At 62.8% G+C, this 55,232-nt stretch carries 58 protein-coding genes (2 of these 58 only partly in view); 22 read left to right on the forward strand and 36 right to left on the reverse strand.

What is annotated here, in order from left to right; all coding sequences use genetic code 11:
* The 9 genes from ACYVNQ_RS37805 to ACYVNQ_RS37845 all read right to left on the reverse strand — a co-directional run.
* A protein-coding gene (locus ACYVNQ_RS37805) for a sugar ABC transporter ATP-binding protein (protein ID WP_460911016.1) crosses the window boundary here: on the reverse strand, window positions 1-516 show its beginning. The gene continues 963 nt to the left of window position 1, outside the view; the window shows 516 of its 1,479 coding nt (coding positions 1-516); its start codon is at window positions 514-516; its stop codon lies beyond the left edge, outside the window.
* Window positions 517-571: 55 nt separating this feature from the next.
* Window positions 572-1,639 carry an ABC transporter substrate-binding protein gene (locus tag ACYVNQ_RS37810; RefSeq protein ID WP_460911018.1) on the reverse strand — a complete coding sequence of 356 codons (1,068 nt, stop codon included), beginning with the start codon at window positions 1,637-1,639 and terminating at the stop codon, window positions 572-574.
* A gap of 49 nt (window positions 1,640-1,688) precedes the next feature.
* The gene (gene aldA / locus ACYVNQ_RS37815) at window positions 1,689-3,176 is read right to left on the reverse strand and encodes an aldehyde dehydrogenase (protein WP_460911020.1); all 1,488 of its coding nucleotides are present in this window, start codon (window positions 3,174-3,176) and stop codon (window positions 1,689-1,691) included.
* 357 nt (window positions 3,177-3,533) lie between these two features.
* Window positions 3,534-4,424: a LysR substrate-binding domain-containing protein gene (locus ACYVNQ_RS37820; protein ID WP_460911022.1), complete on the reverse strand. Its 891-nt coding sequence runs from the start codon at window positions 4,422-4,424 to the stop codon at window positions 3,534-3,536.
* Between the two features lie 117 nt (window positions 4,425-4,541).
* Complete coding sequence (locus tag ACYVNQ_RS37825; protein ID WP_460911024.1) at window positions 4,542-5,267, reverse strand: maleate cis-trans isomerase family protein; 726 nt, start codon at window positions 5,265-5,267, stop codon at window positions 4,542-4,544.
* A gap of 78 nt (window positions 5,268-5,345) precedes the next feature.
* Window positions 5,346-6,323 (reverse strand): alpha/beta fold hydrolase, encoded by a 978-nt coding sequence (locus ACYVNQ_RS37830; protein WP_460911026.1) that lies wholly within the window; start codon window positions 6,321-6,323, stop codon window positions 5,346-5,348.
* Between the two features lie 105 nt (window positions 6,324-6,428).
* Window positions 6,429-7,742, reverse strand: coding sequence for an MFS transporter (locus tag ACYVNQ_RS37835; protein ID WP_460911028.1), 1,314 nt, complete (start codon window positions 7,740-7,742; stop codon window positions 6,429-6,431).
* A gap of 257 nt (window positions 7,743-7,999) precedes the next feature.
* Window positions 8,000-9,184: a hypothetical protein gene (locus ACYVNQ_RS37840; RefSeq protein ID WP_460911030.1), complete on the reverse strand. Its 1,185-nt coding sequence runs from the start codon at window positions 9,182-9,184 to the stop codon at window positions 8,000-8,002.
* Between the two features lie 407 nt (window positions 9,185-9,591).
* Window positions 9,592-9,816, reverse strand: coding sequence for a hypothetical protein (locus tag ACYVNQ_RS37845; protein ID WP_460911032.1), 225 nt, complete (start codon window positions 9,814-9,816; stop codon window positions 9,592-9,594).
* A 372-nt stretch (window positions 9,817-10,188) separates the two neighbouring features.
* Between ACYVNQ_RS37845 and ACYVNQ_RS37850 the strand changes: the two genes are divergently transcribed.
* The 3 genes from ACYVNQ_RS37850 (at window position 10,189) to infA (ending at window position 11,222) form a co-directional block, all read left to right on the forward strand.
* A complete protein-coding gene (locus ACYVNQ_RS37850; RefSeq protein ID WP_010109085.1) occupies window positions 10,189-10,392 on the forward strand; it encodes a cold-shock protein in 204 nt (67 codons plus the stop codon).
* 220 nt (window positions 10,393-10,612) lie between these two features.
* Window positions 10,613-10,750 carry a hypothetical protein gene (locus tag ACYVNQ_RS37855; RefSeq protein ID WP_460911035.1) on the forward strand — a complete coding sequence of 46 codons (138 nt, stop codon included), beginning with the start codon at window positions 10,613-10,615 and terminating at the stop codon, window positions 10,748-10,750.
* 202 nt (window positions 10,751-10,952) lie between these two features.
* The gene (gene infA / locus ACYVNQ_RS37860; RefSeq protein WP_460911037.1) at window positions 10,953-11,222 is read left to right on the forward strand and encodes a translation initiation factor IF-1; all 270 of its coding nucleotides are present in this window, start codon (window positions 10,953-10,955) and stop codon (window positions 11,220-11,222) included.
* A 275-nt stretch (window positions 11,223-11,497) separates the two neighbouring features.
* On the opposite strand, the gene ACYVNQ_RS37865 is transcribed toward infA, so the two are convergent.
* Complete coding sequence (locus ACYVNQ_RS37865) at window positions 11,498-11,917, reverse strand: ester cyclase (protein ID WP_460911039.1); 420 nt, start codon at window positions 11,915-11,917, stop codon at window positions 11,498-11,500.
* Window positions 11,918-12,070: 153 nt separating this feature from the next.
* Between ACYVNQ_RS37865 and ACYVNQ_RS37870 the strand changes: the two genes are divergently transcribed.
* From ACYVNQ_RS37870 to ACYVNQ_RS37895, 6 genes are all read left to right on the forward strand, one after another.
* Window positions 12,071-12,964: a LysR family transcriptional regulator gene (locus tag ACYVNQ_RS37870; RefSeq protein ID WP_460911042.1), complete on the forward strand. Its 894-nt coding sequence runs from the start codon at window positions 12,071-12,073 to the stop codon at window positions 12,962-12,964.
* Between the two features lie 213 nt (window positions 12,965-13,177).
* Window positions 13,178-14,434 carry a 3-isopropylmalate dehydratase large subunit gene (locus ACYVNQ_RS37875; protein ID WP_460911044.1) on the forward strand — a complete coding sequence of 419 codons (1,257 nt, stop codon included), beginning with the start codon at window positions 13,178-13,180 and terminating at the stop codon, window positions 14,432-14,434.
* A gap of 8 nt (window positions 14,435-14,442) precedes the next feature.
* Window positions 14,443-14,964 (forward strand): 3-isopropylmalate dehydratase small subunit, encoded by a 522-nt coding sequence (locus ACYVNQ_RS37880; protein WP_460911046.1) that lies wholly within the window; start codon window positions 14,443-14,445, stop codon window positions 14,962-14,964.
* A gap of 11 nt (window positions 14,965-14,975) precedes the next feature.
* Window positions 14,976-15,845 carry an isocitrate lyase/PEP mutase family protein gene (locus ACYVNQ_RS37885; RefSeq protein ID WP_460911280.1) on the forward strand — a complete coding sequence of 290 codons (870 nt, stop codon included), beginning with the start codon at window positions 14,976-14,978 and terminating at the stop codon, window positions 15,843-15,845.
* Window positions 15,846-15,905: 60 nt separating this feature from the next.
* Window positions 15,906-16,763, forward strand: coding sequence for an SMP-30/gluconolactonase/LRE family protein (locus ACYVNQ_RS37890; RefSeq protein ID WP_460911048.1), 858 nt, complete (start codon window positions 15,906-15,908; stop codon window positions 16,761-16,763).
* Window positions 16,764-16,841: 78 nt separating this feature from the next.
* Window positions 16,842-17,324: a cupin domain-containing protein gene (locus ACYVNQ_RS37895; RefSeq protein ID WP_460911050.1), complete on the forward strand. Its 483-nt coding sequence runs from the start codon at window positions 16,842-16,844 to the stop codon at window positions 17,322-17,324.
* 50 nt (window positions 17,325-17,374) lie between these two features.
* Here the strand turns inward: ACYVNQ_RS37895 and ACYVNQ_RS37900 are convergent, their stop codons facing one another.
* The 4 genes from ACYVNQ_RS37900 to ACYVNQ_RS37915 form a co-directional block, all read right to left on the reverse strand.
* A complete protein-coding gene (locus ACYVNQ_RS37900; protein ID WP_460911052.1) occupies window positions 17,375-18,019 on the reverse strand; it encodes a hypothetical protein in 645 nt (214 codons plus the stop codon).
* Between the two features lie 206 nt (window positions 18,020-18,225).
* On the reverse strand, window positions 18,226-19,449 hold the full coding sequence (locus ACYVNQ_RS37905) for a DUF3443 family protein (protein WP_460911054.1): 1,224 nt from the start codon (window positions 19,447-19,449) through the stop codon (window positions 18,226-18,228).
* 11 nt (window positions 19,450-19,460) lie between these two features.
* Window positions 19,461-19,994, reverse strand: a complete 534-nt coding sequence (locus ACYVNQ_RS37910; RefSeq protein WP_460911056.1) for a DUF2844 domain-containing protein — start codon at window positions 19,992-19,994, stop codon at window positions 19,461-19,463.
* A 355-nt stretch (window positions 19,995-20,349) separates the two neighbouring features.
* A complete protein-coding gene (locus tag ACYVNQ_RS37915; RefSeq protein ID WP_460911058.1) occupies window positions 20,350-21,267 on the reverse strand; it encodes a sterol desaturase family protein in 918 nt (305 codons plus the stop codon).
* A 289-nt stretch (window positions 21,268-21,556) separates the two neighbouring features.
* Here ACYVNQ_RS37915 and ACYVNQ_RS37920 point away from each other — a divergent pair, with 289 nt between their 5' ends.
* Window positions 21,557-23,164, forward strand: coding sequence for an NAD(P)/FAD-dependent oxidoreductase (locus tag ACYVNQ_RS37920; protein ID WP_460911060.1), 1,608 nt, complete (start codon window positions 21,557-21,559; stop codon window positions 23,162-23,164).
* Window positions 23,165-23,172: 8 nt separating this feature from the next.
* Window positions 23,173-23,880 carry a hypothetical protein gene (locus ACYVNQ_RS37925; RefSeq protein WP_460911062.1) on the forward strand — a complete coding sequence of 236 codons (708 nt, stop codon included), beginning with the start codon at window positions 23,173-23,175 and terminating at the stop codon, window positions 23,878-23,880.
* Window positions 23,881-23,932: 52 nt separating this feature from the next.
* Here the strand turns inward: ACYVNQ_RS37925 and ACYVNQ_RS37930 are convergent, their stop codons facing one another.
* Both ACYVNQ_RS37930 and ACYVNQ_RS37935 read right to left on the reverse strand, forming a co-directional pair.
* Window positions 23,933-24,562, reverse strand: a complete 630-nt coding sequence (locus ACYVNQ_RS37930; protein ID WP_460911064.1) for a glutathione S-transferase family protein — start codon at window positions 24,560-24,562, stop codon at window positions 23,933-23,935.
* A 93-nt stretch (window positions 24,563-24,655) separates the two neighbouring features.
* Window positions 24,656-25,087, reverse strand: coding sequence for a hypothetical protein (locus ACYVNQ_RS37935; protein WP_460911066.1), 432 nt, complete (start codon window positions 25,085-25,087; stop codon window positions 24,656-24,658).
* Window positions 25,088-25,242: 155 nt separating this feature from the next.
* Here ACYVNQ_RS37935 and ACYVNQ_RS37940 point away from each other — a divergent pair, with 155 nt between their 5' ends.
* From ACYVNQ_RS37940 to ACYVNQ_RS37960, 5 genes are read left to right on the forward strand one after another with little or no spacing between them, the layout of a single operon-like run.
* A complete protein-coding gene (locus tag ACYVNQ_RS37940) occupies window positions 25,243-25,992 on the forward strand; it encodes a class I SAM-dependent methyltransferase (RefSeq protein ID WP_460911068.1) in 750 nt (249 codons plus the stop codon).
* Window positions 25,993-26,967 (forward strand): phosphotransferase enzyme family protein, encoded by a 975-nt coding sequence (locus tag ACYVNQ_RS37945; RefSeq protein ID WP_460911070.1) that lies wholly within the window; start codon window positions 25,993-25,995, stop codon window positions 26,965-26,967. It begins immediately after the preceding gene.
* Window positions 26,964-27,836: a radical SAM protein gene (locus ACYVNQ_RS37950; RefSeq protein WP_460911072.1), complete on the forward strand. Its 873-nt coding sequence runs from the start codon at window positions 26,964-26,966 to the stop codon at window positions 27,834-27,836. The genes ACYVNQ_RS37945 and ACYVNQ_RS37950 overlap by 4 nt, the downstream gene beginning before the upstream one ends.
* Window positions 27,833-28,921: an asparagine synthase-related protein gene (locus ACYVNQ_RS37955; protein ID WP_460911074.1), complete on the forward strand. Its 1,089-nt coding sequence runs from the start codon at window positions 27,833-27,835 to the stop codon at window positions 28,919-28,921. Before ACYVNQ_RS37950 ends, ACYVNQ_RS37955 begins: the two co-directional genes overlap by 4 nt.
* 7 nt (window positions 28,922-28,928) lie before the next feature.
* Window positions 28,929-30,134: a glycosyltransferase gene (locus tag ACYVNQ_RS37960; RefSeq protein WP_460911076.1), complete on the forward strand. Its 1,206-nt coding sequence runs from the start codon at window positions 28,929-28,931 to the stop codon at window positions 30,132-30,134.
* Here ACYVNQ_RS37960 and ACYVNQ_RS37965 read toward each other — a convergent pair.
* Window positions 30,091-30,780, reverse strand: coding sequence for a cephalosporin hydroxylase family protein (locus ACYVNQ_RS37965; RefSeq protein ID WP_460911078.1), 690 nt, complete (start codon window positions 30,778-30,780; stop codon window positions 30,091-30,093). The genes ACYVNQ_RS37960 and ACYVNQ_RS37965 overlap by 44 nt on opposite strands.
* Before the next feature lie 20 nt (window positions 30,781-30,800).
* Here ACYVNQ_RS37965 and ACYVNQ_RS37970 point away from each other — a divergent pair, with 20 nt between their 5' ends.
* Window positions 30,801-31,781: a phosphotransferase family protein gene (locus ACYVNQ_RS37970; protein WP_460911080.1), complete on the forward strand. Its 981-nt coding sequence runs from the start codon at window positions 30,801-30,803 to the stop codon at window positions 31,779-31,781.
* Here ACYVNQ_RS37970 and ACYVNQ_RS37975 read toward each other — a convergent pair.
* Complete coding sequence (locus ACYVNQ_RS37975) at window positions 31,755-32,408, reverse strand: polysaccharide deacetylase family protein (RefSeq protein WP_460911082.1); 654 nt, start codon at window positions 32,406-32,408, stop codon at window positions 31,755-31,757. The genes ACYVNQ_RS37970 and ACYVNQ_RS37975 overlap by 27 nt on opposite strands.
* Before the next feature lie 64 nt (window positions 32,409-32,472).
* Between ACYVNQ_RS37975 and ACYVNQ_RS37980 the strand changes: the two genes are divergently transcribed.
* Window positions 32,473-32,925: a winged helix-turn-helix transcriptional regulator gene (locus ACYVNQ_RS37980; protein ID WP_460911084.1), complete on the forward strand. Its 453-nt coding sequence runs from the start codon at window positions 32,473-32,475 to the stop codon at window positions 32,923-32,925.
* A 98-nt stretch (window positions 32,926-33,023) separates the two neighbouring features.
* Here the strand turns inward: ACYVNQ_RS37980 and ACYVNQ_RS37985 are convergent, their stop codons facing one another.
* Both ACYVNQ_RS37985 and ACYVNQ_RS37990 read right to left on the reverse strand, forming a co-directional pair.
* A complete protein-coding gene (locus ACYVNQ_RS37985) occupies window positions 33,024-33,755 on the reverse strand; it encodes an SDR family NAD(P)-dependent oxidoreductase (RefSeq protein ID WP_460911086.1) in 732 nt (243 codons plus the stop codon).
* Window positions 33,756-33,839: 84 nt separating this feature from the next.
* Window positions 33,840-35,036, reverse strand: a complete 1,197-nt coding sequence (locus tag ACYVNQ_RS37990; RefSeq protein ID WP_460911089.1) for an MFS transporter — start codon at window positions 35,034-35,036, stop codon at window positions 33,840-33,842.
* A gap of 339 nt (window positions 35,037-35,375) precedes the next feature.
* Between ACYVNQ_RS37990 and ACYVNQ_RS37995 the strand changes: the two genes are divergently transcribed.
* Window positions 35,376-36,206: an enoyl-CoA hydratase/isomerase family protein gene (locus ACYVNQ_RS37995; RefSeq protein ID WP_460911091.1), complete on the forward strand. Its 831-nt coding sequence runs from the start codon at window positions 35,376-35,378 to the stop codon at window positions 36,204-36,206.
* 206 nt (window positions 36,207-36,412) lie between these two features.
* Here ACYVNQ_RS37995 and ACYVNQ_RS38000 read toward each other — a convergent pair whose 3' ends face one another.
* On the reverse strand, window positions 36,413-37,213 hold the full coding sequence (locus ACYVNQ_RS38000; protein ID WP_460911093.1) for an SDR family NAD(P)-dependent oxidoreductase: 801 nt from the start codon (window positions 37,211-37,213) through the stop codon (window positions 36,413-36,415).
* Window positions 37,214-37,324: 111 nt separating this feature from the next.
* On the opposite strand from ACYVNQ_RS38000, the gene ACYVNQ_RS38005 reads away from it, so the two are divergent.
* Window positions 37,325-37,894, forward strand: coding sequence for a MarR family winged helix-turn-helix transcriptional regulator (locus ACYVNQ_RS38005; RefSeq protein ID WP_460911095.1), 570 nt, complete (start codon window positions 37,325-37,327; stop codon window positions 37,892-37,894).
* Here ACYVNQ_RS38005 and ACYVNQ_RS38010 read toward each other — a convergent pair.
* The 11 genes from ACYVNQ_RS38010 to ACYVNQ_RS38060 all read right to left on the reverse strand — a co-directional run bounded on the left by ACYVNQ_RS38010 (window position 37,891) and on the right by ACYVNQ_RS38060 (window position 46,848).
* Entirely contained in the window at window positions 37,891-38,856 is a 966-nt protein-coding gene (locus ACYVNQ_RS38010) for a vWA domain-containing protein (RefSeq protein ID WP_460911097.1), read from the reverse strand. The two genes, ACYVNQ_RS38005 and ACYVNQ_RS38010, sit on opposite strands and share 4 nt — an antisense overlap.
* Window positions 38,853-39,410, reverse strand: a complete 558-nt coding sequence (locus tag ACYVNQ_RS38015) for an MxaK protein (RefSeq protein ID WP_460911099.1) — start codon at window positions 39,408-39,410, stop codon at window positions 38,853-38,855. The genes ACYVNQ_RS38010 and ACYVNQ_RS38015 overlap by 4 nt, the downstream gene beginning before the upstream one ends.
* The gene (locus ACYVNQ_RS38020) at window positions 39,407-40,396 is read right to left on the reverse strand and encodes a vWA domain-containing protein (RefSeq protein ID WP_460911282.1); all 990 of its coding nucleotides are present in this window, start codon (window positions 40,394-40,396) and stop codon (window positions 39,407-39,409) included. The genes ACYVNQ_RS38015 and ACYVNQ_RS38020 overlap by 4 nt, the downstream gene beginning before the upstream one ends.
* Window positions 40,393-41,322: a hypothetical protein gene (locus ACYVNQ_RS38025; RefSeq protein ID WP_460911101.1), complete on the reverse strand. Its 930-nt coding sequence runs from the start codon at window positions 41,320-41,322 to the stop codon at window positions 40,393-40,395. The genes ACYVNQ_RS38020 and ACYVNQ_RS38025 overlap by 4 nt, the downstream gene beginning before the upstream one ends.
* Window positions 41,319-42,185 (reverse strand): DUF58 domain-containing protein, encoded by an 867-nt coding sequence (locus ACYVNQ_RS38030; protein WP_460911103.1) that lies wholly within the window; start codon window positions 42,183-42,185, stop codon window positions 41,319-41,321. Before ACYVNQ_RS38030 ends, ACYVNQ_RS38025 begins: the two co-directional genes overlap by 4 nt.
* Before the next feature lie 4 nt (window positions 42,186-42,189).
* The gene (locus tag ACYVNQ_RS38035) at window positions 42,190-43,209 is read right to left on the reverse strand and encodes an AAA family ATPase (RefSeq protein ID WP_460911105.1); all 1,020 of its coding nucleotides are present in this window, start codon (window positions 43,207-43,209) and stop codon (window positions 42,190-42,192) included.
* 244 nt (window positions 43,210-43,453) lie between these two features.
* A complete protein-coding gene (locus ACYVNQ_RS38040; protein WP_460911107.1) occupies window positions 43,454-45,262 on the reverse strand; it encodes an ABC transporter transmembrane domain-containing protein in 1,809 nt (602 codons plus the stop codon).
* Between the two features lie 95 nt (window positions 45,263-45,357).
* Window positions 45,358-45,606: a hypothetical protein gene (locus ACYVNQ_RS38045; protein WP_460911284.1), complete on the reverse strand. Its 249-nt coding sequence runs from the start codon at window positions 45,604-45,606 to the stop codon at window positions 45,358-45,360.
* 33 nt (window positions 45,607-45,639) lie between these two features.
* Window positions 45,640-45,936 carry a 4Fe-4S dicluster domain-containing protein gene (locus ACYVNQ_RS38050; RefSeq protein ID WP_460911109.1) on the reverse strand — a complete coding sequence of 99 codons (297 nt, stop codon included), beginning with the start codon at window positions 45,934-45,936 and terminating at the stop codon, window positions 45,640-45,642.
* Window positions 45,933-46,247, reverse strand: coding sequence for a hypothetical protein (locus ACYVNQ_RS38055; RefSeq protein ID WP_460911111.1), 315 nt, complete (start codon window positions 46,245-46,247; stop codon window positions 45,933-45,935). Before ACYVNQ_RS38055 ends, ACYVNQ_RS38050 begins: the two co-directional genes overlap by 4 nt.
* 16 nt (window positions 46,248-46,263) lie before the next feature.
* A complete protein-coding gene (locus tag ACYVNQ_RS38060; RefSeq protein ID WP_460911286.1) occupies window positions 46,264-46,848 on the reverse strand; it encodes an RNA polymerase sigma factor in 585 nt (194 codons plus the stop codon).
* 160 nt (window positions 46,849-47,008) lie between these two features.
* On the opposite strand from ACYVNQ_RS38060, the gene ACYVNQ_RS38065 reads away from it, so the two are divergent.
* Window positions 47,009-47,503: a GFA family protein gene (locus ACYVNQ_RS38065; protein ID WP_460911113.1), complete on the forward strand. Its 495-nt coding sequence runs from the start codon at window positions 47,009-47,011 to the stop codon at window positions 47,501-47,503.
* Window positions 47,504-47,721: 218 nt separating this feature from the next.
* Window positions 47,722-48,348: a MarR family transcriptional regulator gene (locus tag ACYVNQ_RS38070; protein WP_460911115.1), complete on the forward strand. Its 627-nt coding sequence runs from the start codon at window positions 47,722-47,724 to the stop codon at window positions 48,346-48,348.
* A 162-nt stretch (window positions 48,349-48,510) separates the two neighbouring features.
* Here ACYVNQ_RS38070 and ACYVNQ_RS38075 read toward each other — a convergent pair whose 3' ends face one another.
* From ACYVNQ_RS38075 to ACYVNQ_RS38090, 4 genes are all read right to left on the reverse strand, one after another.
* The gene (locus ACYVNQ_RS38075; protein ID WP_460911117.1) at window positions 48,511-51,675 is read right to left on the reverse strand and encodes an efflux RND transporter permease subunit; all 3,165 of its coding nucleotides are present in this window, start codon (window positions 51,673-51,675) and stop codon (window positions 48,511-48,513) included.
* Window positions 51,672-53,453: an efflux RND transporter periplasmic adaptor subunit gene (locus ACYVNQ_RS38080; protein WP_460911119.1), complete on the reverse strand. Its 1,782-nt coding sequence runs from the start codon at window positions 53,451-53,453 to the stop codon at window positions 51,672-51,674. The genes ACYVNQ_RS38075 and ACYVNQ_RS38080 overlap by 4 nt, the downstream gene beginning before the upstream one ends.
* 8 nt (window positions 53,454-53,461) lie before the next feature.
* On the reverse strand, window positions 53,462-54,769 hold the full coding sequence (locus tag ACYVNQ_RS38085; protein WP_460911121.1) for a TolC family protein: 1,308 nt from the start codon (window positions 54,767-54,769) through the stop codon (window positions 53,462-53,464).
* A gap of 116 nt (window positions 54,770-54,885) precedes the next feature.
* Window positions 54,886-55,232, reverse strand: partial view of a hypothetical protein gene (locus ACYVNQ_RS38090; RefSeq protein ID WP_460911123.1) — the 3' portion only. It continues 16 nt past the right edge of the window; 347 of the gene's 363 nt are visible here — the last part of the coding sequence; its start codon lies off the right edge, out of view — the gene reads right to left on this strand; it ends in the stop codon at window positions 54,886-54,888.

The raw sequence follows: 55,232 nt of genomic DNA on the forward strand, positions 1-55,232 counted from the left end.
GCCGAGAAACGCCGTCGCCTCATCGAGAAACAGGATGCGCGGCTCGTGCGACAAGGCCCGCGCAATCTCGATGCATTTCCATTGACCGAGGTCGAGCCGCGCAAGCCCGGCCGATACCTGGATGCCCGCATCGAAGCTGTCGAGCACCTGCTGTGCGGCGCGCTCGAGCGCTTTCGTTTGCAGAAAGCCGCAGCGCGAGAAGCGGCTCAGGCGGTCGATAAAGATGTTCTCCGCCACCGTCAGCGACGGATTGACGGTGATTTCCTGGTGAACCAGCGCGACGCCGCGGCGTTCGGCCTCGCGCGTGTCGAGCGGCGCGTAGCCGGCGTCGAACAGACGCATCGCGCCGTCGTCGGGTCGCTCGGCGCCGGCGAGGATCTTCAGCAGCGTCGATTTGCCGGCGCCGTTCTCGCCGACCAGCGCATGCACCTCGCCGGGCTCGAGCGCGATCGACACGTCCCGCAGCGCCACGGTATTGCCGAAGCGCTTGTTGATATGCTCAGCGACGAGAGTCATCAGTCATTGGCAGAAGCAGTCGGTGAACATGGCCAGAGGTAACGTGTCACAGCACTCAGCTGTACTTCAGCTCGAACGCGGCGGCCGGTGCATTCGGCGTATAGGCGCGCGAATGTTTGCGGAAGTCGTACGGCGGAATGCCCTTCGGAAAGTCCTTTTCGAACTGCGGCACCTGTTCGCGCGTCAGCGGCAGCAGACGCAGCTTGACCGTATCGTCCTGCTTGCTGGTGGGCTTGCCCTTGATCTGGTCGTACAGCATCACGAGTGCAAAGCCACCCTGCAACCAGTGGCCGCCGATATCGAACAGCAGTTCGCCGCGCTTCACGGCTTCGACGTTCTCCGGGTTCAGGTCCATCGCCACGACATAGACGTCCTTGCCCGGTACCTTGCCGGCGTTGTGCAAGGCCGCCATCACGCCGGTGGCCGTGCCACCGTTGGCGGCCCACACGCCCTTGATGTCGGGATGCCCCTGATACAGCGATTCGAACGCGGTCTGCGACGTGTCGCGCACGAAGTTGCCGTCGACTTCGCCTGCCACGGTCACCTCCGGATGCTCTTTCAGCGCACGCGCCAACCCCTTACGCCGGTCGATCGCCACCGACGTGCCGGCCGTGCCGTTCACCACGCCGATCACCTTCTTGCCGTTCGCGCCGGCCGGAATCGTCGAAAACAGCTTGATCGCCATCTGGTAGCCGGCTTCTTCGTCGCTCGGGCCGATAAAGGCGATGTAGTTGGGAAAACGTGGAGTCTGCGGGCTGAAGTCCGGATACGAGTCGGTCAGAACCACCGGAATGTTGGCGTTCTTCGCCAGCGTGAGCCCCGGCACCGCGGTCGACCAGTACGGCGTGAAGATGATGCCGTCCACCTTCTGCGCGACCAGATCCTCGAGGCTGCTCAGCATGCGGTCCGGCTTGTTGTCGGCGTTCAGCACGATCAGGTCGACACCCAGCTGGCTCGCGCCCTGCTTCATGAAGGCGATGTAGTTGTTCCAGAACTGCGCATCGAGCGTCGGCACCACCACGCCGATCCTGAGGTTTTGCGCCGCATGCACGTTGCCTGCCACCAGCGGCAGCAGCGCCGCGCCTACCAAATACTTGAGGGACCGCCGTTTGCTGGCCTGCATGTTCGTCTCCTTGTGGTTTTGTGTCGTTGTCTGCAGTGCGGTGCGGCCTTTAGCGTGGCTCGATCACCGGTACGGTCGCAGCGCCTGAATAGTTCAGATAGACGGTCTTCTTGCGCAGATAGGCCTCGAGCCCATGCGTGCCGTCGTCGCCGCCGACGCCGCTGTCGCCATAGCCGCCATGAAAACCTTGCAGGCTCTCGGGGCCGACGCGGTTCACATAGACTTCGCCGAATTCCAGTTCATTGACCGTGCGCATGATCGCGCGCATGTCGTTGGTGAACAGATAAGCGGACAAGCCGTAGCGGCTCGTATTGGATAGCGCCAGCGCTTCGTCGAGCGTATCGAACGGCATGATCGGCACCACCGGCCCGAAGATTTCCTTGCGCATGATCGGCATGTCGGCCGACAGCCCGGTCAGCACGGTCGGGTTGTACCAGTAGCCGCCCGCGCTCGGCGCGCTGGCTGGGCGCCCGCCGCCGTACGCGACGTGCGCGCCCATGCCGATCGCTTCTTCGACCAGCGCGTCGACCTTGTCGAGTTCCTGCCGGCTGACTTTCGGACCGATATCGGTCTGCTCGTCGAGCGGCATGCCGACCTTCAGTTGCCGCGTCGCCGCGACGAAGCGCTCGACGAACGCGTCGTATACGTTGCGCTGGACCAGCGTGCGTTCATTGCAGATGCACACCTGGCCGCAGTTCATAAAGCGCGAGGTGGCGGCCGAACGCACCGCGAGATCGAGATCGCTGTCGGCCATCACGATGAACGGTGCCTTGCCGCCCAGTTCGAGCGACACCGGCGTCAGGTTCGCCGCGGCGGCCGCCATGATGCGCTTGCCGGTCGGTACGCTGCCCGTCATCGACAGCAGATCGAGGTCCGGAGATCGCGTGATGGCCTCGCCGACACGTGCACCGCTGCCATTGACGATATTGACGACGCCCGCCGGCACACCAGCCTCGTCGAAAATGCGCGCCATCTCCTGAGCCGACAGCGGCGTCATTTCGTGCGGCTTGAGCACGACGGTGTCGCCCGCGATCATCGCCGGCGCGACCTTGCGCGCGACCAGTACGCTCGGATAGTTCCACGGGATGATCGCGCCGACCACGCCGAGCGCGACCCGCTGGATCCAGATCTGTTCGCCGGGGAAGTCGGACGGCAGGATTTCGCCCTGAATGCGCCGCGCGAATTCCGCGAAATAATCGAAGAATTCGGCGGTGCCGGCGACTTCGCCGCGCGCTTCGCGAATCGTCTTGCCTTGCTCGAGCACCACGACCCGCGCGAGCCGCCCGGCGTCGCGCCGCACCAGCGCGGCGATGCGCTTCATGTACTGCGCGCGCTCCAGCGGCGAGCGCTTCGACCATGCGCCAAAGGCGCGCCGCGCGGCGGCGATCGCCATGCCGACCTGGGCGGCCGACACCTGCTGGACGGTCTGCAGCACCTCGCCGGTAGCCGGGTTGACGACCTCGAAACTGCCGTCCTCTCCGTTCACCCATTTACCGTCGATGTACGAACGGCTCTCGATGTCGCGTATTGCTTCCATGCGCTTCGTATTCCTTCACTGAAAGACATACGGCGGCCAACGGAACGCCGCATGTCACTGAGAACAGAACCCGGCAAAAAAGGAAGGCGGACGCGCGGGCGGATGAGCCGCGCCGGCGTCGTTGAGACCTGCGACTGAGTGTAGGCCAGATTGATCGCTTCGAGCATTTGGTGGTTCTACCTATGCTCGGATCGATCAATTTTGACGGTCGAACCGGTTCGGCACGGCGGCGGCGTGCGCGCGGATAGCATCGCGCGAAGCTCCGCCGCTGTGGGCGGGCGAGCGCGGCAGCATGACACACGGCAAATTCAGGTGGGGATTTTGATCGATTCGATCATTTTTGCGGCGATGCGCCGTTCATACGGCCCGATCGCGCTGCGATTCGATCCATTTGATGAAAGACTGGACCGCCGGATTCATCGCGGTTTCCGGCCGGCACACCAGATAAAAGCCGCGAGCGCGCCGCAACACGACCGGCGACAGCAGATGCAGCCGGCCCTCGGCCAGATCGCCGGCCAGATAGCGCCGTTGCACCATGCCGACGCCGATGCCGTCGAGCGCGCTCTGGTAGATCAGCGACATGTCGTCGAACGGGATCCGGTTGGTCGCGATCACGTCGGCAAGGCCGGCGGCTTCGAGCCAGTCCGGCCAGTCGTCGAGATGCAGCGTATGGACCAGCAAGGTCGACGACGCGAGCGCCTCGTCGAGCGGCTGCCCGGCAAAGCGCTCGCGCATCGCGCTGTTGCCTACCGCCACCAGTTCATCGGCGAACAGCTGCGTGGCGTGCAGGCCGGGCCAGTGGCCTTGCCCGTAGCGCACGCCGAGGTCGACGTGGTCGCGCTCGAAATCGACTGCATCGAATGCGGTAGAGAGGCGCAGTTCCACTTCGGGATGCATGCGCTGAAAATCGGGCAGGCGCGGAATCATCCAGCGCACCAGCAACGTGGTGTACGCGCGCAGCGTCACCTGGGTACGGGCCGACGCGGCGGACAGCAGATCGGTCGCTTCGCTCATCATCCCGAACGCGCGTTCTAACGTGCGCGCGTAGCTCTGGCCGTGCGTGGTGAGCAGCAACTGGCCGCCTTCGCGATCGAACAGCCTGACGTTCAGCGAGTCCTCGAGATTGCGGATATGCCGGCCGACCGCTGTCGGCGTGACGTGCAGTTCTTCGGCGGCGCGAGTCAGCGTGCCTTGGCGGGCAACGGCTTCGAATGCCCGTAAGGCGTTGAGCGGCGGCAAACGGTGCATCTCGGCGGCTCTCCTGTCCGGGCGCACGGGGAAAGCCGCTACTTTACCGCAGCACCGGCACACCGCCGGGCCGTGTGCCGGTGCTGCAGGCTGCTGCACACCGCTGCGGCTCACGGCTTAGCGCTCGCGCAACAGGCGGCCGTAGCCGTCGATCGGTTCGCCGATGCCGCTCACGCGCAGCGCGTGCCACATCATCGCCGATGCCGCGGAGATTACCGGCTTGCCCAGGTCGCGCTCGAGCAGTTCGAGCGCGCCGAGCGTCGGCATACCCACGCCGCTCAGAAAGATCGCTTCGGCGTCGGGCCGGTCGACCTTGCGCGCGACCTCATAGGCGCGCTCGTCGCTTTCCTCGTAGATGTTGCGCACGTTGTCGAGGCGGCCGTAGCTGACCACGTCGATATCGTGTTCGCGCAGATGCGCGACGCCTTGCAGCGTGGTCGCTTCGTTGTACGGCGTCGCGTACGCAATGCGCGCGACGCCGAGCTTGCCGAATGCCGCCATCACCGAACCGAATGCGGTGATAAAGCGCAGCTTCCATTGCTGCTCGATGCGTGCGATCAACGCCGCTTCCGCTTCGCGCCCGAGCGTGTAGCTGGTCGCGGTGTGCGCCATCACGACGACGTTCGGCGACACCATCGCGAGCAGTTCGAGACACGGGTCGATGCTTTCGATCTGGCTGCGGTTGCGCTCGTCCTGGCCATCGTGCGTGCCGGCCGCGCCGTGCGCGGTCATGCGCGTGAAATGCACCGACACGCCCCGCGGCGCCAGCTCGAACATCTCCGGCTCGACGGTCGGGTTGCCGGGCGGCACCAGAAAGCCGATGCGCGCTCTCCATCCTTTCATACGTTGACCTCTGGAACGATAGGGCCCGGCAACGGTGCCGGGTAGTTTGACAATCGGCGCTGCGGTGTCGGGGCTGCGTTACGCCGGCCTGATGCTTGAGCTGTTTGTACGGGTTGTGTCGCTTGTGCTATTTGCCGCGGCGTCCACGCGTGCCACGAAGGCGAGCGTTTCGCGCGCGCAATCATCGGGATGCGTGGCAGCGATGTGATACGAGTCGGCCGGCACCTCGACCCACAACGAACCCGCGACGCTTTCACGCAAGCGCTGCAGATCCGCCGCCGCGGGACGCTGGTCGTAGTGCGATTTGTCCACCGCCACCGGCGCGCCGGCCGCGATGAAAAGCGTCGGGCAGCGCACGCGTTCCGGATGGCTCGGACCATCGATGCCGGGCAGCAGGCGAAAGCACGCCGCCACGCTGGCAGCGGGCGCGGTGCCCATTGCGCGGGTCCACCACTGCATCGCCGCCGGCGACAGGCTGCTGCCCATGCGGCCCGGCATCGTCTCGTGCGCCCAGCGTTCGACACCATTGCCCGCGCCTTCGACCATCGCGAGCCAGTCGCCGATCCATGGGCCGAGCGCCTTGTTCGGCGAAGGCAGCATGCCGGCTAGCGTCAGCGATGCAATCCACGGTAGCTGCCGCTGCGCCAGTTCGAAGGCAATCAGTGCGCCGAGTTTGGTCGCGACCAGATGCACTCGCGTGCGGCCGAGGGCGGCGACCATCTGCGCGATGTCGTCGGCCCAGTCGGCAATCGTGAAGTCCGGCGGCAGCGCGCTCGAGCGGCCAAAGCCGCGCAGGTCCGGACGCAGCACGCGATAGCGGCGCGCCAGTTGCGGCGTCCATGCACGCCAGGTCTCCGCGCGCTCGGCGATGCCATGCAGCAGCAGCACGGTGTCGGGCGTGCGCCAGCCGTCGGTGTAGTCGTCTTCGATGCAGAAGAGTTCGCCGTGCGGCTCGCCGTACGGCTTGCCGTACGCGTTGCCGTCGCGTGCGCCGCGTACCGCCACGCGGTGTGCGGCAGCTGCCGGCTCTTCGTTGAATTGAACGGTGTCGGTCATGTTCGTGTCTAGCGGTCGAAAGCAGGTCGGAAAGGATGATCAGGAAGCGGGTTGGCAGCGGTGCGAATCGGCATCGGCCAGCGCCCGCGCTGCAAACGCGGCGCGTCAGCGCGCCTGTTGCAACTGGCCGCCCGGCGGCGCCGCGTGATTGCGCTTGAGCAGCAGCGTCACGCTCATGCCGAGCAGCGCAAGCACCACCATCGGCAGCAGGCCCATGCGGAAGTTGCCGGTCAGATCGCGAATCCAGCCGATCAGCGTCGGGCAGATGAAACCCGCGACATTGCCGATCGCGCAGACCTGGCCAATACCCGCCGCGGCCGAGCGCTCGGACAGCGATTCCGCGCACAGCGCGAACATCGGCGCCTTGACCGCGTAGCAGCCGGCAAGCGCGACCGTCAACGCGATCACGGTCGGCGCCAGCGTCGTCAGAAACATGCAGGCGATCAGCCCCACCGCCGATACCGCGAGCGGCAGCGCCGTGTGCCAGAAACGTTCGCCGGTACGGTCGGAGCGGCGTGCCCAGACGATCATCGCCGCGGTGGCGACACCGAACGGAATCGCGTTGATCAGGCCGGTCTGGAAGTTGGTCAGGCCGAACGCCTTGATGATCTGCGGCTGCCAGTAGCTCAACGCATAGTTGCAGCCGACCGAGCCTGCGTAGACCACCGCGAGACCCAGCACGCGCAGGTTGCGCAACACCTGCCAGATCGACTCCGCTTCGACGATGGCTGGCCCGCTGCGCTCCGCAGCAAGCCGCTCGTTCAGCCATTGACGTTCGTCGTCGGCAAGCCAGCGCGCCTGCGCCGGGTTATCCGGCAGCACGACGAGACACAACAAACCCATCAGCACCGCAGGCACGGCCTCGATGATGAACAGCCACTGCCAGCCATGCAGCCCGAAATAGCCTTCGAGGCCGAGCAGTGCGCCCGAGATCGGCGAACCGATGAAATTGGCGAGCGGCATCGCCATCAGAAACAGGCTCAGCACATGCGCGCGGTTGCCACGCGGAAACCAGGTGCCGAGATAGAGAATCACGCCGGGGAAGAAGCCCGCTTCGGCGACACCCAGCAGGAAGCGCAGCAGCAGGAACGACTTCACGCCGGTCACGAAGGCGGTCGCGCCCGAGACGAGGCCCCAGCTGATCATGATCCGGCAGATCCAGCGGCGCGCGCCGACCTTCGCCATCATCATGTTGGCCGGCACTTCGCACAGACACAGCGACACGAAGAATGCACCGACGCCCCAGCCGAACACGGTCGCGGAGAAACCCAGCTGATGGTTCATCTGCAACGCGGCGAAGCCGACATTGACGCGATCGATGAAGGAAATGAAAAACGCGATAACGAGAAACGGGACGATGCGGCCCGAGATCTTCGTGATCGTGCGCGTCTCTATGGACGCGTGCGGAAGCTGCGGCATCAAGCGTGTCTCCTCGTGGCGCCGCGGCGTATCGAATGCGCGGTCTGGCTCAGTGGCTGGGCGCTAGGATAGGAAATTCATGCGTGTGCCGCCATCGACATTTTTTCTGCGGAGAGTGAAGTTTTTGTCGATGGGGAGGATGAGGTGCGATGACCGGTGAATGCGGCCAGCCTCGGTCCGCTTGCCGGAGCGCGTTTGTCGACTGCTTCCTGCCGCGCCTGCGGGCTCGCGTCGCAGCGGCGTGATGCGCGCGGCGGTCAATAGAGCCCGCCTTCGCCAAGCGCCCAGTTTCCGGCCGCACAGGCCCGTTGCCGCCGCCGCTGGTCGTAGGTCTCCATGATGGGCCGCGATAACAGTTGCTGAAAACGGTCCTGCAGTTGGGAAGGCACCTCTTTCGCGCTCCAGCCGTGATGCAGCAGGTACTGTGCGAGCGCCGGACTATTTCGCTCAACCGCCGCTTGCAGCGGTATCGCATGGCTATCAGGATGACCCGGATCGAAGCGGACATGGGTCAACCACGCACCCGTGCGTTGCGCAACCACGTCTGGCGGCGAATTCTGCGCCCAGTCCGCCAACTCGCGCCACATGCTCTCTTCTTCGTCGGGCGTTTTCACGTCCATGCCGGCGTGAAGAAGCCACGCGAAGGAATCCTCCGTCGCGCCGCGCGCCGCTGCCACGAACACGCTGTCGGCCGCATATTCGCCTCTCACTGCGTGCGGATCGACGCCTTGCTTGATCAATGCCTCCATCGAACGCGTCGAACCTGCCATCGTTGCGCCGTAGAACGCGCTGTCGCGATCCTTGGGCCCCCACAGCGGCATGAACTGCCCGGTAATTGCCGGGTTGTCGCGAAAGCCGACCAGTGCAGCCAGCGAACTGGGGAAGTAGTACAGCGTGCCGTCCTTGCAGAAAGCCGGATCGACGTGGTCGATTTCCTTGCTTTGATAGGTTTGCGGCGTGAGGTCTTTCAGCATTACCGCGAGCGTGCTGGTCGCGTTCGCCAGCACGGCCCGGCTGATCCATTCGCTGCGTCCGGCGCTTTCGTCGCAGTCGTATTCGCGGCAGCCTGCCAATGCGGATTTAAAGGCGGCGACATTGTCGCTGCGCAACGCGGCCTTCATACGCTGCACCGTGTCGGCTTCCCGCGCTTTGCGCTGGTCCTCGCGAGCGTAGCGTGCAACGTCCTGATATTGCTCGTACACGATCAGACCCAGCCAGAACACGGCAATCGCCGCCAACAGGATTTGCAAGCCGAACGCGATCGACTTTCGCGCTCCTTCCCGCCATGGTGTTTCGCGGGCGGCATAAATCAATAGCAGGACAATCGACGCAAGGCTCACCGGAATGCCGACATATTCCAGGCCCATGAAATACACCAGCCCGGCGCCGTAATCACCCGCGGCCAGCAGCCCCAACCAGCCCAAAACGCTGTAAATCAGCATGCCCCAAAGTCCAATTCCGGAGAGGACAAGGAGAACCGAAGGGCGTTGCCTGAACATCGGTGCCGGTGCAGGCGCAACAACCGGTTCGGTATTGGGGAGTTGCTGACTCATCGTGCGAGGCCCAGATATTTTTTTGATTAGTCGGACTTTATCTCATCGAATGTAGGCTTGTCAGACTAACTCGATATCGTTCTCGCCACCGATTTGGATCATTGTCAGAATCGCCCGTCAATAAATTCAATCGGCATATTTTTGATCAATCTTCGATTCATTTTATGCGGATGGTTTCATGCACCAATGGTTAGCGAAACGATGGTTAATGTCTTCTTGTGGAGCATCACCCGGTTCGTCGGTCTTCTTTATGACAAACCCGAAAGCCGCGAATATCGCCCCTGGTCCCCCGCGCGTTATTCGTCTTTAATCCGCTTGACAGAACGCCGCGCGGCCGCCGCGACAATACCGACAGCCGCTTCCAGTTGCGCCGAAGCCGGCCAACCCGTGTTGATACGTAGATAACGCCCAGAGCGCACCGAATTTGAAAAGATAAACCCCGGCGCCACGAATACGCCCTTCCGCAACGACTCTTCGAACACCGCCTCGGCCGACACATCCTCCGGCAACTCGACCCACAAACACATGCCGACGCGCGGTAGCGTTGCCGCTGCGGTCCCAGCTCCTGGCAGCGCGCAGCGGTTTGTCGCTGTCGGCTGTCGCGGCTCCGGGCGCAATCGGGATCGCCGCGTGCACTCAGGCATTGCGGTGGATCGCGCGCGCCCTCGCAGGCCGTCGACACGTCTCTGATACCGGTGCGCGCAGTCATCGCGAAAGCGAAAGAGCTTGACTGGATTGTGCCCCGGGCGTACTGTGCTCAGTTGAAGTCTTCAAGAAGTGCGATTGCTCATCATTGCCCGTCCCCCGCGGTATTCGTTGTCCTCTCCCTCCTTGATACTTTTTCTCGCGCCCGCATCAAAGCGCAAATACTCAATCGTTTTAAGGAAGTTCTCATGGATACCGGTACCGTCAAGTGGTTCAACGACAGCAAGGGTTTTGGCTTCATTACCCCGGACAAGGGCGGCGACGACCTGTTCGCACACTTCTCCGAAATTCGCGGTGACGGTTTCAAGACCCTCGCCGAAAACCAGAAAGTCAGCTACGAAACGAAGCGCGGCCCCAAGGGCCTGCAAGCATCGAACATCACACCGCTGTAAAGCAGCCGCGGTAAGCTGCCACAGTAATCTGCATGAGTATCCGGTCCCGTACGGGACCGGCGCTGTACGATCCATCGTTCAGCACTTGCCTCGGTTGCGGGCGCCGTTGGTTCATCACGGCGGCCGCTTCGCGTTCAGGCGTCCGGGGCTTATCTGCGCGAACGTCCAGTCACACGATCCATTTACCGCGATTTCGCGAGCGATCCGTCAGGAGGACACCATGGCCAAAGGTCAATTGCGCAGCAACAAGGAAGCGAAGAAACCCAAGCAGGCCAAGGCTAAACCGAGTCCTGGCGCTGCGTTGAACTGGGCGTCACCCAAGACGCCGGCACCGGTCAAATCCGGGGAAAAGAAGTAAACCCCCGAGGCCCGACACCGAACCGGGCCAGTCGCCCGATTTGCAGCCCGGTTCGCAGACGATGCGCGCATCACCTCGTTGCCGCTCGCTCGTACACATTGCGTATTCGACGTTGTGTCGGGAAGCCAACCCATCCCTTGCAGAAAGCGGAGATCAACACGCCGGCTTCTGGTAAGGTCAATCATTTTGCGGAGAAACCGGTTTGGCAAAAGAAGAACTACTGGAACTAGACGGCGTCGTGGACGAAGTACTGCCTGACAGCAGATACCGTGTCACGTTGGAAAACGGCGCAGTCGTCGGTGCATACGCATCGGGCCGCATGCGCAAGAACCACATTCGCATTCTCGCGGGCGACCGCGTCACCCTGGAATTGTCGGTCTACGATTTGACGAAAGGCCGCATCAACTTCCGTCACAAGGACGAGCGCGCACCTGCGCGGCCGGCCCGAAACGGCAATTTCAACCGTCGTTGACCAACGCGGCCAGGGGATCCGGCCGAAGGGCCAGATTCTCGATGGCGCGCAATCGTCGAAAGCGACGCATATAGACCTCGCAAGAAGGTCCGTTACCTTGGCCGAGCCGACGCCCGACCCCCCGGGCAAAGGCGCGAGCCAACCGCCGTAAGCGGGCCGGTTACCGCCGCAACACCGTACCGGCCAACAAGCGGAAATGCACTCCGCTTCCCTTCCCCGCTGCAACCCGCGCGCTGCTGTTTGACGCGCACCGGCTCGCCTTCCCCGCTACAGCCTTATACCCGCCCGCCTTGCAAGCTTCGATGCGTTTCGAGCGCACTGCGTTCAACCCAGTTGTGCTGCAACAGCCCGTCTTCGCGCACATGCAATACCGCCGTTCCCGTCATGTCGATCGGTGACTGGCAGGGTTCCGATCCCATGAAGCCATTGTTTTTGCCGGTTACGCGCCAGCGGCTCACGACCCGGTCACCGGCTTCATTCTGAAAAGTTTCGATGACCTCGAACCCGAAGTCGTTGATGCTCGCGAGGAACGCGGCGACCCACTTCTTGAATTCGGTACGCGAACGAATGACCACCCCACCCGTCGTGATCGCGAAGTCCTCCGCCACGAGTTGATCCACGGCATCGGGATTGCGTGACTGCCAGACCTGGCGCCAGAAGTTCTCGACACGCTCAACTGAATTACGCTTTTCCATGTTCCTGCTCCACAAAAGCAATCAAGTCATACGGCTAAGCGTTCCGGACTCCCATCGAATGCCGCACGCCCGAATTTATTATGTGAGCTTGCGATCAAGATGACAAACGACTAATCTTAATCACATCTAGCAGATCGACGAATGGATGGAAGCATGACGCTGGATCTGGATTTACTCCGTGCGTTCGTTGCTGTCGCAGAGTCTGGCAGCTTTACGGCGGCGGCCAACGTGGTCGGACGTTCTCAATCGGCGGTCAGCCAGAAGGTGTTGCGACTGGAAGACGCGTTGAACGTACGCGTGTTCGAACGCACCAGCCGCTCGCTGAAGCTGACGCCCGATGGCGAACGTGTACTCGCAGCCGGAAGGCGCCTTCTCTCGCAGTACGATGCGTTCGTGCATGAGCTTCGCGAGCCTGCGCAACCCACGCGCTTGCGGCTCGGTGTTTCCGAAAACCTCGTGCAGTCGCAACTGCCCCTTATCCTGGCGCGTTTCGGACAGCGTTTTTCGTCGGTTCAGCTCGACCTGACCACGGGTTCCAGCCACGAGCTCATCGAAAGTCACGAAGCCGGCCTTCTCGACGTCGTGTTCGCCAAGCGCAAACGCGAGGGCTCGTCGCATCGCGGGCGTGTGATCTGGCGCGAACCTCTGGTCTGGCTCGCCGCGAAAGGCTATCGAAGCGACGCATCTCGCCCGGCGCGCCTCATCATGATGCCGCCGCCCTGTGCCTATCGCGAGGTGATGACGGAGACGCTCGAAGCAGCCCGTCGCGAATGGGCCGTGGCCTGCACGGCCAGCAACCTGATCGGTGTGCAAGCCGCGGTGGTGGGAGGACTGGGCGTCACCGTGCTGGGTAAGTCTTTCGTGCAAAACGGTATGAAGGTTCTGCCGACCTCCGCGCAATGGCCGGCGCTGCCCGCATCCGAAGTCGCGGTCATCGGCGAAGAGCCGACCACACAGCACATCGTCGAACCGCTTGTATCGATGTTTGTCGACGTATTGACGGAAAGCTCGTCGATTGCACTGGACGCGAAGGTCACGTCGGAATAGCACGCCTGCGGGAGAAACATATTTGCTCGGCGCACAGCTAGTGCCCAACCCGGCTTCGCGCCGCGCCCGGCCCACCGGGACAATCGCTTGATCCAGGCGAACCGCTGCTAGCTGCCATTCATACTTTGCGCTTCAACCTCTGGGTGTCGGTCCACATAATCCTCTAACCGCGATTCGCAAGTCATGCGAATCGCGCCATTCAGAGGACAGACAATGGGCTCCACCATCACCGAGAAAATCATCGCGCGTGCTGCAGGGCTGCGCTCCGTAGCACCGGGCGATGACGTCATGGTCAAGCCCGATTTCGTGCTTGCATACGATTTTCCTGGTTACACGAACGTGTATTTCAGGCAGTTGAAGCAGGACCTCGGCATCGAGCGGATCGCCGAACCCGAACGATTCGGCATCTTCATCGATCACATGATTCCCGCTGCCTCGGCTGAGGAGGAAGCGTTTCACATCGAGACGCGGCAGTGGACTACCGAGAACCAGGTCGCGCTGCTCGAAAGAAAGGGAATTGGACATCAGGTCGCCGCCGAGGTTGGCTATGCCGTGCCGGGCGCGCTGGTCGTTCATTTCGATCCGCATATCAGCCAGTTGGGCACGTTCGGCACGTTGGCGCTCGGTATTCACCGGAACATGCTGGAAGCCTATGCGCGTGACCGTATCGCGCTGCGCGTGCCGCATACGGTCCGTATCGATCTCGAGGGCAAGCTCAATCCGGGTGTGATGGCGCGAGACGTGTTTCACCACATCGTCAGACAGATCGGCTCCGGCGGTTGCCGCTTCAAGGTGATGGAACTGGCGGGATCGGCACTCGACTCGATTTCGATCGAGGGGCTTCAAACCATCACCGGGCTCGCGATGTTCACGGGCGCCATTTCGGCGATCGTCGATCCCCAGGGCGAGCGGCTGCGCTATGCACTTGCACGGGCGAAGATGTCTGTCGAACCGCTCCACAGCGATCCGGACGCATCCTATGCGGCCATACACACCATCGATCTGGGCGCGATCGAGCCGATCGTCGTGGTGCCGCCGAGCCCTGCGAACACGCGCGATCTGCGTGACTTTATCGGCCTGCCTATCCATGCAGGATATCTGGGCTCATGCGCATCGGGGCGCCTCGAAGACCTTCGAGCGGCGGCGGCCGTTCTGCGCGGCCGGCGCGTTGCCGACGGTTTCAGCCTGAACGTCGTGCCCACTTCGCAGCAGATCATGCTCGAGGCGTCGCGCGAAGGCCTGCTGTCGACGCTCGTCGAAGCGGGCGCGTTTATCTCTTCGCCTAGCTGCGACTACTGCTACGGCCGCATCGGCACGATAGCCGCGAAACAACGTGCCGTCTCCACAGGCACGCTCAATGTTCCGGGACGCATGGGCAGCGCCGATGCGGAAATCTATCTGTGCAACGCCGGGGCCGTCGCGGCCGCGGCGATCGAGGGCCGCATTGCCGATCCGCGCCACTACCTGTGAGAGCAACCATGACTCTGAAGAATCCTCGCGGACGCGTTGCGTTCGTGTTTTCCGACGATGACTACGACGTGGATCAGATCGTAGGCGTGAAGAACATCCGGGTTCAGGACCGCGACGAACTGCGGCGCATCGTGATGAAGTCGATCGACCCCGATTTCGTTTCGACCGTACAGGTAGGCGACATTCTTGTCGGCGGCCACAATTTCGGATACGGCCACCCTCACTACCCCCCGATGACAGCGATGCGAGATCTCGGCATCTCGGCGGTCATTGCCGAATCGTTTTCGCCCGGCTACTGGTGGGGTGAAATGGCAGAGGGATTTCCGCAGATCACGTGCCCCGGCATTCTCGAACTGGCGCGGCGATGGGATCAGGTTGAAGTCGTATGGAGCGCAAACGTCGTCAGGAATCTGACCACTGCGCGCTCACTGTCATTCGAGCCGCTTGGCCCCGTCGCGCAGCAGATGCTCAGTTCGGGCGGCCTCGTCGGTTACCTCCAGTCCTTACCCTCACCCTTGCCCTTGCCTTGACGGATCAGCCCATGACAACGCTGTCACCCATTTCGCGAGACTGCGGAGCGTCGACTGCGCTACGCCAAGCAGTCGATAAAAGCCGTGCTCTCGTGATTCCCGGCGCCTACGACGCCTTCAGCGCAAAACTCGTCGAAAGCGCGGGATTCGATGCGGTCTATGTCGGCAGCTATGCGACGGCTGCAGCCGCGCACGGCATGCCCGACGTCGGCAGCCTGACGCTGGACCAACTCGTCGATCATGCGCGCAAAGTCGCGTCGGCCGTCTCCGTGCCCGTGATTGCAGACGCCGAAGGGGGTTTCTTCGAAGCCGGCAATATCTGGCGAACGGTGCAGGAATTCGAACGCGCCGGCGTCGCGGCGATTCACATCGAAGATCACGCGGGCGGCAAACATACCGATCTGCCGCAACGGCTGATCCCCCTCGAACAGATGCTCGCCCGGCTGCGCGCCGCGCTCGACGCCCGCCGTTGCGCCGACTTCATCATCATGGCCAGAACCGACGCGATGTGGGCCACTCAAGACGAGGATGAAGCGATTCGGCGTGTGAAGGCTTTCGCGGAAATCGGCATCGAATATATCTTCGCCAACGGAGCGACGCCCGACGTGCTGCGTCGAATCCGGAAAATGGTGCCCGCGAAATACGTGACGATCAATCACCCGACGGTGCGCGACCGAAGCGAATGGAATGATGCTGCCGATATCGTTCTCGACTACGGCTTCTGCCTGCAGGCGGTGGCAAAGTCGCTCACCGCAGCGTTGTCGGCCTACCGCGCGTCATCAGACATGGGCAGCACCGATGTCTATCTCGAACCCGCCAATGTGCTGGAGGCGCGGCTGGGATACGACGCTTTTACGCAGCGGGCGAATCGATATTCCTGAAACCTCGTCACCCGCCGAACCCATATTTCGCATCCCGCATCGATATAAAGGAATTCCAGAATGAGAACGGAACCGGCCCATTTGCTCGCCGACAATTTTGCGTTCCTCGAAGGGCCGCGCTGGTACGGTGGTCATCTCTGGGTTTCCGACATCACCGACCAGAAGCTCTATCGCGTCACCCGGGACGGCAAGCGCGAAGTCGTGTGCGAGGTACCCCAGCGTCCCTCCGGGATCGGCTTTCTGCCGGATGGCTCGGTTGTCGTAGCTTCGATGGTGGACCGCAAACTGATGCGCGTCGTCGACGGCAAGCTGGTTCTGTACGCGGACTTGTCCACGCTGGCCCCCGCCGATCTGAACGATCTTGTCGTCGATGATGTCGGGCGAGTCTATGTCGGAAACTTTGGCTACGATCTGTTCGGCGGCGCGAGCAAAGTGCCCGCGGATCTCTTCGTCGTCGAGCCCGATGGAACGGCACGTGTCGCCGCGCGCGGCTTCGACTTCCCAAACGGCGTGGTCCTGAAAGACGACGGCACCAAGCTGATCATTGCCGAATCTTGGTCGAACCGGCTCAGCTGTTTCGATCGGGACAAGAACGGTGTGCTGTCGGGCCGTCGCGTTTATGCGGACCTCGGCGAGCGCCAGCCTGACGGCATCTGCATTGATCGTGAAGGTGGAATCTGGGTGCCATGCTTCAACACGGGAGAGGTGCTTCGTATTCTGGACGGCGGCGTGATCACGGATCGCGTATCGGTAGGCGACCGGCGTGCGGTCGCGTGTCAACTCGGTGGAGACGATGGGCGCACGCTGTTTTGCTGCACCTTCGATGGCCTCCCGGAGGATCTGATGACCGGCAAACGTCTGGCGGCCATTTACACGGTGCGCGTGCCGATCCCGGGGAATGGACTGAATACCGCTTGAGCACGGCGACGCAAGTATCCGCCGTTTGCGTTTGCGTCATCCGCTATGATCGATGTTCCCGCCAACGGAGAACAGCCGATGACCCGCCCGGATTTCATCAAGCACTGGACCGAACTGGAACAACCCGATGCGCACTCCTATCCCGGCGACACCGAGCCCATGGTGCTCGACGCGCCGCTTTCGGCTGCACTCGGCATTACGCGCATCGGTATCCATCATGTGAGGCTTCTGCCTGGCCGCAGGACCTCCTACCCGCATGCCGAAAGCACCGAACAGGAATTCGCGTACGTGCTCGAAGGCAAACCCGACGTATGGATCGACGGCGTGCTTCATCCTCTGGCGGTGGGCGACTGTGTCGCGTTTCCGTCCGGCACGGGAATCTGCCACACCTTCATCAACAACACGAAGGATGAGGTCAGGCTGATGGTGATCGGCGAACGTCCGCGCGACGACAACCGGATCCGCTATCCGCTCAATGAAGCATATGAACTGACGCGTGCTGACCGATGGGTGGACTGGCCTGCGCGACCGCTAGGCAAGCACGACGGCCGGCCTGATTGAGATTGCCTACGCCGTCAGCCATCCATCACTCGCGGGCATGAGACTGCCCCCTAACCAAGGATGTTTTTCTCGCAATCGTCCCAGTACCGAAGCGGGTCGCGATGTTGCGGATAGTGCAAGTTGAGCCACGCGGACAGTCTCGTCCAATCCGGATGGTTGGTACCCGTCTGTGCCGACCAGATCGACGATCTCTCGAGAATTTGCCCATTCGCGCGATCGCGCACCAGCAAGCTGCCTAATCCGCTTGAACTGTTCGACTGCGATTCGAGCAGATATCGCGGCAGAATCCGCAGTTCAGCATCTTCGGCCCACCCGTACAACGCACGCACCACGCCGGCGGGATCCCGCAACTCGATCGGTCCGCTTTTCGGGCGGGCGGCGCTCCATCCTTCGGGAAACTCCGTGACGAGTTCGCCTTTTTCTTCCCTCACCCACCTGACGCGCCACGCCCGCACCACCGACTCGCGCATATGCGCTATCGATTCATAGCCAGCCGGCAACTCGATCGCCATCGGCAGCGCAATGAGGTTGTCCTTCCACAGCTTGCGTTCGTCGTCGATCCGCTCGGTTACGTCGAACGCCCCGGCCTCGAACGGATTCTCGGGACGGCTCGATACTTTCACGCTACCGCCTGGCAGCCCTTCGAAAAGGCGCTCAGCATCATGGCGGGTCAGTTTTGTCTTTCCTTTCTTCATTCGGTTGCTCCGCAGCAAGGTTGTCGCCGATGCGTACGCCATATCGCGACCGGAACCGGGCGCCCATGGCTGTCACGCGTCTGCACGTGCAGCAATCTTATACCTCGCCACTCGCTCGCTGCCGGCTTGCGCGGGCGGTAGCGGCGCGGCGCGTGCCGCCGCCCTGCCGCCGCCATCACGCGCAGACCCCACGCGGACCGCATGAATCACGACTGAATCGCAAAAAACGGCGCGGTGCCCGCGGTGAAATCGTCATTGCCCTGAATGCCGAAGGTGATGCTCTTGCCGAAGAAAAAAGGCATCCCCAGATCCATTTCGCTCCCTCCGAACAGGCCCACGTTCTGACCGATACCCGCATGCGCCGCGTTACCGCCGTTACTCAGTTCAGAAACCGCATTGAACAACGGGAACGAAACACCGAGCGTCACCCCACTATCGCTTTGCAGCGACGCCGAGATCGTCGCCGGGTTGGGCGGACAGAACCATGGCTGATTCGAAAAGCTCGATGGACACTGACCAATCAACTGGTCCACGAAAAAGTACGCCCCCGAACCCGAATCGACGAAACCCGGCATCGGCACGCCGCTGAAACTGGCGGTCACCTCGCCAAACACGCTGGTTGTCATCTGCTGCGCGGAGGACGGCAGCATATTGTTGCCCTGCGTGTTGACGCCGAACGTCATCGTGCCCGACACCGAGCTCTGACCGCCTTCGGCAATGGCAGGAAAGCTCAGCGTCATACCGTTGTTGTCGGTCGCGAACTTCGTGACCGGGTTGGGCACCTGCTCGGCGAGCGGCACGGCGACACCCGTACAGTTCGAGCCCGCGCAATCGTAGTACAGCGATGCATCAGCATCCTGGCACGAGGTCTGGCAGTCGTGACGGATCACGTCCAGCCCGATCAGACCGTTACCGCCAAGCGATGCAGCGCCTTTCGCCGCGATATCGGGGCCTTCGTTCGAACAATCGGCAGGCACCGACGCAAACGAGTCGTCGACAATCTGAACCGGCAACGACGAAGCCGATTCACCGGCCACCTTCAGGTCGACGGTCGAAACCGGTCCCCACGCTACGCCGGAGCCGAATTCAACACATTCGGCCATGGTGTTGCCTTGCGCCGAATCCTTCTCGTTGACGAGGCCCAACGAAGCCGGCACCGCCGAGCGCAGCAGGCGCAAACCCACGGAACCGGTGTCAACCTGAACATGGTCAATCGTGGCGCAGTTGTTGGTACCGGGCGCGCAGACGGTCACCGTGACATACGGCGCATTCACAAAGCCGAACGTCTGATCCACCGTCACATCGACAGTGTTGGGCGCCTGGCTCGCGCTGGGCACCTTGCTACTCACGCCAACCACACCGCCCCCACCGCCGCCGCCACACCCGGCGAGCACCAGAACAAAGGCGAGCATTCCGAAGAGCTTTTTCATGTCGTCCCCGATTATTGAAGTTCGGAAAGAGAAACACCAGCCGGAACGGCCGACGGAAGATAGGCGCAGCCATTGAACTGGCCAGCATGACCAAACGACTGAACCACCAGATCCGACGAACTCAGGGTTCGTTGTCTCAAACCGCCTACCCGGATCAAATCGGATCCCGAAGGCTTCAGATAGCGTTCCGAATAGCTACCGAGGATGTCCGCGAAACTCGGCAGCCGAGGACCGCCCCAGGAGATCGCGAATACCGTATTGCTGGAGGTGGCGACGAACTCGTGCACGACGGTGCCCGAATTCAGCGTGACGATATTGACGCTATACAATGCGTTTGCCGGAGCGCTTGCCGCGGTGATCTGCGAGGCGGTCGATGCCTTCACTACCGCCGCAGCTTTCATCACGCTGGAGGCGACATGCGGATTGGCGCCGGTCAACGGCGAACCGCCCAGTGCCGCAAACGCCGTATTAGCGATAAAGCCAATGCTGATGGCGGCTGCCAGTCCGACGGCCTTCATTGCCAATGCTTTCTTGCCTGTTTTCATGGCCTTTCTCGAATCAGGTTCAGGTTATTACGCGCTTAAAAGCTGCGGATAGTTCGTATAACAACCAGACCCCGTTCAAAGATCGGCGATCAATCAAGTCTTAACTAGAATTGAAATTCCCCCGCTGAAACGACACGCCATTGTCTTTAACTTGTGAGTAACGAAGCTTTAAAAATGCATACGGCTATCGTTTCTTGAACGCCTGCTTACGATCCCGCTGCGCCGTAGCTGACTGTCTGGAAAAGATGGTCGCCAGACCGGTGCGCCGGATGATCGCTGAAAGCACAGTCGGGCCCGGGATCGCGGATCCCGGGCCCGACTGTGCGATGCCATTGCCAGACTCGCCTGCCGAAGACTACGCTTTCACCGGCACGTCCCGCGGCACCGCCTGCTGCGCGCTTTGCGCCAGGCCGGCACGGCGCATCATGTCCTCGGTGGTTTCCCCATTGCCATCCGGCAACCAGCCCGGCGGACGGATGATGTGATTGATTGCGGTCCACACATTCTTCGCACACACGACATCGCGCACGAGACTCGCCCAATGCTCGAACTCGACCTTCAGCGGATTGCTCGTGCGCGTCGGCGTGACGAGCCCGTAGCGGCAAGGCAAGTCGCTGCGTTCTTCGCGATACGTGCCGAACAGACGATCGAAAATGATCAGCACGCCGCCGTAGTTCATATCGAGGTATTCGAGATTCGACGCGTGATGCACGCGATGCGCCGAAGGGGTGTTGAACACATACTCGAACCAGCCGAGTTTCGGAATCCACGTGGTATGCAGCCAGAACTGATACCAGAGGTTGATGGTCAGCGTCATGTAGACCACCTCGGGCCGCACGCCCAGCCAGGTGAGCGGCAGGAAGAACAACACGCTGCCGGTTATTTTCGAGGTCCAGCCGAGCCGGTACGCAGTGGAAAGCGTCAACTGGTTCGGCGAATGATGCACGGCATGCGTCGCCCAGAAAAAGCGCACCCGGTGCGACGTGCGGTGATACCAGTAGTAGCAAAACTCCTGGCCGATGAACAACAGAAACAGCATCGGCACGCTGTGCAGGGAAATCGTGAAAAGGCGGTGCTGGTAGACGAATGCGAAAACCGGCGCCGCGAGCGAGTACGGCACCAGCGCGAGCAGCCGGCGCCCGACCATGTCGACCAGCGACAGCCACGCCTCGTTCCAGTCGAACGGCTCGCTGCGGCCGCGGCGGCTCCTCCAGCTGAGCACGAGTGCTTCGACGAGCGACACGCTGACCAGGGTCAGCGAAACAATGAGCATGAGTTTGAGTGAGTGAACCACGATAGTCATCCCGAAAGTTAAGGGCCGGGATGCTTGCGTCGCGCCATCTGGATCTGTGCGCGTGTCATCACGTCCCACGCCAGCACTGTACAAAGCGGGGCGACCGGAAGCGAGGCAGAAGTTATGTCGGGATATGTCACGCCGGCCGCTCGCCACCGGGTTCCAGGCGTTCCTGTAAAATTCGGGATTGTCTGACGTTCGACCTGGTCGATCGGCCTCCGCCTGTTCAACACCGCCACCCTCCGGTGGCTACCGCGTTCCGGTACTCATGCTACGTTTAAGCGAAGTCAAGCTCCCCCTCGATCACCCCGAAAGCGATCTCGAAGCCGCGATTCGCGCGCGCCTTGCCGATCTGGGCGTGCCGGCAGACGGGCTGCTCCGTTACACCGTGTTCCGCCGTGCACACGACGCGCGCAAACGCTCCGACATCAAGCTGACCTATATCGTCGATGTCGATGTCAAGAACGAAGCGGCCGCGCGCAAGCGGCTCGCCAGCACGCCGCATTGCGGGGTGACGCCGGACATGGCGTATCGCTTCGTCGCGAAGGCTGGCGAGCACAGCAATTCGCTGCGCCCGGTGGTGATCGGCATGGGGCCGTGCGGCCTGTTCGCAGGGCTGATCCTTGCGCAGATGGGCTTTCGCCCGATCATTCTCGAACGCGGCAAGGCCGTGCGAGAGCGCACCAAAGATACCTTCGGCCTGTGGCGCAAGTCCGTCCTCAACCCCGAATCGAATGTGCAGTTCGGCGAAGGCGGAGCCGGTACGTTTTCCGACGGCAAGCTGTACAGCCAGATCAAGGATCCGAACCATTACGGCCGCAAGGTGCTGGACGAATTCGTCAAGGCCGGCGCACCGGACGACATTCTCTATCTGAGCCGGCCGCACATCGGCACGTTCCGCCTTGTCAGCATGGTGGAAAAGATGCGCGCCACGATTCAGGAACTGGGCGGCGAAATCCGCTTCGAAACCCGCGCCGACGACATCGAAATCGTCGACGGCAAGGTGCGCTCGCTGACGCTTTCGAATGGCGAAACGCTGCGCTGCGACCATGTGGTGCTGGCCGTGGGCCACAGCGCGCGCGACACCTTCCAGATGCTGCACGAGCGCGGTGTGTATATCGAGGCCAAGCCGTTTTCGCTGGGTTTTCGTATCGAACACCCGCAGGGGCTGATCGATCGCGCGCGCTTCGGCGAGTTTGCGGGCCACAAGCAGCTGGGCGCGGCCGACTACAAGGTGGTCCATCACTGCAGCAACGGGCGGGCGGTGTACAGCTTTTGCATGTGCCCGGGCGGCACGGTGGTCGCGGCGACTTCCGAGGTGGGCCGCGTGGTCACCAACGGCATGAGCCAGTATTCGCGGGCCGAACGCAATGCGAATGCGGGCATCGTCGTCGGCATCACGCCGGAAGATTATCCCGGCGGCCCGCTCGCGGGTATCGCGTTCCAGCGTAAATGGGAAGAGCGCGCCTTCGAGCTCGGCGGCGGCGATTATCACGCGCCGGGGCAACTGGTCGGCGATTTCGTTGCCGGCCGGCCTTCGACGTCGCTGGGCTCGGTGGTGCCGTCGTACAAGCCGGGCGTACGCCCGACCGATCTCAGCACCGCACTGCCGGACTACGTGATCGAAGCAATCCGTGAAGCGCTGCCGCAGATCGACAGGAAGATCGCAGGCTTCGCGATGCACGATGCCGTGCTCACCGGCGTGGAGACGCGCACGTCGTCGCCGATCCGGGTTCGACGCAAGGACAACTACCAGAGCATGAACGTCGAAGGCCTGTATCCGGCCGGCGAAGGCGCGGGTTATGCGGGCGGCATTTATTCGGCGGCGATCGACGGTATTGAAGTGGCGCAAGCGTTGGCGCTCAATCTGGCGTAGGCGCCCGCGTGCTGACCTCCTGGTTCCCGACGAGCGGCGATACCCTCCGCAGTCGGGGTGTCAGCGACATCGTGCTATCAGGCATGGTCGACGTGCCTGTACTCCCTGCACGCCTGCTTGCCGATTGGGAAAGAGAAATCGCGTCGCGCATGGTGCTCGAGCCCGGTGACGTCGAGGCCATGCCGCTACCGCGGGCGCGGGCTCGCTGGCCCGACTACGCGCGCTGCGTGCAGGCAATGTCCGACTGGACCTGCGCGCTTGGCTTGCCCGACGTGCTAGCCGCCAGTGACGTCGCGCTGATGGCCTGCCGCGGCGCGAGGTATCACCATGACGGCAATCAATACGGCGATGCGGCCTTTTGCAATCTGTTTCTGAGCGACGACAGGGGTCTGGACGTGCATTTCCCCGCGGCAGGCCGTCGTATTCCACTGCGCCGCGGCACGGCCGTGATATTCGACACGGGCCAGCCTCACGGAGTCATTCGGCGCGGCAGCAGCGGCTTCGATGCGGCCGACTTCACGCCGGACCAGGATTGCGTGCAGATATTCCTGACCTGGGAGCTGCCGATCGAACATGCGCAGGTTGCGCGTGCGCTGCAGGTTGCGTTCGACATCGCCCCTTCCGGCGCTTCGCAACCGGATGAAGAGCAAGTCCTGCTGAATGGCGAACGGGTCGTTGTCTGCCCGGGTACCGGCTGCTGGCGCCGGGCAGACTAATCGGCCGAACGGTTTGCTGTCAGCAAGCGTCCCGATGCCGAGAGCATGTCGATCAGGCAGCAGTCGACTGGAAGCATGGATGGGCGATCACACGCTCCCACCACGCGCCGACACCTGGCAAAGCCACAATCTCATCCCAATGCGGCGTAAGCGCGACGTAGGCCATGATAGGCGCCAGGTAAAGATCGGCGATGCTCAACCCGCTGCCTGCGAGATACGGCGCATCGCCTTTGATACGCATCAGCTCGTTCAGCACGAGACGGCTCTTTTCCAGCGCGGCTTTGAGCGCGTCGTCGTGCTGGCCGCCGATGAAATCCGGAAACAGGTAGTAGCCGGCAACATTCAATAGCGCGCCATAGCCATAAGAGTCGACGATGCTCGTCACCATGTCCATTCGAGCCCGATCCTTCGGCTCTACCGGCGTGAGCGACGGGCCGGGCAACACGGTGTCGAGATAGCGCATGATGGCCGTTGTCTCGATGATCCGGAACCCGTCCACATCGACGACAGGCACCTTGCCGAACGGATGGCGCGCGCGATGCTCGTCTTCGCGCGGCTCACCCTTCAAAACGTTGATAGGAACCTGCTCGTAATCCGTGACCTGCTTCTCGGCGAGCAGCATGCGCACGGTCCGGACATAGGTCGATCCGTTGAACCCCCAAAGCTTGATTTTGACGGTCATTCTGGCTTCCTGAGTTGGGTTGCCACTCGACGGGAGTAGCGATTGAAATGGCGATGAAAGCACCGCACGGGTACGCGAGTGCTCCACACGGAATCAATGATACGTGGTGGTCGACGATTGCAGCGGCGTTAGCACACCGCGTTTGAAGCGGAACCAGCCTTGTGGACTTTGCATCACGACTTCGTCGCCTTGCCAGAACACCCGCTTGACCGCCATGCGCTTGCCCGAGCGCTGCACGAGCGGCGGACGCTGACGAAAGTCATACAGCACCGGGCCGGAATCGGTCAGCACGAGCGAGCGCGTGACGGTATCGCTGGTGTTTCCGACGTCGTCGAAATGCGTGAGCGTGTTCGCAGCGAAGCGATCGAAGGCGGCGTTGTCGAGCATCCCCACGAACTCGCGGTCGGCGCGCACGAATTGCAGTGTGCCGGCGGGCGTGACGAGCGGGCCGGAATCGTTGCTTTGCGCATAGACGCAGGTTGCGAAACAGATGGCTGCGAGCGCAGCGAGAAGCAGTCGTTTCATGTTCTCTTCCAGATTGAGCGGCGTCCTCGATAAAGGCGACGGAAATGATACCCGTGGCCGCGGCAGTCATTCGTCACTCGCGTCGATTTCTTGACGGTGCCGGATTTCAGGTACATTACCTTCCGATCAATCCACCGCTTTGCTGCACAACCGTCATGCAGGACGCCCCAGTCCCCGTCGACCTGTCCGGCCTCGCTCAAAGCCTCTACGCTCAAGGTAGCGAGGAGCGCATCCTGGCGCGGCTGATGGAGCGCATTGCGCCAACCCACTGCTTCTGCGTCGAGATCGGCGCGAGCGATGGTCTGCGCAACAGCAATACCGCGCTGCTGCTGCGCGAACACGGATGGCAGGGGCTGCTGGTCGAAGCCAGCGATTACCGTTACGGAAAGCTGAAGGAAAACTACGGCAGTGCCGATCGCGTTCAGCTTTGCCATCGACGCGTCCAGCCGGACAATGTGGACAGGTTGCTTGCCGACGCAGGGGTGCCCGCAGCGTTCGATCTGCTGTCGATCGATATCGACGGCAACGATTACTGGGTCTGGCAAGGCATCGAAGCGTTCCAGCCACGTATCGTGATCGTCGAATACAACCCGTACTACGCGCCGCCCGAGCGCTGGGTCATGTGTTTCAACCCGGAGCATGAATGGGACGGTTCGACCTATTACGGCGCCAGTCTCGAATCGCTGCATCATCTGGGCAAGCGCAAAGGCTACGAACTCGTGTGTTGCGACGACATGGGCAACAACGCCTTCTTCGTGCGGCGCGATCTGTATCCGCTGCTCGGGCTGTCCAGCAACGCACCATCGGTCCTGTTCCGGCCGGCGATGTACAAGCTGCGCTACGTCGGCCACAACACATTCGTGAGCGGTCATCCGTATCGCTACGGTCCTGCCGAGCAGATCTGAATGAACAGGCAAACGGCGACCTTCGAAGCGATCTGTGTGTCGTACGCGCTCACGCAAAGCGGAACGGCGCGGCAAATCAGCGAGCGCGTCTGGCATCTGCCAACCGATGATGGCGGCGTCGCGGTGAAGCTCTACACCGCCGATCAAGCGTCGAGAGCGCACAAGGAAGCCGCCGTGCTCGCGCATCTGGAGACGCATAACGATGTGCGCTTTCGCGCTCAGACCTTGCGACGCACCACAGCAGGCGAAGCCGCATGGACCCATTGCGACGCTCACGCGATGGTGACCCGCTGGGAACCCGGCCAATTGCGCAGCTACGACACCTTCACGCCCGCCGAATGGCGCGCGCTCGGCGCCAGCCTCGCAGCGTTGCATCTGAGTCTCGAGCGATTGCGCTGGCCCGCGCTCGATACGATCCACGCGCGCCTCGCCGCGATCGATGCCGACGACATCCACCGCAGCCCGCAGGAAGCTTACGATCGCCCTTCTTCGAACGACAGCACCCATGTACGCACGTATGTCGACGCGTGCCGACGCATGTTCGACGAACACTATCCCGGCGCGATCGGAAGCTTTCCCGCCGACGACCCGCAGCACCCGATCCACAACGACTACAACCAGTTTAACTATCTGTTCGACGGCAGGCTGCCGCCGGTGATCCTCGACTGGGAAGCGTCGATCGGCGCGCCGCGCGAATTCGAAGTCGTGCGGTGCCTCAATCATCTGCCGCTGGAAGCGCCCGATATGGCAGCGGCTTTCGTGCGCGGCTATCTGCAGGTGCGGCCGCTGCAGCGCGAACGGATCGAGTGGGCGGTCGATGCCGCCTGTCTGCAACACACGCTCAAGCGCTGGGTCTTGCAGCCGCAACACGCATCGCATCTGCATGGCGCGATAAAGATGGTGTCGACGATGCTCGGCGCACGCGGCCGCCTGATCGATTTCTTTTCCCGTTGTCTGGACGCAGGAAGCCCATGAACCCGAATGCTGCTTCAAGCACGGCGCCAGCCGGCGGCCGAACCCATGTCTTTCCGCCGCCAATGGATCGCCACTATCGTGTGTCCGCTGGACGCGTGCAGACGCGGTCGCTGGAAGCGCATATCGTCGATCACTGCAATCTGACGTGCGCCGAATGCTGTTCGCTATCGCCGCTCTTGCCGGTGTGGTTCGCCACGCCCGATTCGGTTGCCGACGATCTGCGCAAAGCCGTCAAGGTGCTCAATCCCGGCATCTTCAAGCTGGTCGGCGGCGAACCGCTGCTGCATCCGCAACTCGTCGACGTGATCCGCGCCGTGCGTGAAACCGGCATCGCGCCGGTCGTTTCCGTCACGACCAACGGCCTGAAACTCGCCGACATGGCCGACGATTTCTGGCAAGCCGTCGATGCGCTGACGATCTCGCGCTATCCGAAACCGCAACTCGCGCCCGATCTGATCGCGTATATCGAAGCGCAGGCCGCGCGCTTCGATGTGCGGCTGAACTGGAAGGTGCAGGATGCGTTTTCGACGATGAACCGGGCGCAACCCTCCACCGACCTCGCCGAGACTCAACGCATCTATCGCGACTGCTGGATTCGCGAGCGGTGCCATATGATTCGCGACGGCATGTTCTATACGTGCACCCGTCCGGCGCATTTTCAGACCTTGTATCAGGGCAATCTCGACTTCCGCTCAGACGGTCTGCCATTGCACGACGACGCCGGCATGCTCGACGCGCTGCTCGCGTATCTGCAACGCGAAGCGCCACTCGAAGCCTGTCTGCACTGCCATGGCGGCAGCGCGCCACAGGCGCCGCACCGGATCTTGCGGCGCATCGAAGTGGATGCATTGAAGGCGCACTACCGATGATCGTCGGCACACGAGACCTGTTTGGCTTCCAGCGCCTTCACTACCATCCGCGCAGCGGAACGTGGGCGTCCGGCATTTTTCAGCTGCTGCGCAAATCCGGGCTTGCTGCAGGCGAACCCGACGTGGCCGCGATCGCCGGTTATCTGAGTGGCGAGCGGCTCGCCGGACGCACCGTGTTGCGCGACGTGCTGGCTGTTCCGCCCGGCTACGCGCTGATCGAATCGCCGCTCGGCCTCGATATTCGCGATGCAACCCGCGATGCAACCCGCAGCGCATGCGGCGACACGTTCGCCGAGCCGCCGCGCGGCGATCTGCAGACTCTGCTACGCGATTCGCTGCAGCGTGCGCTAGAAAGCGGCAAACGTGTGGCCCTCGCGTTGAGCGGCGGACTGGATTCCGCGCTGCTGCTCGCGCTGCTACGCGAACTCGGCGCGCAACAACAGGTGACGTCCTACATTCTGGCGACCGGCCTCCCCGACTATTGCGAGGAAGACGCCGCGCTCGAACTGGCGACGCTGATGGACGCCAAAGTAAAAGTCATCAGCGCGAGCGAGGATGACTTTGTGGCCGCATTGCCGGCAACCACACGCATCGTCGAAGAGCCGATGTTCAATCTGCACCCCGTCGCAAAACTGCTGCTGGCCCAGGCGCTGGCTGCGGACGGTATCGAACTCGCCATTTCCGGCGACGCCGCGGACCAGGTGCTGCGCCGCGACCAGTCAGCCAACTATCTGCCGCTATGCAATGCGCTATTCGGCGCGGCGTCGGTGAGCCTGTATCCGCCATTTCTGGACCCCGCCGTCGTCGCGCATCTGATGCGCCTTCCGCCCGATCCGTACAAGCAGTGTCTGCGCGATATCGGCGCCCGCCTGAATCTGCCCGACCGGCTGGTGCGAGGCCCCAAGCGAGGCCGGCTCGCGCCTGCGATGGAGCTCGGCAAGTGGCTCGACCGCGACCGCTTCGGCGCGCTCGCCGCTTCGGTCAACCTGCCCGCTCCCACGTTGCAAACCGACACTGAACGCGTGTTGTGGACAACCTTGACCTTGACGCTAGATCATCTGAACGCAGCCACTCGCCCCATCTGAACCGGCCATGAAACGTATCCTGTTCTGCGTCGTGCCCGAGAAGGGTCACGTCAATCCGTGCATCGGTCCCGCACAGCATCTGCAGGCGGCCGATCTCGAAGTCGCTTTTTATGCGCCAGCCGACATCAGCGCGCAACTCGACGCCGCCGGCGCCTTCACGTTTCTAGGACCGCGCGAAACGCCCGAGCGCCATGATCTGTCGCGCGGCGCGAGTTTCGCGTCGAACATTCGCGATGCCGCGTGGCTGCGCCGCTGGATTCACACGCTGCTGATCGAGCACACGCCCACGCTGGTCGACGGCATCCGCGCGGTGTTGCGCGACTGGCGGCCCGACGTCGTCGTGATCGATCCGCTGCTCTACGCATCGGCGATCGCGGCCGAGCTGGAAGGATTGCCGTGGGTCGCCATGTCGAACTCGCTGAATCCGGTGCTGCCGGATGAACTCGACTCGGATCTGCTCTCTACCGTGCGATGGCTCGCGCCGGAACGCGACCAGCTGTTCGCGCGCTATGGCATCGACGCGCGCTTTCGCGGCTGCGACATTCTTTCGCCACATCTGACGCTCGCCTTCACTACCGAGGATCTGGTTGGCGAAGCACCGCAACGCGTCGAGCTGGTCGGGCCCGCGCTGCCCGCCGGCCCGCGTGGCGACGAGCCGCCATTCCCGTGGGAACGCATCGACGCCGGCCGGCCGCTGGTCTATATGTCGCTGGGGAGCCAGCTTTACTACCAGCCTCATCTGTTCGCCAAAGTAATCGAGGCGACGCGCGCGACATCGGCGCAACTGGTGCTTTCGGTTGGAGAACTGGTCGACACCGACCTGCTGCCGTCTGCGGACGAACGCGTCATTGCCGTACGCTACGCGCCGCAACTGGCGCTGCTGCGGCGCTCGCATGCGTTCATCAACCACGGTGGCGCCAACTCGGTGATGGAAGCGCTGGCATGCGGCGTTCCGATGCTGCTGTCGCCGTTCTGTAACGACCAGTACCATTCGGCCTGGTTCGTCGAGCGCGCGGGTGCGGGACGCCGTCTGGATCTCGAGCCCGCGTCAGTGCAGGACATCACCGATGCAATCGACGAGATGCTGCGCCCTGGCCCGCTACGCGAGCGCGCTGCGCAGATCGCCGCGAGCTACCGGCGCGACGGATCGGCCGAATCGGCGCGCCTGATCAGCGAACTCGCTTCAGGAAGCCGCCCGGCGACAAGGTCATGAGCACGCGATCTTCGATGTCGCCGTCGGCTTCGAAGCGATCGTCGCGGGTGAGGAAGGCCCGCACCGCAGTCGCGGGATTGTTGCCTCTCCCGTACGGCTTGCCGTCGAACATCCGCTCCGGCAGGTATTCCATGATGGTGTCCATGACGATCACGTAGCTGCCGAGGCTTGCGAATCCCGCGTAGCATTCCAGTTCGCGCAACACGTGTTCGTGTGTATGCGTCAGATCGAGAATCACCATCACCGATGCACTGCCGTCGATCTGTGCGCGCACCGACGCCAGCGTCTCGGCCGCGCACGATTCGCCTTCGATCAGCACCATTCGATGCGCGAGCCGGTTCGATTGCAGGCGCGCCTTGACGTCTTCACGCAGACGCGGTTCGATGGCGACCACGCGGCTGTGGCTCGTCGTCAGTTCCAGCATGGAGGCGGTAAACACCACGCCGCCGCCCGCCGCGATACCGGTTTGCACGATGCAGTCGGGACGCACACGCCAGATCAGTTCCTGGATCGCGAGCATGTCGCCCGGCAGATGAAAGAAGCGCTCGCCCAGCCAGCGCGTATGAAACAGGTGATCGAATTCGGCTGCACGCGTCAGCCATTCGATATTGATGTCCCGCATGCGGGCCGAAATTCGCTCTGACATGATCGATGATCGATGCAACGATGAGTGACGTGGAAAGACTCGAACGACTGCTGATGACGCACTGGGAGATCCGGCCGACGCGGATTCAGCCGCTATCGACGGGTCATACTAACAAAACGTATCGCGTCGATTACGGCACGCGTGTGTCGGTGCTGCGCGTTTCGTGGCCCGGTAAAACGGCCGAACAGGTGCGACGCGAAGCGTCGATGCTGGATCATCTGCGCGGCGCGGCGCTTTCGCTGCCCGCCGTCCCTCGCCTTCAACCGACATTGAACGCGCAGCAGCCGTACGCTCAAGCCGACGATGCAAGCTGGCTGCATCTGTTCGAGCACATCGACGGCACACCCGGCCTGCCCGGCGATGCGGCGTCGGCGATGGTCGACGCGATGCAGACGCTCGCGCATCTGCATGCAGCAATGGACACGCTACCGGCAAGCGGATCGGGTTCGCATGCGCTCGGATGGTTGAATGAGCGCTATGCGCGGGTCTGCGGACGGCCGAGGCCATCATTGCCTGTGTATCTTCTGGAGCACTACGACCCGCTGCTGCAACACATCGGCATGCTGCTCACCGCAGCGGCTGCGTGGGTGCACGGCGAGGCGCGCTGGCTGCATGGCGACTATCACCCGGGCAATCTTCTGTTCGTCGATAGCACGGTGAACGGGGTGCTCGATTTCGATGACGTCGGACAGGGCGCGCAATGGCTGGAAGCCGCCTTCGCACTGTTCGCACTGTCGCGCGATACGAGTGTTGAAGACCGCTTCACATTCGACGTGCGACTCTGGGACATGGGCTTGCACGCTTACGATTCAATGCAAGCTCTCGACGATGTTGCCGGTTTGATGCGTCTGAAACGCGACGCCCTCGTGGATCTATTCTGCGCGGAGCAGACGCTGATCCATCTGGAAGCGGCGCAGCGTGGCCTGTGGATGCCCGGCGCCGGCATGGGCTTCCTTGCGTGCTGGCGACGGCTGCTAGCGAGAGCGCTGCCCATTGTCTGATCGGCCGTCTTGCCAGCCCGGATCGCTGACGAGCAGCCGCACAGCGTCGACTGTTGCGGGCCGCGCATCCGTGTGTCGTGAGCTGTCGTGCAGGCAGAGCAGCGCGTCGTGTCCGAGTGCCGTCTGTGCCGCGATATGTCGGCGCATGGCATCGGCCAGCTCTCGCGGCGGCGGTGCCGGCCTGCGCCAATCGTCGAAAATTGCCGTCCAGCCAGTATGGCTGCGCTTTAGATGTGTCAGGACGTCGCCCCGAACATCCTGCGGCTCCAGACCATATGGAAGCCTCAACGGAATGACATCCGGCTCCTCCACGGCAGCAAGCCGGTAAGCCTCGCGGATCAGCGCATCGGTGTGCCCGATTTCATCGATCAATGCCGCATCGGATAACGCACCCGGCCGCGCATGCGAGAACGTGTGATTGCCGAGTACATGTCCTTCGCGGATCGCCCGGGTTGCGATATTCAGCGCCTGCGCGAGATTGCATCCCACCACGAAGAACGTCGCGCTGCACGAAGCAATACGCAATACGTCCAGCAGCGCAGGCGTCGATGGTCCGGGGCCGTCGTCGAAACTTAATCGCGCTGATTGATACACACTCCCTCCGAACGCGTCGCACAGCAGTTGCACCCCACCAGTTCAATAATTAAACCACATGTGCTATGCTAGACCTGTTACGCAAAGGCAGTCAGTCATGAAACGCAAAAGCTTCGAAGGAAATCTTTGTGCGATTGCCAGGGCGCTCGACTCGATCGGCGACTGGTGGTCGTTACTCATCATCCGCGACGCAACCGCCGGTGTCGGTCGGTTCAGCGAGTTCCAGCGCAGTCTTGGCATCCCCAAGAATATCCTGTCGGGTCGCCTGAAGTCGATGGTCGAACAGGGCATCATGGAAATCGTGCCCGCGTCCGACGGCAGCGCATACCAGGAATACACGCTGACCGCAAAGGGCGAAGCACTCTTGCCCGTTCTCGTGGCCCTTGGCCAATGGGGCGGCGAGTATCTTTACGAGTCTAAAGAACTGGGCTCGCTTCCGCTGGATGCCAGGAAGAAGCGCCCCCTCAAGAAACTCGAATTGCGCTCGGAAGACGGCCGCCTGCTACAACCGAAGGATGTGTTGGTGTCGCGCGTGATCACGATGAACTAGATGCCGGCGATCACCGTATGACCTGAGCCTGAGCGGCACGAAGTCGTTGCGCAGGGCTCGCTGCAGGCACAGCCCGCCCGCAAGCAGGCAGGCGCGCATCAGAAGCTCTCTTTGAATGGACGCAGATCGATTTCCTGGGTCCACGCAGTCGGATGTTGCAGATGCAGTTGCCAGTACGTTTCCGCAATGGCGTCGATGTTCAGCAATCCATCCGGCCCTCGCTGGGCGACCGCATCGGGACGCAGGTTCTTCAACCGGGTTCCATCGATGCCGCCATCGATCACCACGTGCGCCACATGCAGGCCTTGCGGTCCAAACTCTCTTGCCATGCTCTGGCTGATCATGCGAAGCCCGGCCTTCGCTGCAGCGAAATGCGCATAACCTGGCCGGCCTCGCAGACTGGCCGAAGCACCGGTAAAGATGAGCGTACCTTGGCCTTTGGGCAGCAGCAGGTTTGCCGCCTCGCGGCCCACCAGAAACCCACCGAAACAGCCCACACGCCAAAAGTCTTCGAACTGCGCAGCCGACACCTGTTGCAACGGAATGTGCTGGTTATTCCCCGCATTGAAGACGACAACGCTAGCGGGCGATCGCCCGGCGCCAGGCGACGACGCCAACTGGAACAGCCGCAGAACATCCGCTTCGCGGGTGGCATCCACTACAACGGGTGTGCCATTGCCTTCGCCAAGACTCTTGACCACCCGCTCGAGCTTCTCGATCGTCCGACCGCCCACGAGGACGTGAAAGCCCCCGCGAGCGAAGCGGCGGGCCACGGCGGCACCTAACCCCTCTTCCGATCCCACGCCCACTACAACTGCAGTCGGTTGCATGCTTCTCTCCTTTTGCCTTTTACCTTTCACGTTAACGCGCCCAACAGGGCGTGCTTGAACGGCGTCAATCTGTCAAAACGGGCATTACGCTGCGATAACAGTCTGCCGGTTCATACGGCCGACGATGTAGACCATCAGAACCGCCAGGGCCAGAATCAGCGCCCCCAGCCACATCGAGCTATGCAGCCCCGCATGGTTAACCGCGATACCACCTGCCAGTGAGCCAAGCCCGATCGACAACTGAAACACGCTCGTGTTCATCGCTTGCGCGGCTTCGGGCGCATGCAGCGTCGCGTTGTACAACCACAGCTGGGTGCCGACCGGCGCCATTCCCCACGACACCGCCCACACCAGCAACGCCAGGCCGGCAAACAACGGGCTGGCGGCAAACGCCGCGATAGCCGCCAGCGACAGCACGAAAATCCAGACCGTTGCGACCACGGTGTTGTGCAAATTACGGCCAGCGAACGCGCCCCCTACGAAGTTTCCCACGACTGTCGCAACGCCGTAGGCAAACAGGAGAATGCTCACGACCGCGGTACCGAGGTGCGTGATCTGTTCCAGATAGGGGGTGACGAAGGTATAACCCGCGTATTGACCGGCCACAATAAAAATGACAGTCAGGAAGATTGCACGAACCTTGGGATCCTTCAGCAAACCGAAGAAATCTCGCACGTTCACACCGTGCTTCATGTTGAGCGACGGGAGAAACACAAGCTGCAACGCGAAGCAAACGATCGCGAGCACGCTGGCACCCATAAATCCGTCGCGCCAGTCAGCATGAGCACTGATGTACGAACCGGCCGGCACTGCGATAACCGAGCCGATCGATATGCCTGCGAACACGATTGACGAAGCCGCATGCACTTTTTCCGGTGGGACAAGCTTCGCCGCCGCAGTAATCGAGATCGCCCAAAACCCGCCGACCCCGATGCCCAGGATGACGCGCGCGATCAATAAAGTGGCAAAGCTCTCTGCCTGCCATGACAGCACGCTGGAGATGATCAGCAGCGCGGTGAGCCCGAGCAGGACCCGCTTGCGATCGGCCCGGCCGATCGCAATGGCGGTAACCGGTGCGGCGATGAAACCAAGAATGGCGGTCGCGGTAACGGCAAGGCCGGCTGTTCCTTCGGTTACGCCTAGATCGCGACAGATGCCCGGCAACAAGCCGACGGGCAAAAACTCGGTGACGACCAGCGACAGCGCGCCGAGCGCGATAGCCAGCACACCGGGCCATGAATAGGTCGAAGCACGACCTGGGTCTTTCTGTTGAATGGGCATTGCGAATTTCCTGGACGCTTGCGATAGGGGAGCGATGTCGAGCGCCGCATCGATGGTTCCGCGCGAGCCCGACTTGAAAATGCTAGTGTGATGGTAGCCATTCTAGTCTTGTTATGCAACCAATATTCTCGGACAATTTTGAGTGTAAATAACGAACATGACTATTGCAAAATCCTGCTAATTCAGCGAAAAACCCCAGCCACAAGCCATCTGGTAGCATCGACACTCTGGTTGCATTAACAAACCAAAATCGCTAAGCTTGTCACACGGTTTCATAACGAGACCAGATTTGGCGAATCCATCGCCGACGTTGCCCAACCCGAATCCCTGGAGAACCTCATGGCTTCCACTCAAAACCGACTGACGATCAAGGCGGAAACCTCTGCCTACTGGCGCATCATCATCGAGAACCCGCCGATCAATCTGTACGATCCGGAAATGTTCGCGGAGCTGAATGTCCTGATGGATAAGATCGAAGCCGATCGCGAGTTGAAGGTCGTCGTGTTCGAAAGCGCCAACCCCGACTACTTCGTGGCCCACTACGATCTCGAACGCGGCGAAGTCGTCCCGGAACAACCGGGCGCCGCTGAATTCAGCGCATGGCCGAAGTTCGTCACGCGCCTCGCGCAGTCGCGTGTGGTCAGCGTGGCCAAGCTTCGCGGCCGTGCCCGCGGCCACGGCTCGGAACTGGCGCTGGCCTGCGACATGCGTTTCGCGTCGAAGGAAAAAGCCGTACTCGCGCAGGTTGAGGTCGGGGTTGCTGTGGTCCCCGGCGGCGGCGCGACAGAATGGCTTGCCGCACTTGCTGGCCGCTCGCGCGCGCTGGAGATCATTTGCGGCGCCGACGATTTCGACGCCGATACCGCCGAAAAGTACGGTTGGGTAAATCGCTCGATCCCTGATGCGGAATTGGACGCCTTTGTCGACAATTTCGCACGCCGCGTCGCGAGCTTCGAAAAGCGTGCGCTGGAGCTTGCCAAGAAGCTCGTCAACGCGCGCGCGGGTGTTCCGACCGAAGCGGACCGCTGGTCGTCGAATCAGGCCTTCATCGGCACGACGTCCTGGCCGGAAACGCAAGCGTTGATCGGCAAGATGTATGAGAAGGGTTTGCAACAGGATGGCGACTTTGAGCGCCGCCTCGGCCACCACGTGGGCCACGTGGCGCGTTAAGCCGCGTCACGGTTCCGGATCAGCAAGGTGGCGCTGTCGTCGTGACGGCATCGCCTTGCTGTCAGGCCGCGCGAAGCAGGTTCACGATGAACCTGCACGCAGCAGGTTTGAATGTCCGGCGACAGACCGGATCGGTCTTTCGCCGGCGCGACGATCAGCTCGCATCTCAGGCACATCACCAGTCAGGCGATAGCCGTCGGCATCGGTTAAACCTTCTGATACCGCGGTGCAGGCGTGCCGGTCTGCGTCGCCGCGAACAACGCGGAACGCGCCGCATCGTACTTCGCCCACAGGCTTTCGTCGGCAACCGACGGCCAGGTGACGGCTTCACCCTTGTCGAGGCCAACCAGCGCGGCGTCGACCAGATCTTCCGCGCTCATCACGGTTTCCGGTCGAAGTGCGGACAGCGGCACGCCGGAGACACCTTCCGACCAGATTTCGGTCGCGGTCGACGCCGGCAGCACCACCTGCACCTTCACGCCGGTGTTCGCCAGTTCGTCCTGAAGACCGCGCGTGAAAGCCAGCACATACGCCTTCGTGCCGCTATAAACCGAGCTCACCGGCAGCGAGTGGACCGCCAGCACCGAAGCGATGTTGATGATCACCCCGTCGTTACGCGACAGAAACCCCGGCAGCGCGGCGTGCGTGAGTCGCGTCAGCGACGTGATGTTGAGCGCCACCTGCGACGACGAATCGTTCGCCGACGACTGCGCGAGCGGACGCAACCGGGCGAAGCCCGCATTGTTGACGAGCACGTGCACGCTGGCATCGTTCGCCAGCACTTCTTCGACCCTGGCGACGTCGGCTTCCTTCTCGAGGTCGGCGACCAGAACCTGAACTTTGGCGCCGTGCGTGTCGGACAGCTTGCCCGACAGCGCGGCGAGGCGGTCGGCACGCCGCGCGACCAGGATGAGGTCGTAGCCGCGGGCGGCCAGACGGTCAGCATAGACAGCGCCGATACCCGAGGATGCGCCGGTCACGACGGCGGTTTTCCTGGAAGTGGACATGCATTTCTCCGCTAAATTAAGTTGAGGGCTCAATTAATTGATTGAGGGCTCAAGTTTATAGCGATATCGTTGCTACTTGTCAACGGTGCTGTACTCAACCATCCTTGCGTCATGGGAAAGAAACGTGATGAAACGGCTGCCTCGGTAGCCGGCGTGGGCCGGGCGCCACGCGAAGAAAAGAGCGCCTTCGAAGACTTCGTGTGCACCAATACCTCGCTCAGGCGCGCGGCACGGCGCCTCGGCAATCTGTATGACGATGCGCTCGCGCCGTTGGGCCTGAAGGCGACGCAGGTGGGGTTCCTCGCGGACATCGAGCGGCTGGCGGCCGCTAACCACCGGCAATGGCCGACCTTGCAGGATCTCGCAGGCAAGCTCGCGATCCAGATTTCGGCTGTGACGCACGCACTGCGGCCGCTGATCCGCGATGGTCTGGTGGAATTGCAGCCGGACGAACAGGACAGACGGACCAAGCGCGCTGTTTTGACGGCTGTCGGCACGGCCCGCCTGCACGAATCCATCGCCTATTGGGCGAAGGCAAACCAGCGCGTGGAACAGGTATTGGGCCGCGATTCGGCTGCCAGCTTGCGGGCGCTCGCCGATCACGTGGCTTCCGATGCGTTCCTCGACGCGTATTTCGACGACCAGACTGGAGCTGGAACGGGCACCGCAAAGCGCTCTTAGCCACGTGCGGCTGTAACCGGCTGCGCCGCGACCCGCACCGAACTGCGCGCGCGCTGACGCCGCGGCAAAAACCGCAGCAGCAGCAAAACCAGCGCAACCGACGCCGGGCACCAGCGAAAATCGGTCGCGACCTGCATACGCTGGCCCAACCGTGGATCGGACATGGCTGCGTACAACGCATCCGTCCCGTCGAGCCGCCGGTAGCCCAAGCCGGTATGCGCAGCAACCGCGCGCAGATACGGCTCGCGCAACTCCGACAATTCCTCGTGCCCGCCGACGCCGGCAACGCCACCGCTTCCCGTGGGTGCCCGCTGCACCACCTCGTCCGCACGCCAGTAGCCGATCCGCGTGCCTTGCGCATCGGTGTGCGGAATCGGTGCCGGCTGATCGCCGCCAACGCCGATCAGCCAGCCGGCGGCCTGCCCTTGCGTGATGCCGCGCACGGTCGTATCGGTCGGCGCGACCGGCGGTGCTTCCTGACCATCGGTGATGAACACCACCTCAGCCCTCGAATCCGGCCGGGACGCCGCTTGCACAGCCGAATAGATGCCGCCCTGCGCGATCACGCTGCTGTCGGTCCACCGCATCTGCCCGCTGATGCCGTCCAGCGACGACAGCAGCGCATCGTAGTGCGTACACACGTCGACCGGAACGAACAGCAGCAGCGAGCGCGTGCCGGTGAACACACTCCAGCCGATGCGCGAACCACACGGCAGACGCTGCAATACCTGCTGCATGGCCGCCTTCGCGTACGCAAGCCGGCTGACCGGCCGCCCGGCCAGCGTGAGGTCTTCGGTATCCATGCTCTGCGTGATGTCGAAGGTCACGATGTAGCTCGACACCTGCCGCGCTTGCATGAACGGCGGCATCCACACCGCTGCGGCAAGCAGCAGTGCAGCCGCGCCGAGCAACGCATGACGGCGCATCGCGCGCAGCCAGCTCATGCCGGTCACGCCGATCACGGCAACTCCTGCGCTACGGCGCCGCGCACCGTCACATTCCGTTGCTGCTCGATGTCCTTTTCGGCTTCGGCCTCATCGGCGGTTTCCGGTGCGAGACGCAAGGTCCGCTCGAGGTTATAGCGCGCGCCCAGGTCCGTGGCATCGTCGCGCAGCAAGTCCCGGTAGCGCGTTTTGGCCAGTTCGATCAGCGGCCGCGATCGCAGCGGCCCGCGTGCATCGTCGCCGGCCGCTTCACGCAGGTTCATGTTCGCGAGGTCGAACAGCGCAGCACGCCGCACGTCCGCAGGAGCGGACTGCTGAATCAGCTCGTTGAACAGCTTGCCCGCCTCTGCCTGCCGATGGGCAGCCGACAAGGCAACCGCGCGTGCAAGGCGCACTTCAGGCGCATCGTCAGCGGGCCCGGCCGCAAGCTGCGCGACGGTCGCGGTGCGGGTCGCGGCGATTGCGCGGCCCAGTTCGATGGTCCGTTCGAGCTCGAGCGCGTAATATGCAGCGAGCGCTGCGCAGCAGGCTGTCGCCACACCGAATAGAACATGCACCGATCTGCGCCTCATGCCCAGCTCCGCTTTTGAACACTGCTGATGCCGATCAACGCCGCACAACAGATCAACCCTGCGGCAAAGCACCACGTGCTGCGATCCTGCCGCGGAAGACGCTCGACCCATATCGATCGCTGATTCTCGCGGCGCCCGATCTCGTCCATGGCTGCCGCCATCTGCTCGGCGTCTTTCGCCTGAAACAGGTGATACGGTGTGCGCAACGACTGGAAGAAGCGATGCAGCTCGGCTTCCGCGGATTGATCGAGCGCCGCCGCAGCGTCGCTCAGATCCGGACTATAAACACCGCTGCGCAAGTAGACGAAATACAGCGCCACGCCATCTTGCGCGAGCGCGGCAGCGATCCGTTCACGCGCTGCCGCGTCGAGGCGCGCGCCGCCGTCGGACACCAGCACGAGCGCGCGGCCACCGGTGCGCGGACGGCCGTCGAACAGCCGCACGGCATACGACAGCCCGGCATCGAGCCGCGTATCCGGCATGCCGCGGCCGACCATGGTGGCCTGCATCGCCGCATCGACGATCGCGTGGTCGCGCGTGAACGGCACCGCCAGCATCGGCTGCAGTCCGAACAGCATGAACGCGAAGCTGTCGCTCGGCCGGCGCGCGACGAAAGTCGCAAGCGCACGTGATGCAACCTGCTTCTTCGATTCGCCCTCCACCGACAGCTTCGCAAGTCCGCGGCCCAGCTCGGCATCCATGCTGGCACTGCGGTCCATCAGGATCAGGATCTCGCTGCCGGTGCCGGCCACGCGCCGTTGCAGATTCGAACTGCCCGGCCCGGCCAGCCCAATGACGACCACCGCAATCGCGCACACCGCCAGCGCGCGCCACAGCATGCTGACGATGCGCCCGATGCGGTCGTGCGGCAGCCATGCGACGTACGAAAACGGCAGCGAATCGGCGCGGCGGCGCAACAGCGGCAACGCCGCCAGCGGTAGCAGGACGAGCATCCATGGATGGGCGAAATCCAGCATGACAGTCAGCGCTGGCTGCGCCGTTCAGCCCGATACAGCGCGTGGGCGAACGTGCGCAACGAAAACGGTTCAGGCGATGGCGTGCCTTGAAAGAAGCGCGCGTTCGAACAGCGGAAGAACGCTTCGAGTTGTGGGGAAAGCGGCTGCAGGTACGGCGCATCGCGCAGCAGTTCAGGCAACGAGCGCGCGCGGACTACGCGGCCGGCCGTCGTATTGAGCGCGTCGTGCAGCAGGCTCCATGTCGCGGCGTCACTGTCGATGGTGGTCGCATCGCGACCGCGCAGCGCTCGCCAGACGCGCGCGAACGGCAAGCCGGCGAACTCGCGCCGGTCGCGCCAGAACCACCACAGGCCCCACGCGATCAGCACGCCGAGCGTGGCAGACAGCCAGATCGCAAGCGAGTGGCGCAATGGCGCCAAAGGCTGCGCGTCGATCAGCCGGTCTGGCTGCAACGGCGTCAGCCGGCCATGGTTCGGCGGCTCGGCGAGTGTCAGCGGCGCGACCGTCACAGGCCAGTCAGGCACGTCGAGCACCGCGCCCGAAGCGAGCTGCAGCCGTACCGCGGGAATCGTCACCGACACCAACTGCGGCGGCGCATTGACGATCTGATAGCGAAGCACGAGCCATGTCCGTCCGTCGCTGTCGGTCTCTGTCGAAGGCGGGCGGCGTTCGAGCCACAGCGAAATGCGCCCGGCCGACGGTGGCGCGACGAGTGTGGCACGCTGTCCACGTTCCCCGAGCAACACGCGTTGTTCAAGCACATCGGCGAGTGTGTGACCGAGGGCCTGGGGCTGTTGCACGACTACCGCTTGTGCGGCAAACGTGATCGGACCGATGCATAGCATCGTCAGCCCAAGCGCGACCGCCAGCACTGCCCGCCTCGGCTTGCCGCTGTAGATGGCAGCGATCGTAGGCCGGCTGTGTGAGCGCGTCATGCCGTCTGCTCCACGAAGTAACGTGTGAGCGCATCGGCATCGAAGCTATCGGTAACGAATAGCGGCCGCACCGCGCTTTGCGCGAAACTGCTGACGATGTGCTGGCGCCTCGCGGCCACGCCGGCGCGCCATCGTCCGCGTAACGCATCGGTCATCCACATCGAGCGTGGCTCGCCGGTTTCCATGTCCTGCATGGTCAGCCAGCCGCCGCCGGATGGCGGCTCCAGCTCCGCGGAACTCCACACGACGATCGGCACCAACCAGACGCGCGGCATCCCGCGAAGCAGTTCCAGCAGCGGCGCTAGCGGCCAGTGGAAATCGGAGACCAGAAACACCATGCAGGTCCGTCCGGCGACGCGCGCAAACGCTCTTTCGAGCCCTGCCGCGGGCGAGGCGCCCTGCTTTGTGCCGGGCGTCGCGGCCCTGAGCGCCGCGCTCATCTGTGTGCCCGCTCCACGCGTATGACGCGCCGGCAGGAAAAGATCTTCGCGCGCAACTGAATCGAACGCCAGCATGCCGACCTGATCGCCATGTCGAAAAGCGCTGTAGCCGAGCGCTTCGGCAAATTGCGCAGCGGTCTCGAGCTTCGACGATGCACCGCCAAACCCCATCGACGCCGACACATCCACCATCGCATAGACCGGCACCGCCACGCGCTGCCGATGCAGCCGCACCAGCCACTCCCCGTAGCCGCCTCGAATGCTCGCGCGAATATCGATCCGCCGCGGATCCGGATAATCGAAAAGCCGCGTGTGCGACACGAACTCCTGCCCCATGCCGACACTCGCGCCGCGATGCGAACCGGGCCGGATGCCGGCCACCCGCACCGGCAGCCTGTAGTGAAATTCCTTGAGCTGCGGCATCGCGTTATGGCGCCGCGACACGCTCGACGATCTGCGCGATCAGCGCCTGCGCGAGTTCAGCGCGTCGCAGTTCGTAGATCGGCGTGAAAAACACCCGGTGTCCGAGCGTCGGCGTCAACACCAGATGCAGATCTTCCGGTTCGATATGCGTGCGCCCCGCCAGCCACGCGACCACCCGCGCCGCGCGCATCAACATGCTCATGCCGCGTGGGCTGGCGCCCGCGAGAATCAGGTTGTGCATGTCGACGTCCGGCAGCGCGATGTCGTAGCGCTGCGGCGTGCCGGTCGCACGCCAGATGTCCAGCGCATAACGCTCGATGGTGGCGGATGCATGCACACCTGCCTGGATGATCGCGGCAATCGTGTTCAGCTCCTGCCACGGCAACACCGCCGGGCTCACGCGCTCGAGCAGTGCGTCGGTGTCGTGAAACGACGGATCGAACACCAGCGCGCGCCGCACGTCGTCGTCGTCCGGCGTCGCCATGTTGAGCTCGAACATGAAGCGGTCGCGCGCGGCCGACGCGAGTTCGAAGGTCTCTTCCTTTTCCACCTTGTTGCGATCCGCGAACAGCGTCATATGCGGAAAGTTGTACTGGCGGTCGAATGCGAACACCGATCGTTCCGCCATCGCGCGCAGCAACAACGATTGCACCTGCGGGCGGGCGCGATTGATTTCGTTGAAGAAGAAAGTCGACAACGATTCGCCGTGCTTCAGCAACGGCCCCGGTTCGATCCGCGGCTTGCCGTCCGCATCGACATAGGTGTGGTAGATCAGGTCGCCCGGCATCAGGTCGATGGTGCCTTCGAGCCGCTCGAACGCGCCGCCGACGGCGCGGGCGATCGCCCGCAACAGCGTGGTCTTGCCGACGCCGACGTCGCCTTCGAGCAAAACGTGCCCGCGTGCGAACAGCGCGATCGTCACCAGCCGGATCGTGTCGGGTTGGCCGATTACCGCTCTGGTGGTCTCCTGCTCGAGGTTGAGCGCATGGCTGCGCCAGTCCTGGAGTTGTTCGTTGGCACCCATCGTATGCGCCTCGCGTTTCCGCCGTGCCGATGTGGGATGCATGCCGATCGCATCGATGGCGTGGCATGCGGGTCGCGGATTAGTGCAAGTGTTATGCCCGCTGTTGGTGCGTAAGCGAATCCGCCGGTCGAAACCGGCGGATTGGAATCAATGCATGCGAGAGGTGGGCCAGAGTGTGCCGAAGGAGGACAGTTTGTGTCTGCGTGGGTCGGGCGAACTGCGGTGATTCGGCAACCCTCTGCGCTTACAGGGCGTCGAGGTGCGTACGCACAACGTCAGGCTCCGCTTTCGTGGACAGTTCGCCGAACTGCAGCGCGGCAAGCTGCGCATACAGCGGAGAACTCTGCAGAAGCTCCGCGTGGCGCCCTTGCGCGACAATGCGGCCTTGATCCAGCACCACGATGCGATCCGCTTGCTGCACAGTAGCAAGACGATGCGCGATGACTAGCGTCGTGCGGTTCAGCGCGGCGTTATCCAGCGCGGTTTGCACCAGCCGTTCGCTTGCGGCATCGAGCGCGCTGGTCGCTTCGTCGAGCAGCAGGATCGGCGGATTCTTGAGAATCGCGCGCGCGATCGCAAGGCGCTGACGCTGCCCGCCGGACAGCCGCACACCGCGCTCACCGAGAAACGTGTCATAGCCCTGCGGCAATTCTTCGATAAAGCCGACGGCAGCCGCCATTTCAGCCGCGCGTTGCACTTGCGCGAGCGTCGCGTCGGGCATCCCGTAGCGGATGTTGTCGAGCACGCTGCCTGAAAAGATCACCGATTCCTGCAGCACGACGCCAATCGCCTTGCGCAGCGAAGCGAGCGATACCTGATTGGTCGGCACACCGTTGATCAGTATCTGGCCGGACTGCGCATCGTAAAAGCGCAGAAGCAGCTGGAACAGCGTCGTCTTGCCTGCGCCGGAAGGCCCTACCAACGCGACATGTTCACCCGGACGCACATCGAGCGAGAACCCTGAGAGCGCGGCCGAGCCGGGACGCGACGGATAGTTGAAGCTGACGTTGTCGAAACGGATGCCTTCGCCCTGAGCCGGCAGCGGCACGGTCGTTTCGGCCTCCTCCACCGGCGAGCGCGCGGCCAGCAATTGCAGCAGCCGTTCCGTCGCGCCGGCAGCGCGTTGCAGATCGCCCCACACTTCGGCCACCGCTCCGACGGCACCCGCCGTGAAAACCGCATAGAGGATGAACTGGGACAACTGGCCGGCCGTCATCTGTCCGGCCAGTACTGCCTGTGCACCCAGCCAGAGCACGAACACGACCGCAGCGAAGACGAACACGATCACGACGGCAGTCAGCGAAGCCCGCGCGCGGATGCGTGTAAGCGCGGTGTCGAACGCCGCTTCCACCGCACCGCCGAAACGTCTCGCCTCGTATAACTCCTGCGTGTACGACTGCACGGTCGGCATCGCGTTGAGCACTTCACCGGCCAGCGCGCTGGCGTTTGCGACCTTGTCCTGGCTCGCGCGCGAGAGCTTGCGGACACGCCGTCCAAAGATGATGATCGGCGCGACCACCACCACGAGCGTTGCGATGATGTAGCCCGACAACACCGGGCTCGTCGCGATCAGCATCGCGACACCCCCCACTGCCAGCAGGAAATTGCGCAAACCGAGCGACAGGCTGGTGCCCACCACGGTCTGGATCAGCGTGGTATCGGTAGTGAGTCGCGACAGCACCTCGCCCGTCTGCGTGGTCTCGAAGAACTGCGGGCTCATCCGCATCACCCGATCGTAGACGGCGCGCCGCAAATCGGCGGTGACCCGTTCGCCGAGCCACGAAACCCAATAGAAACGCAGCGCCGTCGCAGCGGCGAGAATCAGCGACACGACGAATAGCGCAATGAAGTAGCGGTCGATATGCGTGCGATCGCCGCTCGCGAAGCCGCGGTCGATCAGATACTTGAACGCCACCGGCAGCGCCAGCGTCGCGCCTGCCGACGTCACGAGCGCCAGGAATGCGAGCGCCCAGCGCTTCGCATAAGGCCGCAGGAACGGAAACAACGCGAAAAGCGGAGCGACACGTGTCGTTCGCGCGGCAGCATCTGGCATGAAGGGTTCCTATGCGAAACGTCGGAAACAGGTGGATTGTGTCATTCCGTTGACTGGACGGTAGCGGCGCAACCTTGGACTTTATCGTCGATGCATTACTGGAACAGATTGTCGTCTTCTGTCGTTAGCGCGTCACTGTAACGTTTTCGTTCGAGCCGCGTGGTGGCTTCCAGCAGATGTTCGCCGGCGGGCGTCAGCATCGGACGACGCCGCTCGCCCACGCGCGGCTCCAGAACGATAAGCTGGCAATCCAGCAGGGTATCGAGTTCGATACGCGTCGTGTCGATCTGATCGGGCGCGCTGTGGACGAGCATCAGCGTAGCCAGTTCATGTGGACTGAGCATGGTCATGTTCTCAACCTCGAGGTGGAGCGGTATTTAGCGCGCCCTGACGAGCGTGATCGCGTGCTCGGGGCATCGCGACACACACAGGCCGCATGCGCGGCACGCATCGGCACGCGGCGCATAGGCGACCTTCATGCCGTGCACGCGCAGTTTGAGCCGTTGCAAGGGGCGCAGTTGCTGGTAGTCAGCCGTATCGATGCGGCGGATGTCGAACACGTCTTCGGGGCACACGGCCGTGCAATCCGCCTTGCCCTCGCAGCGCGCGAAATCGACCTGCGGCACGAGCACGCCGGGTGGCTGTTTGCAGACCGCATTGGCAGGCTGTGTCATGTGCTGGCTCCATCGTCGCCGCGCCAGGTCGACCTTAAATCGTTGCGCAGCTGCTCGCGCTCCTGCGGCGTCATCCGTTGCCACTGCCGCCATTGCCGGGCTTTGTGACAGCTTCCATGCCCGCGAAACCCGCCGAACAGGATCCGGCACAGCACCAGCAAACCCACCGCGCGTGGATAGTCGATCGCATGCGCATTGACGACGAGCGCCGGGATAATCCAGTTCCACAGGTTCATGACGATCCAGCCCAACAGCGCAATGATCAGCACGAGCAACAGCGCCTTGGCCAAAAATTTACGACGACACTTCATTCCATTCTCCTTTGGCTCATATCTCGAAGCCGTCATACGACGATCGCAGGCGCTCGCGCAGATGCAGCACCGCGTAACGCTTGCGCGACAGAAGCGTGTTGACGCCGACACCGAGCGTGGCTGCCATCTCCTTGAAGCTGCGCCCGTCCAGTTCGTGGGCAATGAAGGCCTCGCGCTGGTTTGCGGGCAACTCTTCGAGCGCGGCGCGCAGCGCGTCGAGCAATGCCGCGCGTGCGTAGGCGGCCTCGGGGCCGGCATCGGCGGAGGGCAAGGTCAGGTCGAGGCGATACTCGCCGTTGCCGTCGGCATCGTCGGAATCGGCGATCTCGGGCAGCGGTGCTTCTTTCTTCTTGCGGAAGCGGTCGATAATCCGGTTTCGCGCGACACGGAACAGCCATGCGCCGACCTGCTCGACCGGCTCGGGCAGCCGCCAGGTCTCGACCAGTTCTTCGAAGACGTCCTGAAGGATGTCCTCGGCTTCGTCCTGATCGATCACGCGCCGGCGGATAAAATTGCGCAGCCTGGGGCGCTCGCGGGCGACCGTGTCGGCGATTTCGCGGTCCTGCTCGGTTAGCGGGCTCGGGGTTGGCGGCGGTTCCATACCCGTGATGACGTTTCGGGAAAGGAAATATTGTGGCGGGAGTGACGGACTTGTGAGATTTTGTTTGGCACGCGCGTCCAACATTCGGTCGAGCGAGTCGATATCCAACTGAAAGATTCTTTTGCAAGCCAAAGTGACGCACTTCAGGAGGCGAGTCCCGATGACAACGACGCTCGTGTCATGCTCATGCGGCAAAGTGGAGTGCACGGCAACTGGCACACCGATAGTGACGGCCGTTTGCTACTGCGACGATTGCCGGCGCGGCTCTCGTCAAATCGATGCGCTATCCGATGCTGCGCCCGTTCTCGGTGACGATGGCGGTACTGCGTACGTGCTTTATCGTAAAGACCGGTTCGAGTGCACCAAAGGTCGCGAGTTGCTGCGAGACCTGCGTCTTAAGGAAAGGTCGCCAACGAAGAGAGTCGTGGCTGCATGCTGCAATTCGGCGATGTATCTCGACTTCGAGAAGGGACATTGGATCTCTGCGTATCGGGAGCGCTATAAGGTAGCGGCACCGCCGATACAGGTGCATGTTCAGACGCGGTTCAAGCCGCAACCGGACGGCGCTCCGGGCGATATACCGGCCTATCGCGCGTTTCCTCCAATGTTGGTTGTGAAGCTTCTGTTCACGCGGATCGCGATGGTTTTTTCGTAGGGCAATGGCGGATGTTTTCGTGTTGACGCAGATTTATCTGCACGTCCGCGTGAGACCTGTATAAACATACAGTGTTTTTTGCTGGATGAAGCACATCCCCTAGCTGTCGCGCCCAACCCGGGCGAAACCGTTACATCTGAATCATTGACAAAACAGCAACCGCAAAAGAAAGTGTGTCCACGGTCCATGGACTGTGGACACCAAGAATTTCGCTGAACATGAAAAGTCAAGATATTTTCCTTGCCCTGAAGCTTGCGGCACTCGACATGCGCGCGTCCACGGACGAACACCTGGATCCGAAGTGGAGCGTCGACCTCTCTGAGCGCGTCGGCGACATCGCGGAAACAGGCATACCGCTGGAGTTCTCCGAACGCGCGGCCGATCCCAACAGCGTCCGGGCTCTTGCAGAAGCGACCGGCCTGAGCAAATCCGAGGTAAGCAATGTACTCGCGCGCCTCGCCGACTCCGGCCTCGGGCGCCAACGCAGTGGCGAACGATTCTCCGTCAACTACCGGGCACTGAATGAGTTTCTTGTGCACGGAGTGCGCTATGTGTTTCCAGTACGCATGAAAGAATTGACGCGGGGGATAGTCACAGGTCTGACGGCGCCCGTATTCAATGAGCAGATTCTTCACGCTCCTGCCGATCACGTTCCAGTCTGGCCGGATCCGAAGGGCGATGTGTCCGGAGCGGCAGTCGAACCCCTGTATCGGACGGTGACAACGGCCGTCAAACAGGACCTCCTGCTTTATGAACTGCTGGCGCTCGTCGACTCTATTCGAATTGGCCTACCGCGCGAGCGCAATCTTGCCATCTCTCTCCTGAGCGACCGTCTCAAACACTAGATATGGCATATGAAGATCATGTCGCGATGATCCGCGCCGTCGCCAGAGCGCTGGGTCCCGAACTCACCGACGAAGTTGCATTCGTAGGCGGTTGTACGACCGCCCTGCTGCTCACGGACCACTATACGTTGACCCAGGTCAGACATACGAATGATGTCGACGTCATCGTGCGCGTCGTTCACATGGTACGGCACGGCTGCGTGCGAGGCGTCGTCGCTGCAGCAGCAGCCACGACGCGGGAATGACGAACATCGAAAGAAGCGGCGCGGTGATCATGCCGCCGACCATCGGCGCCGCAATCCGCTGCATCACCTCCGACCCGGCGCCGTGCCCAACCATGATCGGAATCAGGCCCGACAACACGACCGCCACCGTCATCGCCTTGGGTCGCACGCGCAACACCGCCCCTTCGCGGATCGCTTCGATGAGCGTGGCTTCGTTCAGCGGTTCGCCCGCTTTCAACCGGCGGTTCAGCGCTTCCTTCAGGTAAAGCAGCATCACCACGCCGAATTCGGCGGCCACACCCGCCAGCGCGATAAAGCCCACCGACGTCGCCACCGATACCGCATGCCCAAGCATCCAGATCAGCCAGAAGCCGCCGACCTGCGCGAACGGCACCGTCGACATCAACAACAACGCATCAGCCGCGGAATTGAACGTGACAAACAGCATCACGAAGATCACGACCAGCGTGACGGGAATCACCGTGCGCAGCTTCGCGGCCGCACGCTCCAGATATTCGAACTGCCCGGCCCACGCGATCGAATAACCGGGCGGCAACGTCACCTTCTCCGCGACCGCCTGCTGCATCGCATGTACCGCCGACGCAAGATCGACATTGCGGATGTCGACGTACACGTAGCCCGCCAGCCGCGCGTTTTCACTGCGGATCATCGGCGGCCCGTCTTCGATCGCGATATGCGCGACGTCGCCGAGCGTGATCTGCGCGCCCCGGCTGGTAACCACCGGCAGCTCGCGCAGTTTGTCGAGCGAATCGCGCACTTCGCGCGGATAACGGATGTTGATCGGAAAGCGCTCGCGGCCCGCAATCACTTCGCCGACGTTGTCTCCGCCGACTGCCGACGACACGACGTCCTGAATGTCCGCCACCGCCAGCCCGTAGCGGGCCGCCGCCTGCCGGTCGATATCGACGTTGATATAGCGCCCGCCATTCAGCCGTTCCGCCAGCGCGGAGGTCACGCCACGCACGTCTTTCACCGCGGCTTCGACCTGCGCGGCCACCTTGTCGATCTGCGTGAGGTCCGGCCCGGAGATCTTCACGCCCACCGGCGTCTTGATACCTGTCGACAGCATGTCGAGACGATTGCGGATCGGCGGCACCCATACGTTCGAAAGCCCCGGCACCTTCACGGTCCGATCCAGTTCGTCGACCAGTTTCTCCGGCGTCATACCCGGCCGCCATTCGCTGCGCGGCTTGAACTGGATGGTCGTTTCGAACATCTCGAGCGGCGCCGGGTCGGTTGCCGAGTCGGCGCGGCCCGACTTGCCGAACACCGTCTTCACTTCCGGCACGGTCTTGATCAGCCGGTCGGTCTGCTGCAGCAACTCCGAGGCCTTCTCCACCGAGATGCCCGGCAGCGCGGTCGGCATATACAGCAGGTCGCCCTCGTCGAGCGGCGGCATGAACTCGCTGCCCAGGCGCGATAGCGGAAGCGCGGTAAGCGCGAGCGCGACTGCCGCGAGTCCGATCACGAACCATGGCCGCCGCAAGGTCGCATCGAGCAGCGGCCGATACAGCTTCACCAGCACGCGATTGAGCGGATTGGCCGTTTCGTGTGGAATGCGACCGCGGATCAGATAGCCCATCAGCACCGGCACGAGCGTCACCGAGAGCCCCGCTGCCGCCGCGATCGTATAGGTCTTGGTAAACGCGAGCGGCGCGAACAGCTTGCCCTCCTGCCCCTCCAGCGAAAACACCGGGATAAACGACAGCGTGATGATCAGCAGCGAAAAGAACAGCGCCGGCCCGACTTCAGCCGCCGCGGTAGCGATCACCTCCCAGCGTTGCGCGCCGACGAGAGGCACGCCGGGATGCTCGTGCTCATACGCTTCCAGATGCTTGTGCGCGTTCTCGATCATCACGATCGCCGCATCGATCATCGCGCCGATCGCAATCGCAATGCCGCCCAGCGACATCAGATTCGCGTTGACGCCCTGGTAGCGCATCACGATAAATGCGGCCAGCACACCAAGCGGCAGCGACAGGATCGCGACCAGCGCACTGCGCAGATGAAACAGAAACACCGCGCAGACCAGGCCGACGATGATGAACTCTTCGATCAGCTTGTCCGTCAGGTTGTCGACGGCGCGCTCGATCAGCTGCGAGCGGTCGTAGGTGGTCACGATGTCGACGCCTGCCGGCAGCGAGCGCTTCAGATCGGCGAGCTTCGCTTTCACACCTTCGATCGTGGTCAGTGCGTTCTTGCCCGAACGCATCACGACGACGCCGCCCGCCACTTCGCCCTGACCATTGAGCTCGGCGATGCCGCGGCGCATCTCCGGGCCGATCTGGATGCGCGCGACATCGCCGAGCAATACCGGCGTGCCGGCTTCGTCGGTGCGCAACACGACGCTGCGGAAATCGTCAAGCGAATGCAGATAACCCGACGAACGCACCACGTATTCCGATTCGGCCAGTTCGACCACCGAGCCGCCTGATTCCTGGTTGGCCTTGCCAAGCGCATCGGCCACCTGCTGCTGCGTGATGCCATAAGCGCGCAGCCTGTCGGGATCGAGCACGACCTGGTACTGGCGCACCATGCCGCCGATGCTGGCCACCTCCGAAACGTCGGGCACTGCTTTCAGCTCGAACTTCAGGAACCAGTCGTTGAGCGCGCGTAGTTGTCCGAGATCGTGATGGCCGGTTTTATCGACCAGCGCGTATTCGTAGACCCAGCCGACGCCGGTCGCGTCCGGTCCAAGCGATACCGTCGCGCCCGGCGGCAGACGGCTTTGCACCTGGTTCAGATATTCAAGTACGCGCGAGCGGGCCCAGTACTGATCGGTTTTATCGTCGAACAGTACGTAGACGAACGCGTCGCCGAACGACGAATACGCGCGGATCGTTTTCGCACCGGGCACGCCGAGCAGCGTGGTCGTCAGCGGATAGGTCACCTGGTCCTCGATGACCTGCGGCGCCTTGCCCGGATACGACGCCTTGATGATGACCTGGGTATCCGACAGATCGGGCAACGCATCGAGCGGCGTCTCGCGCAGCGAGTAGACGCCCCACGCGACCACCAGCACGGTGGCCAGCAATACAAGGAAGCGGTTCTGGATGGACCAGCGGATTACGCGCGCGATCATTTGGCACCTCCGGCGGGTTCGACCTTCGTCAGCTGATAGCCGTCGCCGGATTGTCTGAAGACGAAGTGCACCGTGTCGCCGGTCTTTACACCAGCGAATGCATCGGGCGCGGGCTTGCTGAAGGTCATCGTCATCGCGGGCCAGCCGAGCGCCGGTATCGGTTGATGCGAGAAGGTCATGGCCTCGGGCGTGATCTGTTCGACCTTGCCGGTTGTCTCGTAAGTCATTGCGGCGGCGGTGGGCGTTGCATGCGTCGCGGCCGGCGACATCGCATCGCTGGCCATTGCGCTTGCCGCGGCAGTCGTCATTGCTCCACTGGCCATTGCATTTGCTGCGGCAGTCGTCATTGCTCCACTGGCCATTGCATTTGCCGCGGCAGTCGTCATTGTTCCACTGGCCATTGCATTTGCTGCGGCAGGCGCCATTGCTCCACTGGCCATCGCATTTGCCGCGGCAGGCGCCATTGCTCCGCCGGCCATCGCATTTGCCGCCTCAGGCACCGGCGCACCACTGGTCGTCGCCGATTCGATGCGCGGCAGCACCGATTTCAGGCTGGCTTCGGAGTCGATCAGGAACTGCCCCGACGCGACTACCGTATCCCCATCGTTCAATCCGCTCAGCACTTCGGTTTCGTTGCCGATGTCGTTGCCGACCGTCACATTGGCCGGCTGCAAACGCCCGTCGCCGTTCCTGACGATCACCACCGAGCGCTTGCCGGTCGTAATCACCGCCTCGGACGGCACCAGCAGCCGCGCCACCGGTTTCGCGCCGCTCACGCGCACGCGCATCAACATACCGGGCGTGAGCCGGCCATCGGCGTTGTCGATCTCAAGGCGAGCCTGCAGCGTGCGGCTCGTCGTGCTGATGCCGGGCAGAATTTCGCGGATGCGCCCGCTGAAATGCCGCGTTGGATCGCCGCTGAACGTCGCGTCGACATTCATGCCGGGGTGAGCATCGAGAGCGAGCGATTCAGGAATCTCGACGATGAGCCACAGCTTCGACAAACCGGCGACTTTGGCGAGCGTCTGTCCGGGCGTCACCATCGCGCCGTCGCGCACATTCAGTTCGCTGACTACGCCGGTTTCCGGCGAAGCCAGCACGATATGCGTTTGCGCGGTGCCGGTGCGATCGAGGCTCGCGATCACGCCATCGGGAATCGACATCGCACGCATGCGCGCGCGCGACGCCTGCAACAACCCGCTATCCATGCCGCTGCGCTTGAGCGCCAGATATTCCTCCTGCGGCGCGAGCCAGTCGGGCACGAACAGCGATGCGACCGGCGCGCCCTTTGCAATGCGCTGCATCGGCGCACTCGCATACAAACGGTCGATATAGCCAGCGACACGCGATTGCACGACATCAGCCTGCGATTCATCGAATTGCGTGGTGCCGACCGCATCGAAGCCTTGTGCGATGTCGCGACGATGAACGGTGGCATAACGAATGCCGAGATCCTGCTGCAAGCCCGGATCGATCTTGATACCGGCACCGCCGCCGTCATCCGCATAGACCGGCTGCAGTTGCATATCCATGAACGGCGATTTGCCCGGCTTGTCGAAGTGCTGGTTCGGCACCATCGGGTCGTGCCAGTACAGCACCTTGTGGCCGCTTTGCGAGTCGCCCTTGTCCATCGCCGAAGACGAAGACGGAGTCGACACGTCCATCGGCGTCGCGTTCGTCGGCACCGCGCGATGAGCGCCGGCAAGATATCCAGCTGCAAGCAACGCCACGCCGGCAAACAGTGACGCGACCGCCTGTACGATTAGCTTCCTGTTCATTGTTGTCCTCATTGGTCAGCGGTCGCGATCAGTTCGGGAGGCAGCACCTGGTATTCGAGACTCGCCCAGACCAGCGAAACCTGCCGTTCGAGATTGAGCACCCGAAGCTGCGCTTCGAGCTGCATATGCCGCGCTTCGAAGGCATCGGCGAGCGAGCCGGCTCCGGACCGATAGGCCGCGTTGGCCAACTGCACTTTCTGTTCAGCAGCGGGCAATACCGTCTGCCGCAGATTGGCCAGCCGCTCGCGGCCACTCGCCAGCTTTGTCGCAAGGCTCTCGATACCCGCCATCACCTGGCGCTCGGTGTCTTCGTAGTTGAGCCGCGCCTGTGTGCCCATCTGAGACTTCTGCTCGACGTCGCGGTCTTCGAGGTTTCTCCGGTTGATCGGCAACGGAATCGACACGCCGAACGACACGTAATCGGAGAAATTTCCACCGCGCTTGAAATAGGTCAGCCCCCACGTCCAGTTCGGATTGCGGTCGCTGCGGGCGACATCGGTTGCCGCGTCGGCCACCGAAATGCTGGCGCGTCCTGCGATCAGCGCCGGCTGAACCTGCGCGACCTGCTCGGCGCTCATGCCGGACACCGGCGAATCGAGCAGCGGCGTCTGGTCGGCGACGTCCAGCACATTGCCGGCCGCGGTCCAGCGCGACAGTTCGATCAACGCGGCTTTTTCGTCCTGTTGCGCGTCGATCAGTGCGTCGCGCGCATTGCCGAGCGCGACGCGCGCCTGCGCGATGTCCGCGGCGCTGCCTTGCGCACCGCGATACGACGCCTGACGGGCAGCGAGTTCATCGTTCAGGTGATCGACCAGCGCTTCGTTCAGCGTCACGGCTCGCTTTGCGTAGACCGCGTTCAGCCATGACATCGCGGTTTGCTGCCTGACTTCGGCGAGCTTTTCCAGGTACGTCGAGCGGTCCTGATCGACGGTGCGATTGGCGAGCGCGGTACGCAGGCGACGCTTGGCCGGCGAAACCCACTCCTGCTCGACGCCGATGCCGCGCATCGTGAAGTCGTCCTGGCCGATCGTGAACGCCTTTTGCCCGTTGATGGGCAGATCCTCGACGCTCAGCTTCAAGGTCGGATTGGGCAACTGCCCCGCCTTGACCACCACCGCCGCATCGCCGGCAACGCCCGCCTGCGATGCCTGGATCGACGACGAGCGGCTTTGCGCGACCTGCAGCGCCTGATCCAGCGTCATGCCGGCGCTCTGTGCCCACACGGCGGCAGGCGCGGCGAACATCACGCATACCGCGAGCGCGACAAGACGCGACGCGGCCCGCCGGTTGTCCGGCGGTGAAAATGGGAAAACCATGTGAACCCCGAATGGTCGAGCCGGCCCACGCCACGGCTAGAACAGGCGTAGCGGCTCACGTCCTGACACAGGACGAACGTCACCGCGCACCGGCGGTGTACCGGAAGATCGGAGGGTTACAGCGAACGCGGAGGTCGCCACATGCCGTCCGGCGCGCGGACGGAGAGCGACTGCGAATAGTGGAAAACAACCCGGTGATAAGGCGCAGCAGGACGAACGACCGCGGCCTGTGGCCCGGGATGATAGAGACTGCCGAACTGGCATTGCGCCGTCATCTTGCAGAAGCCGGCTTTTGTTTTGCCATCTGCCGACGGCTTCATCGAATCGCAGCTAGACATCGCGGCGGACATCGTGTTGCCGTCCTGCATCGCGACCGACGATTGCATCGGACACTCACCGGCCAAGCCGCTCGCTGCCAGCCCACTGATGGGCAGCACCGCGCACAGCAATAGCAGGAGAAGAG

This window comes from Paraburkholderia jirisanensis (genome assembly GCF_054782355.1).

Excerpts from the sequence above, each read along its gene's own strand:
- ACYVNQ_RS37810 (WP_460911018.1), bottom strand. The coding sequence starts at position 1,639 with ATGCAGGCCAGCAAACGGCGGTCCCTCAAGTATTTGGTAGGCGCGGCG.
- aldA (WP_460911020.1), bottom strand. The coding sequence starts at position 3,176 with ATGGAAGCAATACGCGACATCGAGAGCCGTTCGTACATCGACGGTAAA.
- ACYVNQ_RS37820 (WP_460911022.1), bottom strand. The coding sequence starts at position 4,424 with ATGCACCGTTTGCCGCCGCTCAACGCCTTACGGGCATTCGAAGCCGTT.
- ACYVNQ_RS37825 (WP_460911024.1), bottom strand. The coding sequence starts at position 5,267 with ATGAAAGGATGGAGAGCGCGCATCGGCTTTCTGGTGCCGCCCGGCAAC.
- ACYVNQ_RS37830 (WP_460911026.1), bottom strand. The coding sequence starts at position 6,323 with ATGACCGACACCGTTCAATTCAACGAAGAGCCGGCAGCTGCCGCACAC.
- ACYVNQ_RS37835 (WP_460911028.1), bottom strand. The coding sequence starts at position 7,742 with ATGCCGCAGCTTCCGCACGCGTCCATAGAGACGCGCACGATCACGAAG.
- ACYVNQ_RS37840 (WP_460911030.1), bottom strand. The coding sequence starts at position 9,184 with ATGCTGATTTACAGCGTTTTGGGCTGGTTGGGGCTGCTGGCCGCGGGT.
- ACYVNQ_RS37850 (WP_010109085.1), top strand. The coding sequence starts at position 10,189 with ATGGATACCGGTACCGTCAAGTGGTTCAACGACAGCAAGGGTTTTGGC.
- ACYVNQ_RS37855 (WP_460911035.1), top strand. The coding sequence starts at position 10,613 with ATGGCCAAAGGTCAATTGCGCAGCAACAAGGAAGCGAAGAAACCCAAG.
- ACYVNQ_RS37865 (WP_460911039.1), bottom strand. The coding sequence starts at position 11,917 with ATGGAAAAGCGTAATTCAGTTGAGCGTGTCGAGAACTTCTGGCGCCAG.
- ACYVNQ_RS37870 (WP_460911042.1), top strand. The coding sequence starts at position 12,071 with ATGACGCTGGATCTGGATTTACTCCGTGCGTTCGTTGCTGTCGCAGAG.
- ACYVNQ_RS37875 (WP_460911044.1), top strand. The coding sequence starts at position 13,178 with ATGGGCTCCACCATCACCGAGAAAATCATCGCGCGTGCTGCAGGGCTG.
- ACYVNQ_RS37880 (WP_460911046.1), top strand. The coding sequence starts at position 14,443 with ATGACTCTGAAGAATCCTCGCGGACGCGTTGCGTTCGTGTTTTCCGAC.
- ACYVNQ_RS37885 (WP_460911280.1), top strand. The coding sequence starts at position 14,976 with ATGACAACGCTGTCACCCATTTCGCGAGACTGCGGAGCGTCGACTGCG.
- ACYVNQ_RS37890 (WP_460911048.1), top strand. The coding sequence starts at position 15,906 with ATGAGAACGGAACCGGCCCATTTGCTCGCCGACAATTTTGCGTTCCTC.
- ACYVNQ_RS37895 (WP_460911050.1), top strand. The coding sequence starts at position 16,842 with ATGACCCGCCCGGATTTCATCAAGCACTGGACCGAACTGGAACAACCC.
- ACYVNQ_RS37900 (WP_460911052.1), bottom strand. The coding sequence starts at position 18,019 with ATGAAGAAAGGAAAGACAAAACTGACCCGCCATGATGCTGAGCGCCTT.
- ACYVNQ_RS37905 (WP_460911054.1), bottom strand. The coding sequence starts at position 19,449 with ATGAAAAAGCTCTTCGGAATGCTCGCCTTTGTTCTGGTGCTCGCCGGG.
- ACYVNQ_RS37910 (WP_460911056.1), bottom strand. The coding sequence starts at position 19,994 with ATGAAAACAGGCAAGAAAGCATTGGCAATGAAGGCCGTCGGACTGGCA.
- ACYVNQ_RS37915 (WP_460911058.1), bottom strand. The coding sequence starts at position 21,267 with ATGCTCATTGTTTCGCTGACCCTGGTCAGCGTGTCGCTCGTCGAAGCA.
- ACYVNQ_RS37920 (WP_460911060.1), top strand. The coding sequence starts at position 21,557 with ATGCTACGTTTAAGCGAAGTCAAGCTCCCCCTCGATCACCCCGAAAGC.
- ACYVNQ_RS37930 (WP_460911064.1), bottom strand. The coding sequence starts at position 24,562 with ATGACCGTCAAAATCAAGCTTTGGGGGTTCAACGGATCGACCTATGTC.
- ACYVNQ_RS37935 (WP_460911066.1), bottom strand. The coding sequence starts at position 25,087 with ATGAAACGACTGCTTCTCGCTGCGCTCGCAGCCATCTGTTTCGCAACC.
- ACYVNQ_RS37940 (WP_460911068.1), top strand. The coding sequence starts at position 25,243 with ATGCAGGACGCCCCAGTCCCCGTCGACCTGTCCGGCCTCGCTCAAAGC.
- ACYVNQ_RS37945 (WP_460911070.1), top strand. The coding sequence starts at position 25,993 with ATGAACAGGCAAACGGCGACCTTCGAAGCGATCTGTGTGTCGTACGCG.
- ACYVNQ_RS37950 (WP_460911072.1), top strand. The coding sequence starts at position 26,964 with ATGAACCCGAATGCTGCTTCAAGCACGGCGCCAGCCGGCGGCCGAACC.
- ACYVNQ_RS37955 (WP_460911074.1), top strand. The coding sequence starts at position 27,833 with ATGATCGTCGGCACACGAGACCTGTTTGGCTTCCAGCGCCTTCACTAC.
- ACYVNQ_RS37960 (WP_460911076.1), top strand. The coding sequence starts at position 28,929 with ATGAAACGTATCCTGTTCTGCGTCGTGCCCGAGAAGGGTCACGTCAAT.
- ACYVNQ_RS37965 (WP_460911078.1), bottom strand. The coding sequence starts at position 30,780 with ATGTCAGAGCGAATTTCGGCCCGCATGCGGGACATCAATATCGAATGG.
- ACYVNQ_RS37970 (WP_460911080.1), top strand. The coding sequence starts at position 30,801 with ATGAGTGACGTGGAAAGACTCGAACGACTGCTGATGACGCACTGGGAG.
- ACYVNQ_RS37980 (WP_460911084.1), top strand. The coding sequence starts at position 32,473 with ATGAAACGCAAAAGCTTCGAAGGAAATCTTTGTGCGATTGCCAGGGCG.
- ACYVNQ_RS37985 (WP_460911086.1), bottom strand. The coding sequence starts at position 33,755 with ATGCAACCGACTGCAGTTGTAGTGGGCGTGGGATCGGAAGAGGGGTTA.
- ACYVNQ_RS37990 (WP_460911089.1), bottom strand. The coding sequence starts at position 35,036 with ATGCCCATTCAACAGAAAGACCCAGGTCGTGCTTCGACCTATTCATGG.
- ACYVNQ_RS37995 (WP_460911091.1), top strand. The coding sequence starts at position 35,376 with ATGGCTTCCACTCAAAACCGACTGACGATCAAGGCGGAAACCTCTGCC.
- ACYVNQ_RS38000 (WP_460911093.1), bottom strand. The coding sequence starts at position 37,213 with ATGTCCACTTCCAGGAAAACCGCCGTCGTGACCGGCGCATCCTCGGGT.
- ACYVNQ_RS38005 (WP_460911095.1), top strand. The coding sequence starts at position 37,325 with ATGGGAAAGAAACGTGATGAAACGGCTGCCTCGGTAGCCGGCGTGGGC.
- ACYVNQ_RS38015 (WP_460911099.1), bottom strand. The coding sequence starts at position 39,410 with ATGAGGCGCAGATCGGTGCATGTTCTATTCGGTGTGGCGACAGCCTGC.
- ACYVNQ_RS38025 (WP_460911101.1), bottom strand. The coding sequence starts at position 41,322 with ATGACGCGCTCACACAGCCGGCCTACGATCGCTGCCATCTACAGCGGC.
- ACYVNQ_RS38030 (WP_460911103.1), bottom strand. The coding sequence starts at position 42,185 with ATGCCGCAGCTCAAGGAATTTCACTACAGGCTGCCGGTGCGGGTGGCC.
- ACYVNQ_RS38035 (WP_460911105.1), bottom strand. The coding sequence starts at position 43,209 with ATGGGTGCCAACGAACAACTCCAGGACTGGCGCAGCCATGCGCTCAAC.
- ACYVNQ_RS38040 (WP_460911107.1), bottom strand. The coding sequence starts at position 45,262 with ATGCCAGATGCTGCCGCGCGAACGACACGTGTCGCTCCGCTTTTCGCG.
- ACYVNQ_RS38045 (WP_460911284.1), bottom strand. The coding sequence starts at position 45,606 with ATGCTCAGTCCACATGAACTGGCTACGCTGATGCTCGTCCACAGCGCG.
- ACYVNQ_RS38050 (WP_460911109.1), bottom strand. The coding sequence starts at position 45,936 with ATGACACAGCCTGCCAATGCGGTCTGCAAACAGCCACCCGGCGTGCTC.
- ACYVNQ_RS38055 (WP_460911111.1), bottom strand. The coding sequence starts at position 46,247 with ATGAAGTGTCGTCGTAAATTTTTGGCCAAGGCGCTGTTGCTCGTGCTG.
- ACYVNQ_RS38060 (WP_460911286.1), bottom strand. The coding sequence starts at position 46,848 with ATGGAACCGCCGCCAACCCCGAGCCCGCTAACCGAGCAGGACCGCGAA.
- ACYVNQ_RS38065 (WP_460911113.1), top strand. The coding sequence starts at position 47,009 with ATGACAACGACGCTCGTGTCATGCTCATGCGGCAAAGTGGAGTGCACG.
- ACYVNQ_RS38070 (WP_460911115.1), top strand. The coding sequence starts at position 47,722 with ATGAAAAGTCAAGATATTTTCCTTGCCCTGAAGCTTGCGGCACTCGAC.
- ACYVNQ_RS38075 (WP_460911117.1), bottom strand. The coding sequence starts at position 51,675 with ATGATCGCGCGCGTAATCCGCTGGTCCATCCAGAACCGCTTCCTTGTA.
- ACYVNQ_RS38080 (WP_460911119.1), bottom strand. The coding sequence starts at position 53,453 with ATGAACAGGAAGCTAATCGTACAGGCGGTCGCGTCACTGTTTGCCGGC.
- ACYVNQ_RS38085 (WP_460911121.1), bottom strand. The coding sequence starts at position 54,769 with ATGGTTTTCCCATTTTCACCGCCGGACAACCGGCGGGCCGCGTCGCGT.